The following is a 57,671-nucleotide window of genomic DNA, read 5'->3' on the forward strand; positions in this document are numbered from 1 at the left end:
GTAGGCCGACATGAGACTTGCTCATGGCTGCGGCCCCGCATGGCCGGCGAGGCGGCATGAGAGTTGCTCATGATGCCCGCTCCTTGTCGGCCTGCCGCGCCGCGATGGCCGCTCGTACCCGGCGTCCCGTCGGGGTGAGGCGGGTCGGCGGGAGGGGCGGGGGTGGGCGGCCGTCGCGGCGGGGGTGCAGGGGGAGGGAGGCGAGACCGCCGGGGAGGCGGCCGATGACGGCGGCGAGGGCACCGACGGCGACGGCGGAGACGCCGGCGACGGTCCCGGCGTCGAGGCCGATGAGGAGGGCGGCGGCCAGGACGGCGGCGAGGGCGCTGTCGGCGCCGGCGACGACGACGGCCGCGAACCAGAGGAGCCCGCGCACCGGGTCGAAGTCGGCGGGGTCGAAGGCGCGTCCGGCGAGGCCGATCAGGCCGCCGCCGAGGGCGGCGAGCGCCGCGCCCGCGACGAAGGCGAAGAGCTTGAGGCCGGGGACGTCCACACCCGCCGCGACCGCGCCCGGTTCGTGGTCCCGCATGGCGGTCAGGGCCCGGCCGAGGCGGCCCCGGTGCAGAGCGCGTACGGCGAGCAGGCCGAGGCCGAGGAGCAGGAGTTCGGCGAGGTAGAAGACGCGGTCGCCGGCCAGGAAGGACGGGCGGTCGAGGACCAGCCCGGTGGTGGCGTACGGCTGCTGGAAGACGAAGCGGCTCATCGCCATCCCCACCGCGAAGGTGACCAGGGCCAGGGCGAGCCCGCGTCGCCGGATCGCGGGCCAACCGGTGAGCAGGCCCAGTGGGGCGGTGGCGAGGACCGCGATCAGCAGCGCGGGTACGGAGGGCATGGCGGGGATGCCGGGGATGCGGCCGGACATCAACAGCGCCGTGCCGAGCGCGCCGAGGCCCGCGTAGCCGGCCTGGCCGAGCGAGATCTGCCCGCCGTAGCCGGTGACCACGACGATGGACAGCAGCACGAGCGCGAGCGCGGGGACGAGCAGGGCGCTGCGCAGGTCGTTGCCGCGGAAGCCGAGCGGCAGCAGGAGCAGCACCAGGCAGACGGCCCCCGCGAGCCGTCCGCCCCGGCTTCCGGCACGGCGCAGGTCCAGCGGCGCCGTGCCGGCCCGGTTCCCGCCGGTGCGTGGCCCGCCGGTTCCCGGTCCGCCGATGTGCGGCCCGGCGAGCAGGGCGGTGGCGAGCAGCGCGATCACGAACAGGTTGGACTGCACCGCCTGCACCAGCGGCAGCAGTTGCCCGGACGGGTGCACCCGGGTGAGTTCCGACTGGGCGATGCCGAGGGCCAGCCCGGTGGCGACGGCGACCGGGATGCTCTGCAGCCGGGCGGCGACCGCGACCGCCATGGTCTCCATCACCAGCAGCGGCAGCCCGTACGGATCGAGCAGCAGGTACGGCGCGAGGGCGATGCCGACGAGCCCGGCGGTGAAGGTGCCGAAGGCCCAGCCGGTGGCGGAGAGCCGGTCGGCGTCGACCCCGGCGAGGGTGGCGAGGTGGCGGTCGTCGACGACGGCGCGCAGCTGGAGGCCGAAGCGGGTCCACCGGGTGACGGCGGAGACGGTGAGGCCGAGCACGAGGATGGCGGCGAGCTGGGCGACGGTGTCGGGCCGGAGGCTGTGCCCGCCGGGCAGGTGGATCGGGGTGCCGCCGAGCGGGGAGGGCGCGCCGGCCAGTGGTGCCGGGCCCCACAGCAGCACGGCCACGCCGATGAGCAGCACGAAGACGCCGAGCCCGGCGACCACGGTTTCGGCCGGTCCGGCGCCGCGCCGTTGCAGCGGGCGGTAGACGAGGACGTCGAGCAGGACTCCCAGCGCGGGGGCGACGACCAGCAGGCAGCAGGCGACGGCGGGCCACACCGGCCAGTGCCGCACCACGACGAGGTCGCGCAGCAGGTAGGCGATCGCCATGGCCTGGGCGCCCTGGGCGATGTTGAGCACGCCGGTGGCGCGGTGGCAGACGACCAGACCGATGCCGCTGAGCGCGGCGGCGCTGCCGACGGTGAGCCCGGCGAGGGCGAGGTCGAGGGTGAGGTCGAACGATTCGGGGGCGGCGGTGAGCATGGCGGTGGCGGTCATGGGCGGTCAGCCGGCCGGCGGGGCGGATTCGCCCGGACGGGTGGTGGGGCCCTGGCCTGCGTCGGGGCCAGGGCCAGGGCCAGGGCCAGGGCCAGGGCCAGGACTTGGGTCTGGGTCTGGGTCTGGGCCGGGACCGCGGCCGGGGTCGGGACCGCGCTCGGGATCGCGACCGGGGCCCGGGTCGGGGCCGATCGCGGGTGGTGAGCAGAGCGGGCAGGGCGTCAGCCCCCGGTCCCGAACGGCGCCCCGGTCCACCGGTTCGGCCCGTGCCTTGCCGGTGACCAGCGGGCAGTCCGGGCGGTGGTAGCGGCTCCCCTCGGGAACGGCCAGCCACCCCCCGGCGCCCCCTCCCGCCCGATCCGCCGCAGCGGGTCCGGCACCCGGTCCGGCACGCGGTCCGGCACGCGGTCCGGCACCCGGTCCGGCACGCGGTCCGGCACCCGGTCCGGCACGGGAACCGGCGTCGGGCTGGGCGACCGGCCCTGCGTCGGGCTGGGCGACCGGCCCGGCGTCGGGCGGTGCCGTGCCGGACGGTTCGACGAGCAGATCGTACAGCCGCTCCACCCGTCGGTCGGTCAGGTCCTCGCGCTCCGGCGGGGGCGGCGGGCGGAGCGCGACCAGGAGGGTCCCGGCCACGATCAGGGCCGCGCCCGGGACGGTGGAGGAGGCCAGGTAGGGGACCTGCTGTTCGACGAAGCGCTCTCCGGAGACCCCGTACCAGCCGAGCACGCACAGCACGGCCCCGGCCGCGACGAGCAGCCAGCCGACCCACTCGCGCGCACCCCGGGAGGCACCACGACCCGGGGCGCGGCCGCCCGCCGGGCTGCCCCGGAGCACGCCGCCCCGGACGGGGGAACCCTTTGGGGCGTTACGGGTGATTTCTCCGTCGGATTGCGATTCGTCCATGGATCCGCCTTCATGGTGTCACTTGAGACGTTTCCAGGATCGGCCTGGAACAGCATCCGGGACACCGAAACACCGGCCCGGGCGGCGCAGTCGAGAGGGAACACCATGCACGTGACGCGAAGCGGCACCCCCACGGGCGGCGGCCGGGCCCTGCGGACGGCGAGCGTGCTGCTCGCGCTGGTGCTGGCGGGTACGGCGGCCGGGTGCAGCAGCAGCGGCAAGTCCAGCTCCTCGGCGACCTCCCCGGCAGCCTCCCCGGCGAGTCCGACCGCGAGCCCGAGCCCGACCGCGAGCCCGAGCCCGACCGCGACCGGCACCGCGAGCCCGGGTGCCACCGGCAGCGCCCCGGCCGACCAGGCCGCCGCCAAGACCGCGATCACCACCAACTGGGAGAAGTTCTTCGACCCCGCCACCCCGATCGCCGACAAGGCCGCGCTGCTCCAGGGCGGCGACGCGCTGCTCCCGGTGCTGCAGGGCTTCTCGCAGGATCCGCGGGTGGGCCAGGTGCAGGCGAAGGTCACCGACGTCTCGTTCGCCGACGCCTCCACCGCGACCGTCACCTACTCGCTGTCCCTCCAGGGCACGGTGGTCGAGCCGAGCGCGTCCGGTCAGGCCGTCCTGGAGAACGGCACCTGGAAGGTGTCGCGCTCGACCCTGTGCGGCCTGCTGACCCAGGCCGGCGGTGCCAGTGGCACGCCGGTCCCCGGATGCAGCTGACGCCCCGCTCGTGCGGCCGGGCCGCCGACGCGTTCGCGCGCCGGCGGCCCGGCCGCGTCGTGGCGGCGGTGCTCGCCCTCCTCCTGCTCGCGCTGCCGACCGGCTGCGGCACCCGGCTGCCCGCCGACGCCTTCACCACTCGCGCGACCCCCACATCCGGGGCGAGCGGGGGCACCGGCAGCGGGGTGAGCGGGGGCACCGGCAGCACCAATGCCACCTCCGACACCGGGGTCACCGCCGGCGAGATCGTGATCGGCATCGTCACCTCCCTCACCAGCCCGGTCGGCAGCGAGGTGTTCAGCGGTCCCCGGTACGGAGCCCTGGCCTTCTTCCGGTCCCTGAACGACCGCGGCGGCCTGCACGGGCGGACCGTTCGGGTGGTGACCTGCGACGACGGCGGAAGCGGCGTCGGCAACCAGGACTGCGTGCACCGGCTGATCGACCAGGACCACGTCTTCGCCTTCGTCAGCGGGAGCGTCCTCGACTACGCGGGCGCACCGTACGTGAGCGGCAAGGCGGTGCCGGACATCGGCGGACAGCCGATCGGCACGGCGTACGACCGCTGGCCGCACCTCTACGAGATCTACGGCAACGCCGCGCCGCGCGACGGCCGCTCGGTCGGCTGGAACGGCACGCTCTACCAGAGCACCGAGGTGTTCCGTTTCTTCAAGCAGCGCCTGGGTGCGAGCAGTGCCGCCGTGGTCGCGTACAACCAGGCCGACTCGGCCCGCTACGCCGGACAGCTGAAGGCGGGGCTGGAAGCGGAGGGCTACCGGGTGCTGCTGCAGACGGTGGACTTCGCGCTGCCGAACTTCCAGGCGGTGGCCGCGGCGGTGCGCGCCGACGGCTCGCAGCTGCTGTTCGACGCCATGGACACCCGGGGCAACGCGGCGCTGTGCCGGGCGCTGGACGAGTCCGGGGTGACGGTCGAGGCGAAGGTCACCAACGTGCAGAACTGGTCGGAGTCGGTGCGCAGCGACTACCAGGCCTCGCCGAACTGCCGCAACGTGCTCTGGGCGACCTCGTCGAGCCTGAACTACGAGGACCAGCAGTACCCGGCGGTGCACGACTTCCGGACGGCGATGGCCCGCTACTACCCGGACCGCGCCGGTCAGCTGTCCGCCTGGGAGCTGGAGGGCTGGGCGGGCGCGCAGTGGCTGACCGACGCACTGGACTCCTGCGGCGCCGCGCCGACCCGCTCCTGCGTCGAGGCGTTCATGAACCGTGCCGAGCCGTACGACGCGCACGGCCTGATCCTGCCGGCCTCCTTCGTCCCGCAGCCGCCGCCGTCCGGCCCGACCCGGGCCTGCCTGAACGCCGCCCGCTGGCAGGACTCGGCGCAGGGCGGGCTGGGCGGCTGGGTCACCCAGGTGCCGTCGATGACGACGAACTGCTACGACGTGCCGCAGCTGCCGTACAAGCCGTAGCGCTGCCGGCGGCGGACCCCGGCCAGGCGGAGCGCGGCTCGGTGGGCCCCGGCCCGGCCGCCCCCGAGCCGGTGGGCCCTGAGCCGGTGGCCGCCGGGCCGAGCCCTGCGGTCGACCCGAGCCCTGCGGCGGCCCCCGCCCCGGCCGCACTCGCGAGCCCGGCCGGAGTGCCGAGGCCGGCCGGCGCGCCGAGGTGGGCGGCGGAGCGGCTGCCGTGCTGCGGTCGGTCGTCGTCCGGGAGCCGCTCGACCACGACCATGGCCGCGTCGTCGTCCAGTCGCCCGCCGACGTGGGCGAGCAGGTCGCGGCGGAGGCGGTGGAGGAGGACGGTGGGGCGGTCGGCGCGCCAGGCGGTGACCCGCTCGGTGAGCGGGTAGAAGCGCCGCTGGGCGTCGCGGGCCTCGATCACGCCGTCGGTGTAGATCAGCAGCCGGTCGCCCGGGCGGAACGGGAAGGTCTCCACCTCGTACCGCACCGGGGCGAGGTCGCCGAGACCCAGGGGCGGCGACGGCTGGCGGGCGGCGAGGGTGGTGATGCCCTCGGGGCGCAGCAGCAGCGGGGGCGGGTGGCCGCAGTCGATCAGGCGGACCGGTGAGCCGTCGTCGGGGATGTCGAGCAGGACGGCGGTGATGAAGGACTCGCCGGCCTCGCCCGACTCGCGGGGCCGCTCGTCGGCGCCGTGGGACGACGCCCGGGGCAGGGCGCGCCGATCCTGCTGCGTCCGGCGGGCCTGCCGGGACTGCTCGGCGAGCTGGGCGAGGTCCCAGCTGACGCTGCCGTCCAGGTAGGCCGCCAGGTCGGGCAGCTCGGCGTGCAGGTGGGCGGCGGCGCGGAAGGCGCCGAGCAGCAGGGCCGCGTCGCCGAGCGAGGACAGGCCCTTGCCGCGGACGTCCCCGACCAGCAGCCGGGTGCCGGTGGCGGTCCGGGCGGCCGCGTACAGGTCGCCGCCGACCTGTGCCTCGGCCTCGGCGGCCAGGTAGACGGAGGCCAGGTGCAGCGGGCCGATCCGGTCCGGCAGCGGGCGCAGCAGCACCCGCTGGGCGGCCTCGGAGACGGACCGGACCCGGGCCAGCTCCCGCTCGTGCCGCTCGCGCAGCACCCGCAGGCCGATGATCAGTGCGGAGACGACGGCCTGCGCACTGAGCTGGGTCTCGATGTTGGCGCTGGTCAGGCCGTCCCGGACGGAGCCGAGGACGGTCAGTGCGGCGAACGCGATCAGGGCGACCGCGGCGGTGGCCCGGGGACCGGCGAAGGAGGCGGTCAGGGCGGGGGCGACGATCAGCAGCGGGCCGAGGTGGATGTCCGGCGGGGCGAGGATGTCGACGACGGTGATCAGCGCGATCAGCGCGAGCGTCAGCGCCGTCAGCACCCGGGGGTCGGGCCGCCAGGTGCGGCGGCGGTCGGGGGGATGCGGCGCGAGCGGCGGGAACGGCGCATCGGGACGCTGCCGGAGGGGCACCTCTCCTCTGTACACCGTGGGGGCGGCGGGGCGCACCCCGAGACGGCCGTCGGTCCGCCACCGTCGACCGCCGGGAGCGCTCCGTCGCCCCCACGGTGTACAGGCGGTCGGCGCCCGTCGGGCTCCGTCCTCGGGCCGTGTCGGTCGGCCGTGTCGGTCGGCCGTGTCCGTCGGGCCGTGTCCGGCGGCTCCGTCCGTCGGCTGTGTTCCGTCAGCCCTCTTCGCCGTAGCGGGCCAGGTAGGCGGCGAACCGGGCGATGTCCTCGTCGGACCAGTCGGTGAAGCGGGTGGTGAAGGCCAGTCGGCGCTGCTCGTTGGCGTCCCGCAGCAGGGTCAGCCCGGCCTCGGTGGCGCGCAGGATCTGGCCGCGCTGGTCGTCCGGGTCGGCCTCGCGGGCCAGCAGGCCGAGCTTCTCCAGGGCGGTGACCTGACGGCTGACGGTGGACTTGTCGAGCATGAAGTGCGCGGCCACGTCGGCGGCCCGGCAGCCGCCGCGCTCGGTGATCAGGTCGAGGATGCTGTACGTGACCAGGGAGAGGTCGGGGTGCAGCTGGGAGGCCTTGTGCCGGGCGCGGCGGGCGAACGCGGTCAGCTCGCGCTGGATGGTGTCGATGGACGACTCGCGGCCGGGCACGGCGTTCCTACCTCCTCGATATTTGTTGCACTATACAACGGATTCGCCCGGGGTGGCGCGACGCTCCGACGCCGGCCGTCCTCGCGCGGCCTCCCAGGCGCGGGCGGCGGCGATCCTTCGGGTCGCACTCGGGTGAGTGGCGAACAGTAGCCCAAGCAGCCTGGGCGGGTCGACATCGGAGACGTTCGCCAGTGCCAGTCTGCGCTGCATCGCCACGAACTGCTCGGCATCGCCGGTCAGTTCGAGCGCGTGCCGGTCGGCCCGGGCCTCGATCCGGCGGCTCACCGCGCACTGCACCGGACCGGACACCGCACCCAGCAGCGCCGCGAGCGCCGCCAGCAGCGGCAGCGCCCGGGGGTCCGCCGCATCGGTCGCGCCGGCCGCGTCCAGCAGCGGTTGCCAGTCGGCCGACAGGCCGATGACGGCCACCGCGACGGCCGCCCCGACCGCGCCAAGCGCCGTGCCGAGCGGCACGTCCCGGTGCTTGACGTGGCCCAGCTCGTGCGCGACCACCAGCTCCACCTCGCTCGGCTCCGCGGTGCTCAGCAGCGTGTCGTACGCGACGATCCGACGGGTGGCGCCGAACCCGGAGACGTACGCGTTGAGCGCGCTGGTCCGGCGGGAGGCGTCCGCCACCAGGACGTCCCGCACCCGGACGCCGTCCCGCTCGGCCAGCGCCAGCAGCACGGTGCGCAGCTCGCCCGGCGGCATCGGGGCGAAGCGGTTGAACACCGGCTCGATCAGCAGCGGGTGGAGGAAGGAGAGGGCGACGGTCAGCAGCGCCGCCGCGCCCGCCGCCGGCAGCCACCAGTGCTGCGGCGACCGGGCCGTCAGCGCGAACAGCCCGAGGGCGAGCGGGAGGAAGAGGACGAGGGTGAGGAGCAGGCCGCGCAGGGCGTCCAGGGCCCAGCCGGCCCAGCCCTGGGTCACCAGCCCGTACCGGGCCCGGACCGACCGCACCCGGGCGTCGAAGGGCAGCTGCAGCAGTCGGCCGAGGAACACCAGGGCCGCCGCGCCGGCCAGGACGGTGGCCGTCCGGGAACCGCCGAACCAGCCGCCCACGGCGGTGACCAGCGCGGCGCCGGCCGGGGTGAGGCCGAGCAGCAGGGTCAGCGTCAGGCCCGCCAGCCGGCCGCCCAGCGCCCACGGCAGCTGGGCGCGGCGCAGCGCGCGGCCCCGGGAGCGCTCGGCAGGGGTGAAGTCGGGGGAGAGGCCGGGTGTGACGTCGGGTGTGTCGGGTGTGGCATCGGAGGCGGAGCCGGGCATGCGGTCGGCGGAGTCGGGCATGCGGTCGGGGGAGTCGGGCGTGGGGTCGGGGGACGCGGCCGGGCCGCCCGGAGCGGAGGCGGACGAGGAGGCAGGGCCGGGGGCCGGGTCCGCGTCGGGGCCCGGGGTGGGCCGGTGGTCGGGGGTGGTGTCCATGGGCGGGGTACGGCTCTTCCGGTCGTCCGGTGTTCCGGTCGGGTGTCGCGGTTCAGCATGGCGTACCCGGACGGGCGGTGCGCACTCCTGCGCCGGGCACGGCCGCGGCGCGGTCCAGCCGGGTGCCGGTCACTCCTCCGCGGGGCCGGTGGCGCCGTGGACGCCCGCGCGCAGCAGCTGGTGGCCCAGGTCCACCAGGGCGCGGCCGACCGCGAACTCGTCGCCGACCTGCGGAGCCGGGGTGTCGCGCGGGTTGCGGCGCGAACGGGCGTCGCTGTGCAGGACGTTGCCGTCGGCGTCCAGGACGGCGTGCACCCGGGTGGTGTCCCGGTCCTCGACCACGTGCAGGCTCAGCTGCCAGTCCTTGGTGCGGACGGCCCGCCCGCCGCCCTCACCACCGCTCGCCGCCGTCGCTGCTGCTGCCGCGGCCCCCGACGGCCCGGTGGCCGTGGCGCCGCCCGTGTCGCTGCGCAGGGCGCCGCCCGTGTCGTCGTGCGCCGCGCCGCTCACATTGCCGTCCATCACGTCACACCTCCGGACCTCCCGCGCGGGACCGGTTCCCCGTACCACCACGCTGCGCGCCCTCCCCGCCGCCGCACCAGGGACACGGTGGCCGGGACGGGTGGGGTGATTGGGACGGGCGGGCCAGGGGTGGGTCCGTCGGCACCCTTTTGTGGCCGGAAAGTTGCGGCTGCGGGCTCAAGTGGTGGTGATTCGGTGGCGTAGGCTGACCGCTCTTGCACCGTCCTCGGGGGGAACCACTCATGCGCCGTGCCGCGGCCGCCGTCGCGCTGCTCGTCGGACTCACCGCCGTCACCGCCTGTGGTCCGGACGACCCCGACCCCGCCCCGGCGGGTGCCGCCCCGGCTCCCACGGCCGCGTCCCCGACCGCGGGCGCCCCGACCACCGCAGCGGCCCCGAGCAAGAGCGCCGGGCCCCGGCCGGACGGCACCATCACCGTCGCCTTCGCCGGGGACGTCCACTTCGAGGGGCGCACCGAGGCCCGGCTGGCCGTCCAGCCGCCCGAGCCGGCGCTCGGCCCGATCTCCCGCAACCTCGCCGACGCCGACCTCTCCGTCCTCAACCTGGAGACCGCGATCACCGGGCGCGGCGCCCCGGAGCCCAAGCTCTACACCTTCCGCACCGAGCCCAAGGCGCTGTCGGTGCTCAAGGACTCGGGCGTCGATGTCGTGTCGATGGCCAACAACCACGCCGTGGACTTCGGCGCCGACGGCCTGGCCGACACCCTCGCCGCCAAGGACTCCTCGCCGATCCCGGTCGTCGGCGTCGGCCGCAACGCCAAGGAGGCGTACGCCCCGTACGTCACCACCGTGCGCGGGGTGAAGGTCGCCGTGGTCGCCGCCAGCCAGGTCGAGGACCTCACCAACCAGAAGTGGCGGGCCGGCGCGAACAAGCCGGGCATAGCCTCCGCCCTGGACGTCCCGGCACTGGTCAAGGCGGTGGAGGGGGCGAAGCAGCAGGCCCCGGTCGTCCTCGTCTACCTGCACTGGGGCGAGGAGGGCAAGGCCTGCCCGACCGCCGCGCAGACCACCATCGCCAAGAAGCTCGCCACCGCCGGCGCCACCGCGGTGGTCGGCACCCACGCGCACACCATGGTCGGCTCGGGCATGCTCGGCAACACCTACGTCGGGTACGGCTTCGGCAACTTCCTCTGGTACGGCACCTCCGACTACCCGAACTCCAACGAGACCGGCGTCACCACCCTCACGCTCACCGCCGACGGCAAGGTGACCGGCGAGGCCTTCGCCCCGGCCGCCATCGACGACAAGGGCATCCCCGAGCCGGTCACCGGCGCCGCCGCAGCGGCCGCCCTCAAGCGCCGCGACGGCCTGCGCGGCTGCGCGGGACTCTCCCCCGCACCGAAGGCGCCGACGGAGCCCTCGGCCTCGCCATGAGGTCAGGACGCACCGTGATCGGGGCGGAACGGTGATCGGGGCGGAACGGTGATCGGGGCGGCGCGATGATCGGGGCGGAGCGGTGATCGGGGCGGCGCGGTGATCGAGGCGGAGCTGAAGGCGCTGGTGCGCCAACCCGGTGTGCTGCTGCGCCACTTGGAGGGCCTGCACGGACCCGGTCGGGCCGAGGTGTACCGGGACACCTACTACGACCTCCCCGACGGCAGCCTCCTCGCCGCCGACCGCGAGCTGCGCATCCGTGAGATCGAGTCCTCGGACGGTGGTCGACGTGCGCTGCTCACCCACAAGGGTGCGCGGGTCGACGACGAGTCCGGCTCGAAGCCGGAGCACGAGACCGCGGTGGCGGACGCCGGGGCGGCGCACGCGATCCTCCGCGGCCTCGGGTACCTCCCGCGGCTCGCCTTCGAGAAGCACTGCCGGAACTACACGCTGGAGCGCGACGGCCGCCGGTTCCTGGCGACGCTGGTCCGGGTGCCGCAGCTGGCCGGGGTGTTCCTGGAGGTCGAGACGGCCGCCGCCCGGGTGGACGAACTGGCCCCGGCGCTGGCCGCCGTGCGGGCGGTCCTGGGCGAACTCGGCGTGGGCGAGGCGGATGTGACCGGCGAGTTGTACACGGACGCGGTCCTGCGCGCCGGCGGCGCGGGTGGGGCCGGTGGTGCCGATGGCGAGGGTGGTGCGGGCGACCGCCGGTAGCCGCGGCGGTCCGCGCGGTGGACGCGGGGTGGCGCGAGGAGCCAGCGAGACGAATCGTCTCGTCTTCACATGCTCCTCGGGCGTCGGCATTCGAATTGACGGTCGCACAGGCTCTCGGCGTAGGCGAACAACTGTGTTAGGTTAGGCTTGCCTAATCTTGCTGGTCGGAGGGGATGTCCTGTGCAGCAGCAGTCCGAATTCTCCGGTACCGTCGCGATGGTCACCGGAGCCGGGCAGGGCATCGGCGCGGCCGTGGTGCGGGCGCTGGTGGCCGAAGGAGCCGTCGTCGCGGCGGTGGACCGCCGTGCCGGTCCGCTCGACGCGCTGGCGGCGGAGCTCCCGGCCGTCAGTCCGTACGTGCTGGACGTGTCCGACGCCCAAGCCGTCGACGAAGCCGTCGAACTGATCGAACGTCAACTCGGCCCGATCGCCACGCTCGTGAACGTCGCGGGCATCCTGCGTACCGCGCCGGTCGTCGAACTCACCGACGCCGATTGGGCGGACACCTTCGCCGTCAACACCACTGGCGTCTTCCACACCGGTCGCGCCGTCGCTCGGCGGATGGCCGGCCGGGGGCGCGGAGCCGTCGTGACCGTCGGATCCAACGCCGCCGGCGTGCCGCGGGCCGGGATGGCCGCCTACGCGGCGTCCAAGGCCGCGGCCACCATGTTCACCCGCTGCCTGGGGCTGGAGCTCGCCCGCTCCGGGGTGCGGTGCAACGTCGTGTCACCCGGGTCGACCGACACCGAGATGCAGCGCGCGCTGTGGGGCGAGGACGCCGCGGCGGCCGAACAGCGGGTGATCGAGGGCGACCTGGCCGCCTGGCGGGTCGGCATCCCGCTCGGCCGGATCGCCGCGCCCGCCGATGTCGCGGAGGCCGTGGTGTTCCTGGCGTCCGACCGGGCGCGGCACATCACCATGCACGACCTGTACGTCGACGGCGGCGCGACCCTGCGCGCCTGAGCCGCCTCGGCCCCGTCGAACCGCTGCCTCCGCGCGGTTCCGCCCGCGCCCCAAGCCCTGTCGGCCCCGAGGTTCCGTCGGCCCCGAGTCCTGTCGGCCCCGAGTTCGGTCGGCGCCCACGGTTCCGTCGGCGCCCCGAGATTCCGCGGCCCCCGAAGACATGCCGGTCCCCGAAAGACGTGCCGGCCCCCGGGATCCGCCGACTCCCCGTAGAGCTGCGATCACCCCCCCGTAGACCCGTCCCAGACTGGAGATTCCACCGTGACCACGGTGCACCACGCCCCGGCGGCCCCCCTCGCCGGCGGCCCCGACCACGCCGTCATCGGCGCGGCCAGCGGACTGCTCGGCCAGTACCGGGCCGCCTCCGACGACGCGTTCTTCGCCTCGCCGACCCGCACCCTGCTGACCTCCGGCGTGCGGGCCCGGGTGCCGCAGGACGGGCGGCCGCTGCCCCTGCGGGTCGCCGAGACGCTGGCCGAGGCCGGCCGCACGGGGGGCGAACGGCCGTTGGTGGTCGGCGCCGTGGCGTTCGACCGGGACAGCAGGGTCGAACTCGCCGTGCCCGAGCGGGTCCGGACCGCCGGTGCGCTGGGTGAGGACCCGCTGATCGCGCTGCCCGCGCCGCCGGCCGAGCGGGTCGACTGGCGGATCCGCCCGGTGCCCGAGCCGGAGGCGTACGGCGCCGGCGTCGCGGCGGCCGTCGAGCGGTTGCGCGGCGACGAGTTGAGCAAGGTGGTGCTCGCCCGGACGCTGGAGCTCAGCGCCGCCGAGCCGCTCGACCTGCCGGCCATCCTGCAGCGGCTGGCCCGGCGCGACCCGGGCGGCTACACCTTCGCCGTCCCGGCCGGCGGCGGCCGGACCCTGATCGGTGCCAGCCCCGAACTCCTGCTCTCCCGGCGGGGAACGGCCGTGCTGGCCAACCCGCTGGCCGGCTCGGTGCCGCGCAGCGAGGACCTCGGCGAGGACGTGAGGCGCGCCGCCGCCCTGCTGGAGTCCCCGAAGGACCTGCACGAGCACGCCGTGGTGGTGGACGCCATCCGCGAGGCGCTGGCGCCGTACTGCCGCACCCTGGAGGTGCCCGAACGGCCCACCCTGGTGCGGACGGCCGCGATGTGGCACCTGGCCACCACGATCCGCGGCGAACTGGCCGACCCAGGGGTCTCGGCCCTGGAACTCGCCTGCGCGCTGCACCCGACCCCGGCCGTCTGCGGCACGCCGACCGACGTCGCGCGCCGCGTGATCGGCGAGGTCGAGCCCTTCGACCGCGGGCTGTACACCGGCATGGTCGGCTGGGAGGACGCGACGGGCGACGGCGAGTGGGTGGTCACCATCCGGTGCGCGGAGGCGGACGAACGGACACTGCGGGTGTACGCCGGTGCGGGGGTGGTCGACCGCTCGCTCCCGGAGGCCGAACTCGCCGAGACCAGCGCCAAGTTCCGGACCTTCCTGGACGCCGCGGGGGTGTCCCGGTGACGCCCGCGGACGGGTTCACCCCGTACCCCGCCGACTTCGCCGAGCGCTACCGGGCCGCCGGGTACTGGCGCGGCGAGACCTTCGGTCGGATGCTGCGCGAGCGCGCCGCCGCACACGGCGGGCGGATCGCCGTCGTCGACCCGGGCGGCCACTGCGCGGCCGGGGAGGAGCGTCGCTGGACGTACGCCGAACTCGACCGCCGGGCCGACCGGATGGCCGCCGGGCTGCTCGCCCGGGGCATCCGGGCCGGGGACCGCGTGGTGGTCCAACTGCCCAACGCCGCCGAGTTCTTCGAGGTCGTCTTCGCGCTGTTCCGGATCGGCGCGCTGCCGGTCTTCGCGCTGCCCGCGCACCGGTACACCGAGATCGGGTACTTCTGCTCCTTCACCGGGGCGGCGGCGTACGTCGTGGCCGGCCTCGACGGCGGCTTCGACTACCGCGAACTCGCCTCCCGGGTAAGGGCGGAGAACCCCGCGCTGCGGCTGGTGCTGGTGGCCGGGGAGGACGCGGGCGAGCACGTCCGGCTGGCCGACGTGCCCTGCGGCGGTCCCGGCCCCTCGGACGAACCCCGGCCGGGGGACGTCGCCTTCCTGCAGCTCTCCGGCGGCAGCACCGGTGTGCCGAAGCTGATCCCGCGCACCCACGACGACTACATCTACTCGCTGCGCGGATCGGTCGAGCTGTGCGCGCTGGACGCGGACAGCGTGTACCTGTGCGTCCTGCCGGCCGCCCACAACTTCCCGCTCAGCTCGCCGGGTTCGCTCGGAGCGCTGTACGCGGGCGGCCGGGTGGTGCTCTGCCCGCAGCCCGCTCCGGAGACGGCCTTCCCGCTGATCGAACGCGAGGGCGCGACCGTCACCGGCCTGGTGCCGCCGCTCGCCCTGCTCTGGCTGGACGCCGCCGAGCGCGGCGCCCGGGGGTACGAGAGCCTGGAGGTCCTGCTGGTCGGCGGCGCCAAGTTCAGCACGGAGGCCGCCCGCAGGGTGCGGCCGGTGCTGGGCTGCACGCTCCAGCAGGTGTTCGGGATGGCCGAGGGGCTGGTCAACTACACCCGGCTGGACGACCCGGAGGAGCTGATCACCACCACCCAGGGCCGTCCGATCTCCCCGGACGACGAGGTCCGCATCGTCGACGACCAGGACCGCGACCTGCCCGACGGCGCCACCGGCCACCTGCTCACCCGCGGCCCGTACACCATCCGCGGCTACTGGAACGCGCCCGAGCACAACGCCGCCTCCTTCACGGCGGACGGCTTCTACCGCACCGGCGACCTGGTCCGGCGGACCCCGACCGGCCACCTGGTGGTCGAGGGACGGGCCAAGGACCAGATCAACCGGGGCGGCGAGAAGGTCGCCGCCGAGGAGATCGAGAACCACCTGCTCGCGCACCCCGCCGTGCACGACGCCGCGGTGGTCTCGATGCCCGACCCCTACCTGGGCGAGCGCACCTGCGCGTACGTGGTGCTCCGCGCCGAGCACCTCGAACATCCCCCGAAGGGCGTCGAGTTGAAGAGGTTCGTGCGACAGCGCGGACTGGCCGACTACAAGGTGCCGGACCGGGTCGAGTTCGTCGAGGCCTTCCCGGCCACCGGCATCGGGAAGGTCAGCAAGAAGGACCTGCGCGCCGCCATCGCGGCCTCCCTGACCGCCGCCCGTTGATTCCCCCCGACTGCTAAGGAACGACCATCGTGGGCCTGCCCCGCATCCCCTCCTATCCCATGCCCGCCGCCGAGGAGCTGCCCGTCAACCGGGTCGCCTGGACGGTGGACCCGGCACGCGCCGTCCTGCTGGTCCACGACCTGCAGAACCACTTCCTCGACGCCTTCGACACCGCGGCCTCTCCCGTTCCCGAACTCCTGTACGGTGTCGCGGACTTGGCCAAGGCCGCCGGTGCCGCCGGTGTGCCCGTCGTCTACTCGGCCCAGCCGGGCGGACAGAGCCCGGCCGAGCGCGGCCTGCAGCAGGACTTCTGGGGGCCGGGCATCCCGGACGACCCGCGGGCCACCGCGATCGCCGACGCCGTCGCGCCGGCGCCGGGCGACACCGTGCTGACCAAGTGGAAGTACAGCGCCTTCGTGCGCACCGAGTTGGAGCGGCTGCTGCACGAGCAGGGCCGGGACCAGTTGGTGATCACCGGGGTGTACGCGCACATCGGCGTGCAGGCCACCGCCTGCGACGCCTGGATGCGGGACGTGCAGGCCTTCGTGGTGGCCGACGCGGTCGCCGACTTCGGCCCGGCGGAGCACCGCGCCGCGCTGGCCTGGGTGGCCGGGCGCTGCGGGGTGGTGACCACGACGGCGGCCGTGCTCGCGATGCTCGACGGCGGCACGGACGGGACGGTCCCGGTGGACGGGACGCTCGTGGTGGACGGGACGGACGCTGTGGACGGGACGGACGAGGTGGAGGGGAAGTGACGGGCATGGGCTTCACGGTGGAGCGGATCCGGGCCGAGGTCGCCGACGTGCTCGGCGAGGACCCGGCGGACATCCCGCTGGACGAGGACCTGGTGGACTGGGGGCTGGACTCCATCCGGCTGATGACGCTCGCCGAGCGCTGGCGGGCGGAGGGCGCCGAGGTGGCGTTCGTCCGGCTCGCGGAGCGTCCGGCGGTCGAGGCCTGGGCCGAGCTGCTGGGCGCGGTCTGATGGAGGCGGTCGTGCGGGAGGCGGCCCGGGGGGCCGTGCGTGAGAGCGTCCGGGGGCCGGTTCAGGAGCCGGCGGGAACGGTCGTCCGGGAGCCGGAGCGGGAGACCGTCCGGGGGCCGGTGCGGGAGGATGCGCCGACCCCGGTGCCGTCCCTGCCCCGCCGTACGGTGACCTATCCTGCGACCACCCTGGTCGGGCCGGTGGAGGCGCAGGCGGCCCGGACGCCACACGCGCCGGCGCTGGTGCTCGCGGGCGGACTGACCGTCACGTACGGGGAGTTGAACGCCTCCGCCAACCGGCTGGCGCGCGCCCTGGCCGCCCGTGGGGCCCGCCCCGGCACGGTGGTCGGGTTGGCGCCGTTCCGCCGCCCGGCCGAGCTGCTGACGGCGCTGCTGGCGGTGGTGAAGTCGGGCGCGGCGTACCTGCCGCTGGACCCGGCGGACGCGCCCGGGCGGCGGGAGCGGCTGCTCGCGGAGAACGCGCCGGTGTGCGTGCTGGGGGAGGGGGTGCCGGGGGCGCTCGCCGGGCTGGAGGTGGACGGCGCGCCGGCCGTCGATCCGCCGCGGGCGCTCACCCCGCAGCACCTGCTGTGCGTCGGGTACGGCCCGGGCGGGCGCCCGACGGCCGTCCGGCTCACCCATGCCGAGGCGGACCGCCGGGTGCGCGAGCTGCAGGCGGAGCACCCGCTGGGCCCGGGCGACCGGGTGCTGCAGCTGGGGCTGCCGCTCTGGGAGTTCCTCTGGCCGCTGCGGACGGGAGCGGCCGTGGTGCTCGCCGACCCGCAGCGGGACGGGGACGTCGGGGCGGTGGTCCGGGAGCTGGGTGTGACGGCGGTGCGGGTGGCACCGGCCGCCCTGCTGGGCGCGTGACGGCGGACGGGTTTCAGATGACAACTTTCAGCGAACAGATGATGAAATCTGTTCGCTGAAAGTTGTCGACCGTCACGCGTGCGCCCTAGCCGCAGTCGAGCCCGCAGTCGAGGTCGCAGCCGAGCCCGCGGCCGGGGTCGGAGCCGAGGCGGCAGTCGAGGCGGCCAGGTCCGCCGCCGTCCACGCCATGGCGACCGCGCCGTCCAGCACCGCACGCTCCGCCTCCGCGCCCAGCGCCGCCTCGGCGAATGCCGCCTCGTGCGGGGCGCAGGCACCGCCGGTGATGTCCAGGACCGGATGGATCGAGGGCACCACGTGCGACACGTTCCCCATGTCCGTACAGGCGAACGGCCCGCTCTCGACCGGCTCCGGCCGGCCGAGGGCCGCCGCGTTGGCCCGCCACAGGGTCAGCAGTCCCGGGTCGGACCGCATGTCCAGGTAGTCCGGCTCGGGGCGGGACAGCTCCACCTCGCACCCGGTGGCCAGTGCCCCGGCGCGGAAGCAGTCCTCGACCCGGGAGCGCAGCTCCGCGAGGTCCTCGGCCGCCGAGGCCCGGATCTCGTACTCGGCGCTCGCGCTGTCCGGGATCAGGTTCGGCGCTGCGCCGGCCGCCGTGGTGATGCCGTGCACCCGCCAGTGCGGCGGGAGTTGCTGACGCAGCAGCCCGATCGCGACCTGGGCGACGGTGAGCGCGTCGGCGGCGTTGCGGCCGTCGTGCGGGTTGAGGCTGGGGTGGGCCGCGCGCCCGGTGTAGCGGACGGACAGGGTGCCGAGCGCGAAGGAACGGAAGTCGGCGACCTCGACCGGGCAGGGGTGCACCATCATCGCCGCGTCCGCTCCGGCGAAGGCCCCGGCCTCCAGCAGCAGCGCCTTGCCGGCCCCGCGCTCCTCGGCGGGCGCGCCGATCACCCGTACGGTGAGCCCGAGCCGGTCGGCGTACGGGGCGAGCCCGATGGCCGCGCCCAGGCCCGCGGCGGCGATCAGGTTGTGGCCGCAGGCGTGCCCGAGGCCGGGCAGCGCGTCGTACTCGCAGACCAGGGCGACGGTGACCGGTCCGGTGCCGAGGGTCGCGCTGAACGCGGTGGCCAGGCCGTGCGCGGGCGCGGTGACGGTGAAGCCGTGGCCGCGCAGCAGTTCGGCGCACCAGGCGGCGGCGCGGTGCTCCTCGAAGGCGGTCTCGGGGTGGGCGTGGATGCGTCGGCTGAGGGCGAGCAGCTCCTCCCGGTGTGCGTGCACGCGCTCGCGGACGGCCTGCTTGGTCGCGTCGAGGGTCGGCGTGGTCGCGCTTCCGGGCGGGGGCGTCGCTCCGGGCGTGGTCGCGCTTCCGGGCGGGGGTGCGGGCAGGGGCATGGGTGGCGCCTCCGGGGTGTCAGGGCCCGGATGGTCCCAGGCCGTTGACCAGATCATATGAAGTTAGATTAGGCTAACCTAAGTAAGGCGTTCCGGATCCCGAGGAGCTTTCCGAACCATGCCCGCCGCCGAGACCCACCCTGGCGACACCCAGACCGGCGACACCCAGCCCGGAGACACCGTCGACAGCGGGACCGTCGAGACCCTGGCTGCCGATGTCCCGTTGCTCGCCGCCCAGGCCGCCATCTGGTACGCCCAGGAACTCGACCCGGCCAGCCCGGTCTACAACACCGGCGACGCCGTCGAGATCGTCGGGCCGTTGGACGAGGACCGGTTCGAACGGGCCCTGCGGCAGGCGGTGGAGGAGGCGGAGGCGCTGAGCGCCGTCGTCGTCACCGGCCCCGACGGCACGCCCCGTCAGCGCCTGCAGCCCGGCTGCCACTGGCCGCTGCACCGGCTCGACCTGCGCGTCGCCGCCACCCCCGCCGAGGTCGTCACCCCCGCCGAGGCCGCCGAGGCCTGGATGCGCGCCGACCTCGCCCGCCCCGTCGACCTCGCCGAGGGCCCGCTGTTCGCCCACGCGCTCATCCGCCTCGCCGACGACCGGCGCCTCTGGTACCGGCGGATCCACCACCTCGCCGTCGACGCCTACGCGTTGACCCTCCTCGGCGACCGGGTCGCCGAGCTGTACCGCGCCGCCGGTGTCGCCGCCGGTGCCGAGCGCGCCGGTGCCGCCGACGCCGCCGAGCCCGCCGGTGCCGAGCCCGCCCCGAGCCCGTTCGCGCGCCTCTCCGATGCCGCCGCCGAGGAGGCCGCCTACCGTGCCGGCGAGGACTACCGGGCCGACCGCGCCTACTGGACCGCCCGGATGGCCGGCGCCGACACCCCGCCGACCCTTCCCAACACCCTCCCCGACACCCTCCCCGGCACTCTCCCCGGCACCCCCGCCCGCGCCCCCCGCCCGGCCCCGCTGCGCCACACCGCCGACCTCCCCGCCGGCACCCGGGACCGCCTGGAGCGTGCCGCCGGCGCCGTCCGCGCCACCTGGGCCGAGCTGCTGCTCGCCGCCACCGCCGGCTACCTGCACCGCCTCTCCGGCAGCCGCGACGTCGTCCTCGGCCTGCCGCTCGCCAACCGCCGCGGCCCGGCCGCCCTGCGCACCCCAGTCGCCACCGCCAACGTGCTGCCGCTGCGCCTCGCCGTCCGCCCCGCCGACAGCGCCGAGGCCCTGCTGCGCCGGGTGGTCCGCGAACTGCGCGCCGTCCGCCGCCACCAGCGCTACCCGCTGGAGGACCTGCGCCGCGACCTCGGCCGCACCGCCGACGGCCGCGCCCTGTTCGGCCCGATGGTCAACATCAAGGCCTTCGAGGGCGACCTCGACCTGGCGGGTCTGCCCGGCACCGTCCGCAACCTCGCCGCCGGCCCCGTGGACGACCTCGCCCTGAACGTCTCGCCCGGCCCGGACGGCGCGCTGCGCCTGGTCATCGACGCCGACCCGGCCCGCCACGGTGCCGCCTCCGTCGCCGCCCACCGCGACGGCCTGCTGCGCTACCTCGACGCCCTCGCCGACCTGCTGCTCACCGCCCCGCAGACCCCGATCGCCCGGATCGACCTGCTCGACGCGGACGCCCTGGGCCGGGCCACCGCGGGCCGGACCGAACCCCCGGCCGAGCCGACGGTGCCCGAGCTGTTCGCCGCCCGTGCCGCCCGCACCCCGGAGGCCGTCGCCGTCCGCAGCGGCGCGGACGCCCTGACGTACCGGCAGCTCGACATCGCGGCCAACCGGCTGGCCCACCGCCTGGCCGCGCTCGGCGTTCGGGGCGGCGCGCCGGTCGCGATCGCCCTGCCGCGCGGCGCGGACACGCTCGTCGCGATGCTCGCCGTCCTCAAGGCCGGCGGTGCCTGCGTGTCCCTCGACCTCGCCCACCCGCGGCAGCGGCTCGCCGCCGTGCTGGCCGACGCCCGTCCGGTCTGCGCGGTCGGCACCGCCGAGGCCCTCGCCGCGCTCGACCTGCCCGCCGACCTGCCCACGGTCCGCCCGGGGGAGGCGGACGGCGATGTGGACGGCGAGCCGGACGACGCCCCGCCGGCGCCCCGACCGGCCGACCCGGCCTACGTGCTGCACACCTCGGGCTCCACCGGCCGCCCCAAGGGCGTGGTGGTCACCCACGCCTCACTGGCCAACCTGCACGCCGGCCTCGGCGAGGACCACATCGCCCCCGCGCTGCGCCGCACCGGCCGCGAGCGCCTGCGCGTCGCCCACAGCGCCTCGTTCGCCTTCGACGCCTCCTGGGACCCGGTGCTCTGGATGGTCCACGGCCACGAGCTCCACGTGCTGGACGACGCCACCTACCGCGACCCGGCCGCCCTCGCCGCCCACCTCGACCGCGAGCGCATCGACTACCTCGACCTCACCCCCTCCTACCTCGAAGTCCTCATCGCCGAAGGGATCCTGGACGAGGGCCGGCACCGCCCGTCCGTCCTGGTGGTCGGCGGCGAGGCCACCCCGCCGACCCTCTGGCAGCGCCTGACCGCCGTCCCCGGCCTGCACCCCGTCGACCTCTACGGCCCGACCGAGACCACCGTCGACGCCTACGCCTGGACCCCCGGCCCGGACGGCGCCCCGGTCGGCCGGGTGGTGCGCGGCTCCCGCGCCTACGTCCTGGACGGCTCGCTGCGCCCCGCGCCCGACGGTGTCACCGGCGAACTGTACGTCGCCGGCGCCTGCTTGGCCCTCGGCTACCTCGGCCGCCCCGACCTCACCGCCGAACGCTTCCTCGCCGACCCCTTCGGTCCGCCCGGCAGCCGGATGTACCGCACCGGCGACCTCGCCCGCCGCCGCTCAGGGGGGTCCCCCCGGTCGGAGGCCGGGGGAAGCACCCTGGAGTTCCTCGGCCGCGCCGACGACCAGGTGAAGATCCGCGGCTTCCGCGTCGAGCCGGGCGAGATCGCCGCGGTCCTCGCCGAACTGCCCGGCGTCGCCCAGGCCGTGGTGATCGCCCGCCCCGGCCCGCAGGGCACGCGCCTGCTCGGCTACGCCGTCCCCGCCGCCGGTGGCGCCCCCGACCCGGCCGGGCTGCGCGCCGCGCTGGCCGCCCGGCTGCCCGCGCACATGGTCCCGTCGGCCGTGCTGCTGCTGGACGAACTGCCGCGCACCGCCCACGACAAGCTCGACCACCGGGCCCTGCCCGAGCCGGCTGCGGAGACCGAGGGCACCGCCGCGGCCACACCGCAGGAGGAGCTGGTCTGCGGCCTGTTCGCCGACGTCCTCGACCTGCCGCGGGCCGCCGGCCGGGAGGCCTCCTTCTTCGACCTCGGCGGCCACTCGCTGCTCGCCGGCCGACTCGCCGCCCGGCTGCGCGAGACCTTCGCCACGCCGGTCGGATTCGCCGACGTGTTCCGCCACCCGACCCCGGCCGGCCTGGCCGCCCTGCTCGCCGAGCGAACCGCCCAGGACGACGCCGATACCCACGGGGCCATCCCGACCGAGGTCGCCGCCAGCCGCCGCGGCGCCCCCCGACCGGGCCGTGCCCCCGGCCCCGCCCTCGTGCCCGTCCCGCGCACCGAGCGGATGCCGCTCTCGCCCGCCCAGCGTGGACTCTGGTTCCTGCACCGGCTCGAAGGCCCCAGCCCCACCTACAACATCCCGCTCGTGCTCACCCTCACCGGCCCGCTCGACCGGCCCGTGCTCACCCGCGCCCTCGGCGACCTCGTCGCCCGGCACGAGGTCCTGCGCACCGTCTACGGCGAGGAGCCGGACAGCACGCCGTACCAGCGGATCCTGCCCGCCGAGCCCATCGAACTGCACGACGGTTCCGGGGACTTGGCCGAGGCCGTCGGGTACGCCTTCGACCTGGCCGCCGAACCGCCGCTGCGGGCCACGCTGTTCTCCGCCGGGGCGACCGAGCACACCCTGCTCCTGCTGCTCCACCACATCGCCGGCGACGGCGCCTCCACCACCCCGCTGATCCGCGACCTCGCCGCCGCCTACGCCGCCCGGCTCGCCGGAGACGACCCCGAACTGCCGCCGCTCGAAGTCCAGTTCGCCGACCACGCGGCCTGGCAGCGGCAGCGCCTCGGCACCGCCGACGCGCCCAGCCCGCTCGCCGTCCGGCAGGCGGAGTACTGGCGCACCGCGCTCGCCGGGCTGCCCGACCAGCTGGAGCTGCCCACCGACCGCCCCCGCCCGGCCGTCGCCGACCACCGCGGCGCCACCGTGCCCTTCGCCCTCGGCGCGGAGGCGCACACCGCCCTCGCCGCCATGGCCCGGGCCGCCGACAGCACGGTCTTCATGGCCGTCCAGGCCGGGCTCGCCGCCCTGCTCACCCGGCACGGCTGCGGCACCGACATTCCCATCGGCACCCCGGTGGCCGGCCGCGAGGACGACGGAACCGCGGACCTGGTCGGCTACTTCGTCAACTCCGTGGTGCTGCGCACCCCGACGTCGGGCGACCCGACCTTCCGCGAGCTGCTGGCGCGCGTGCGCGCCGCCGCCCTCGACGCCCACGAGCACGCCGACCTGCCCTTCGACCGCCTCGTCGAGGAGCTCAACCCGGCGCGCTCACTCGCCCGCCACCCGCTGTTCCAGGTGATGCTCGCCTGGCAGAGCCGCCCCGACGAGCCCATCGACCTGGGCGGCGGCCTCACCGCCGAGATCGCCGCCGTGCCCAGCGGCACCGCCAAGTTCGACCTCACCCTCAACGCCGGCGAACTGCCCGGTGGCGGCATCGGCGGCTTCCTGGAGTACCGCACCGACCTCTTCGACGCCGCCACGGTGGCCGCGCTCGGGGAGCGCCTGGCCCGGTTGCTCACCGCCGCCGCCACCGCGCCCGACACCCCGATCGGCGGGCTCCCGCTGATCAGTGAGGAGGAGCGGCTGCGCGCCCTGGTGGAGTGGAACACCGCCCCGGCGCCGGCGGGCCGGGCCGGCGCGGCTCCCGGCGCCACGCTGCCCGAGCTATTCGAAGCGGCGGCCGAGGCCAACCCGACGGCCATCGCCGTGAGTTACCAGGGGCACCGGCTCGACTACACCGAACTCGGCGCCCGCGCCGACCGGTTGGCCCGCCTGCTGGCCGCCCAGGGCATCGGCCCCGGCACCATCGTCGCCCTCGCCCTGCCGCGCTCGGTCGAACTCGTCGTCGCCCTGCTGGCGGTGACCAAGTCCGGTGCCGCCTACCTGCCGCTCGACCCCGACTACCCGGCCGACCGGCTCGCCTACATGCTGGCCGACGCCACCCCCGCCGCCCTGCTCACCGACCGCGCCACCGCGCCCCGGCTGCCCGCCCACGAGGTGCCGCAGATCCTCGTCGACGGACCGGAGGCCGAGCGGTACCCCGCCGTCCCGCTGGGCCGGCACGAGCGCACCCGCCCGCTGCGCGCCGACGACACCGCGTACGTCATCTACACCTCCGGTTCCACCGGTCGTCCCAAGGGCGTGCCCGTCACCCACCACAACGTCGTCCGGCTGTTCGGCGCCACCGACCACTGGTTCGGCTTCGGCGCCGAGGACGTCTGGACGCTGTTCCACTCCTACGCCTTCGACTTCTCCGTCTGGGAGCTGTGGGGCGCCCTGCTGCACGGCGGCCGGCTGGTCGTCGTCCCGCACCTGGTCAGCCGCGACCCGGCCGCCTTCCTCGACCTGCTCGCCCGCGAACGCGTCACCGTGCTCAACCAGACGCCGTCCGCGTTCTACCAGCTGAGCGCCGCCGACCGGGACCGCCCCGGCAGCGAACTCGCCCTGCGCTACGTGGTGTTCGGCGGTGAGGCCCTGGAGCTCGCCCGCCTGGACGACTGGTACTCCCGGCACGCCGAGGACGCGCCGACGCTGGTCAACATGTACGGCATCACCGAGACCACCGTGCACGTCTCCCACATCGCCCTCGACCGGGCGAGCGCCGCCGCCGGAAGCAGCAGCACCATCGGCGTCAACATCCCCGACCTGCGCGTCTACGTCCTCGACGGGCACCTGCAGCCCGTCCCGCCCGGCGTCACCGGCGAGATGTACGTCGCCGGGGCGGGCCTCGCCCGCGGCTACCTCGGCCGCCCCGAGCTCACCGCCACCCGCTTCGTCGCCGACCCGTACGCCGAGCTCTTCGGCGAGCGCGGCACCCGGATGTACCGGTCCGGGGACCTCGCCCGCCGCCGCGCCGACGGCGTCCTGGAGTACTTCGGCCGCGCCGACCAGCAGGTCAAGCTGCGCGGCTTCCGGATCGAACTCGGCGAGATCGAGGCGGTGCTGGCCGCCCACCCGGCCGTCGCCGACGCCGCCGTCGTGGTCCGTGAGGACACGCCGGGGGACAAGCGGCTGGTCGCCTACGCGGTGGCCGGCGGCGAGGCGGACGGCGCTCCGCAGCCGGAGGAGCTGCGGGCCCACGCCGCCGCCGAACTGCCCGTCCACATGGTGCCGTCCGCCGTCGTCCTGCTCGACCGCCTGCCGCTGACCGCCAACGGCAAGCTCGACCGCCGCGCCCTGCCCGCCCCCGGGGCGCCGTCCGCGGGCGCCGGCCGGCCGCCGCGCACCCTGCGCGAGCAGCAGCTGTGCGAGCTCTTCGCCGAGGTGCTGGGCGTGGCCGCGGTCGGCGTCGAGGACGACTTCTTCGCCCTCGGCGGGCACTCCCTGCTGGTGGTGCGCCTCGCCGGGCGGATCCGCGAGGTGCTCGGGCTGGAGGTCGGCATCGGCACGCTCTTCCAGGCCCCCACACCGGCCGCTCTCGACGCCTCGCTCGCGGCCGGCGCCGAGTCGACCGACGCGCTGGACGTCCTGCTCCCGCTGCGGCCCGCCGCCCCCGGACGGCAGCGCCCGCTGTTCGCCGTCCACCCGGCCGGCGGCCTCAGCTGGTGCTACACCGGCCTGATCCGCCACCTGCCCGGCGACATCCCGATCTACGGCCTCCAGGCCCAGGGCGTCGGCGCCGCCACCGCCGCCGAACCGCTGCCCGGCACGATGGAGGAGCTCGCCGCGCACTACGTCGACCGGCTGCGCGAGGTCCAGCCGGAAGGACCGTACCGACTGCTCGGCTGGTCCACCGGCGGGATCATCGCGCACGCCGTGGCGGTCCGGCTCCAGGAACTCGGCCAGGACGTCGAGCTGCTGGCCATCCTGGACGCCTACCCGGCCGAGGGCTTCCGCGAGCTGCCCGTGCCCGACCAGGCCGAGGCCCTCGAAGCACTGCTCACCATGGGCGGCTTCGGCCCCGCGGACCTCGACGGCCGACCGCTCGAACTCGACGCCGTCACCGAGCTGTTGCGCCGCGAGGGCAGCCCGCTCGCAGGCCTCGACGACGCCACCGTGGCCGCGCTCAACCGGATCTACCTCAACACCAACCACCTGGTGCGCGGCTACGACCACCGGCGCTACGACGGCGACGTGCTGTTCTTCCGCGCCACCGTCGACACCATCGACGACGCCCTGGTGCCCGAGCTGTGGGCCCCGTACGTGACCGGCCGGATCGCCGACACCGACGTGGCCTGCTCCCACAAGGACATGACCCTGCCCGCCCCGATCGCGCACATCGCGAGCGTGATCGCCGACCACCTGGAGAAGACCTCCGATGAGTGACGCACCCGTCAACCCCTTCGACGCCGAAGGCGAGTTCCTGGCGCTCGTCAACCCCGAGGGGCAGCACTCCCTCTGGCCCGCCTTCGCCGCCGTCCCGGCGGGCTGGAGCGTCGCCCACGGCCCGTGCGAGCGGGCCGCCGCCCTGGAGTGGATCACCGCGCACTGGACCGCCCTGTGACTCCTCCCGACGCCGCTCCGGGGGCCGCGCCCGACGCCGCTCCCGGGGCCGCCGCCGACGCCGCTCCCGGGGCCGCCGCCGACGCCGCCGCCGAGGCCCCTCCCGGGGCACCCGGTGCCCGGGGCCCGGCGCGTCCCCTGCTCAGGGGGCGCGCCGCGGTGGTCGTCGTCTACACGGCCGCGATGTGCATGAACGGCCTGGACTCGACCATCGTCAACCCCGCGCTGTTCAGCATCGCCGAGGACTTCGGCCGCCCGGTCTCGGCGGCCAACGCCGTCGAGACCGCCTTCCTGGTCGGCCTCGCCCTCGGCCTGCCGGTGGCCGGCTGGCTCGGCGACCGGTACGGCGTGAAGCGGGTCTTCCTCGGCGCGCTCGCCGCCTTCACCCTCGCCTCCGCGCTGTGCGCCGCCGCCCCCGGGCTCGGCCCGCTGGCCGCCGCACGGGCGGTCCAGGGCGTGGCGGGCGGTCTGCTCACCCCGGTCGGGATGACCCTGCTGTTCCGGGCCTTCGCCCCGCACGAACGGGCGGGCCTCGGCCGGATCCTGATCGTCCCGACCGCGCTGATGCCCGCCCTCGGCCCGCCGCTCGGGGGCTTCCTCACCGAACACCTCTCCTGGCACTGGCTGTTCCTGGTCAACGTGCCGATCGGGGCCGCGGCCGTCGCGACCGGCCTGTTCGGCCTGCGGGCAGCCGAGGAACCCCCGACCGGCCGTTTCGACACCACCGGTTTCCTGCTCGCCACCCCCGGTCTCGGCCTGCTCACCTACGCCCTCGGCTTCGGCCCGGCGCACGGCTGGTCCTCCCCGGGCGTCGCCCTCAGCGGGGTGACGGGCCTGGTCCTGCTCGGCGTTGCCGTGCGGCACCAACTCCGCACGGACGAACCGCTGGTGGACCTGCGGCTGCTCGCCGACCGGACCTTCGGGGCGGCGAGCTCACTGGCCCTGCTCACCTCGGCCGGGCTGATGGGCGCGCTCTTCGCCCTGCCGCTGCTCTACCAGGCGGCCCTCGGCGCCTCCGCCCTCGACGCCGGGCTCAGCGTCTTCCCGGAGGCGATCGGCCTGATGGCCGCCTCCCAGGTGGTCGACCGCCTGCTGCCCCGCCTCGGGCCGCGCCGGCTCGCCCTGCCGGGGCTGCTGCCGGCCGCGGCGGTGCTCGCCGCACTCGGCTTCGCGGAGGACCCGTGGCTGGTCCGGGCCCTGATGTTCGGCGTCGGCCTGATCCTCGGCACCGCCGTCCTCACCGTCCAGATCGCCGGCTTCGCCGACGTCCCGCCGCCCGCGATGGGCCGGGCGATGGGCCTGTTCACCATCCTCCGCACCCTCGGCGGTGCCCTCGGCATCGGCGCCGCCGCCGCCCTCATCGGCGCCCTGCCCGCCGACTCCGGCACCACCCCCTACCGGCTCGCCCTCCTCCTGACGGCCCTGCTGGTCGCCGCCGGAGCCCTCCTCGCCGCTCGCCTCCCGGCCGAGGCCCCGGGCCCGCCCCCGGAGGACTGAGCGCCGCGCGGATCCCGCTCCGCGTGCTCCGGCTGCCGTACGGTGGCCGGAGCACCGGAGGAGAGCGCATGGATCCCGATCGCCACCACCTGCTCGAAGAGGCCCGCCGCGCCCTCCCGGACGGCTTCAAGGCCGAGCTGTCCGGCGACACCGTCGTCATCCAGGCACCGCCGTCCCCGATCCACCAGTTCGACCTCGCGATCGTCCAGCGCCAGTTCGAGGCGCACTGCCCGTCCGGCTACTTCCCGACCGGGAACAGCGACCTCTCCTCGCCCGAGGTCGGCTCAGTCCGGAACCCCGACCTCACCTACCTGCCCGAGGACGTCATCGAGCTGGGCCGCGAGGTCCCCGCCGAACTGGCGCTGATCGCCGTCGAGATCGTCTCGCCGTCCAACCCCGAGAACGACTGGACCGGCAAGGTCCGCGACTACCCGCGGATGGGCTTCCCGCTCTACCTGATCGTGGACCCGCGGCAGAAGACCGTGACGCTGTTCTCCGAGCCGAACCGCGACCGCTACCACACCAGGACGGAACGGGAGTTCGGCGAGACCCTCCGCATCCCCGAGCCGTTCGCCTTCGAGCTGGACCTGTCCCGGCTCGTCCCGTACCGGGACTGACGGCACCCGCCGCTGCGCGGCTCCGGCATTCGGGCCCCCGAACGCCGGAGCCCGAGCGCAGGGGCCCGGCCGCCGGGCGACCAGGCCCCCTCCGTGCTACGTCGCCGTCCCGGGCGGCGTGCCGTTCCCCAGCAGGTGCGCCAGCCCGTCCGCGAGTCCGCCGCGCCAACAGGCGTAGTCGTGACCGCCGTTGAACTCGCGGTAGGCGAGGTCGTAGCCGCGCGCCCGCAGCACGTCCCGCAGGTGTCGGTTCTGGGTGAGCAGCATCCACTCCTGCAGCCCGACCTCGACGTAGAAGCGGGCCGCGCGGCGTTCCCCGGTGGCGAACTGCCGGGTCAGCCACTCGCTGCCCTCGTCGAACTCCGTCTCGTCCGGCCACCAGAAGGAGCCGGACTGGGAGAGTGCGTTGCCGAAGCGGTCCGGCCGGCGGTAGGCGGCGTAGGCGGCGGTGAGCCCGCCCGCGCTCTGGCCCGCGATCACGGTGCCGGCCGGGTCGGTGGTCGCGCCGAACTCCGTTGCGGCCCAGGGGAGGAGGCGGTCGGCGAGCAGGTCGACGAAGGCCGGGTTGCAGCTGAGGTCGGCGGGCCGTTCGGGGCCCATGGTGTGGACGAGCAGGGCCACGACGGGCGGGATCGCGCCGGCGGCGGCCAGGTTGTCCAGCGTGTCGCCGACGGACAGCACCTCGCCCCACATCTCGCCGTCCAGCAGCACGACGACCGGGTGGGGGCCGTCCCCGTGCTCCGCCGGCAGGTGGACGTCCACCCGCCGCCCGGCGACGGTGTGCGGCACGGTGCGGCCGCGCGGCACGCCCTGGCGCCGCCGGACGTACGGCTGCGGCGGCGCGTCGGGCAGGCTGAGCACCGAGGCGGGGTGGCGGCCGTCGCGGGCGGGCAGCCGGGGTTCGGTGTCGTACGGGTCCGGGCGGGCGTGGTCGAGGACGCGCAGCCAGTCGGAGCGGGTCGTGCCGGGGGCGTCGCCGCGGAACGGGTAGAGCTGGTAGGAGGCCCGGTGGTCGGCGCGCAGCCGGTAGGTGATCGACCACGTTCCGTCGTCCCGGCGTGCCATCAAGTGCGGCGTGAGGTCGCCGTCGTGGCGGTCCTTGTCGGTCACGGTGTGCAGCAGCGCGAGGACGCCGTCGCACTCGTCGTCCCGGTGGGTGAAGGTGACCAGGCGGTGGGCGGGGTCGTGCGGGTCGGGTGCGACGAGGGGAGGGGTTTCCATGGTCGTGGTCTCCTGAAGAGGCTTGCGAAGAGGCTTACGCGGTGCGGCCGTTGCGGCCGAGCAGCACCCAGAGCAGGAAGGGGCCGCCGAGGACGGTGGTGACGATGCCGACGGGGATCTCGACCCCGCCGATCAGCACGCGTCCCAGGGTGTCCGCGAGGACGACGAGCAGGGCGCCGGTCAGCGCCGAGCCGAGGACGGGGACGCGGGCGGGCCCGGCCAGGCGTCCGGCGATCACCGGCGCGGCCAGTGCCACGAAGCCGACCGGTCCGCAGACGCCGACCGCCAGCCCGGCCAGTGCCACGGCCAGCAGCAGGCAGGCCAGCCGGACACGGCCGGGGTCGACGCCGAGCGCGGAGGCGACGTTGTCGTCGAAGCGCAGCACGGCGAGCCGCCGGGCCGCCGCCAGGGCGAGCGGCACCAGCACCGCGAGCCCGATCAGGACGGGCGTGGCGATGGCGTAGTCCCGGCCGTTGAGGCTGCCGGAGGTCCAGACGTACAGCGAGCCGGCGGAGTTGAGCGAGCGGCGGGCGAGCGCGACCTGGATCACCGCGGAGGCGAGCGCGGACATGGCGAGCCCGACGACCAGCACCCGGTAGCCGCGGGCGCCGAGCCCGCCGGAGACCAGGGTGACGACCAGGACGGCGGCGAGCGCGCCGAGCGGCCCGGCCCACCAGGCACCGAAGGTGCCCGAGGCGGTGGCGGAGACCAGCACGGCGGCCGTGGCGCCGTCGTTGACGCCGAGGAGTTCGGGGGTGGCGAGGCGGTTGCGGGCGAGGGTCTGGGTGAGGCAGCCGGCCAGGCCGAGCGCGGCCCCGGCGGCGAGCCCGGCGACGATCCGGCCGACCCGGAACTTCTGCACCAGCAGGACGTCGAGGCGGTCGCCGTAGCCGAACACGGCCTGGAAGGTGCGGCCGAGGTCGAGTTCGCTCTGCCCGGCGTGCGCGGAGACCACGACGGCGCCGAGCAGCGCCGCGGCGAGGCCGAGCGAGGCGGCCAGGGCCCGGCGGGGGATCAGCAGCGACCAACTGCCGTACCGCAGCGTCGTGTCCGGCTTCGGGGCGGGAGGTTCGGCGTGCCGTACGGGCGGGGCGGCGGCCTCGGCCGGGTCGGTCATGGCGAGGGCGGCGGCGCGCCGGGAGCGGACGATGGCGATCAGCGCCGGGGCACCGACGAGGGCGACGATCACCGACACCGGCGCCTCGAACGGCCGGGCCACCACCCGGGCCAGCACGTCGGCGCCGGTGAGCACGGCGGCGCCGAACAGGCCGGCCAGCAGCGTCAGTCGGCCGACCCGGGGCCCGGCGACGGCCCGGGCGAGGAATCCGGCGAGCAGTCCGAGGAAGGAGATCGGCCCGGCCAGGGCGACGGCCGAGGCGGTGAGCAGGGTGACGGCGGCGGCGACCGCCGCGCGGGTGGCGCCGGGCCGGTGGCCGAGGCCGCGGGCGAGGTCGTCGCCGAGGGCCAGCGCGGTGAGCGGCCGGGTGGTGAGCAGGGCGAGCAGGAAGCCGGCGCCGAGGACGGGGGCGAGCTGGCGCAGGGTGGTCCAGCCCTCCACCCCGGACAGCGAGCCGAGCACCCACACCCGGTAACGGTCGTACGCCTCGGGGGAGTTGACGATCAGCACACCGGTGAGGCCGCCGAAGGTCGCGCCGACCGCCGAGCCGCCCAGGACCAGCCGCATCGGCGATCCGCCGCCGCGGCTGCCCGCGATCAGCAGCACCAGGGTGCTGGCGAGCACGGCGCCGCCGAAGGCGAAGGCGAGGTACCCGTAGGAGGTCTGCACGCCGAGCACGGCGATGCCGAGCACGACGCCGAGGGAGGCGCCGGCGTTGACGCCGAGCAGTCCGGTCTCGGCGAGCGGGTTGCGGGTGACGGACTGCAGTTGCGCCCCGGCGACGCCGAGCGCGGCGCCGACCAGCAGGGCGGTGACGGTGCGGGGGAGTCGCAGGTCGCCGACGACCAGGGCGAGTCGGCCGTCGGCGCGGGCGCCGTCGCGGTTCAGCAGGTAGTCCAGCACCCGTCCGGGGCCGACCTCGCCGGCGCCGATCGACAGGGACAGTGCGGCCAGCGCGAGCAGGAGCGCCAGCGCCCCGACGATGACCGGCCAGGCGGGGCGCCGGGGCTCGGCCCGGTCGGACCCGGGTCGGTCGGATCCGGACCGGCGGGGCCCGGACCGGTTCGGCTCGGGCCGGTTCGGCTCGGGCCGGTGCGGTTCGGAGCGGTGTGGCTCCCCCGTCGGCGACGTGTCCGGCGCGGCGGCGGGGGACGCTTCGTGGGCGCCCGCTTGCGACAATGTCATAAGGTAAGGCTAACCTAATGGCCGAGTCGCCCCGCAGGGCGCCCGGCAGGGCACCTCCGTCCTGTCGGGCTGCCCGCACGTCGCTCAACTCCCGTACCACTATTGCCCGGAGGCACCCATGCCGTTCGCCCGTCGCCCGCTCAGCCCCGTCCGCCACCGCGCGGCCCAGGCGCTGGCCGTCACCGGGGCGGCCGCCCTGCTGCTCACGGGCTGCGGCTCCTCGGGCACCTCCGGCTCCTCCTCCGCCGCCGCCTCCTCCCCGGCGGCGGACGCCGCGGGCGGCGGCAACGGCGGCAAGCGGACCGTCAAGGACGCCACCGGCAAGGCCGTCGAGGTCCCCGCCGAGCCCAAGCGGATCGTCACGCTCACCCAGGAGGACCTGGACGCGGTGCTCGCCCTCGGCGTCAAGCCGGCCGGCATCACCAACGGCCAGGGCCTCAACGAGCCGCCCGCGTACCTGAAGGACAAGGTCCAGGGCGTGCCGGTGGTCGGCAACCTGCTGCAGCCGGTGATGGACAAGGTGATCGCCGCCAAGCCCGACCTCATCCTGGCCGGTGACATGCAGGACGAGCAGGTGCTCAAGCAGCTGCGCGAGATCACCCCGGCCACCCTGGTCACCATGGCGCCCACCGACGACTGGAAGCTCGCCTTCCGGGGCATCGGCAACGCCGTCAACAAGCTCGACCAGGCCAACAAGGTGATCGGCGACTACGAGGCCAAGGCCGTCAAGGCCGGCGGGGAACTCACCCGGAACAAGGGCGCCGCCGTCTCCATCGTCCGCTGGAACCCCACCGGCCCGAGCTGGATGGAGAAGAAGCAGTTCGCGAGCGGCGTCGCGCTCGACATGGGCCTCACCCGCCCGGCCGCGCAGGACAAGGACGGCAACGCGCACAGCCCGGCGCTCAGCCTGGAGAAGCTCTCCGAGATCGACGGCGACTGGCTGTTCCTGTCCACCCTCACCGACGACGGCAAGTCCGCGCTCAAGGACGTCCAGTCCAAGCCCGCCTACCAGGAACTGAACGCCGTGAAGAACAACCACGTCGTGACGGTGGACGGCTCGGTCTGGTCCACCCGGGGCGGCCCGCTCGCCGCCGACGCCGTCATCGGGGACATCGGCAAGGCGCTCGGCGGCAACTGAGCGCGCACCGGACCGGGGAGCCGCCATGGAGGGGACACAGGGGAGTTGACGCTGTGGAGTTGACGATCGAGGGGCTCACCGCCGGCTACGGCCCGGGCCGCCCCGTGCTCGGCGGGGTCGACCTCACCGTCCCGACCGGGAAGGTGGTGGCGGTGGTCGGGCCGAACGGCTGCGGCAAGTCCACCCTGCTGCGGGCCGTCGCCCGGCTGCACCGCCCGGACGGCGGGCGGGTCCTGGTCGGCGGCGAGGACGTCTGGCGGCTGCGGCCGCGGCAGGCCGCCCACCGGATCGCCCTTCTGCCGCAGAGCCCGCAGGCACCGGAGGCGGTCACCGTCGCCGGGCTCGTCCGCTACGGCCGCCACCCGCACCAGGGCCTGTTCCGCCAGTGGTCGGCGGACGACGAACGGCTCACCGCCGAGGCCCTGCGCGCCACCGGCGTCGAGGACCTCGCCGAGCGCCGCCTCGACCGCCTCTCGGGCGGCCAGCGCCAGCGCTGCTGGCTCGCCATGGTGCTCGCCCAGGACACCCCGGTCGTCCTGCTCGACGAGCCGACCAGCGCGCTCGACCTCGGGCACGCGGTCGAGGTGCTGGAACTCGTGCGCCAGGTCGCCGCGGGCGGCCGGACCGTGGTCATGGTGCTGCACGACCTCGCGGGGGCGGCCCGCTACGCGGACCTGCTGGTCGCCCTGCGGGACGGCGCGGTGGTGGCCTGCGGACCGCCGCGCGAGGTGGTGGACGCGCCGCTGGTGCGGGCGCTCTACGACATCGACAGCCACGTCCTCACGGCGCCGGGCGACGGCGCGCCGGTCATCGTGCCCCGGGCGCCGGCGGTCTGAAGGCGGGCCAGGGGGCGGGGTGGTGGTCCGAGGGCGGGCCGGGCGGCGGGAGTGGTGGTCCGAGGGCGGGCCAGGCGGTGGGGGTGGTGGTCCGAGGGCGGGCCGGGCGGCGGGGCAGCGGGGCAAGCGTGGGCGGATGTGGTGTGCTGGGCACCCCGTCCGCCGAGAGGTCCCCGGTGCGCTGTCGTCGTCTCGCCGTCCTGCTGCTGGGCGCACTGCTCCTGCCCGCCGCCTGCTCCTCCGCTCCCGTCCGCGGCTCCGCCTCCTCCGCCACCGCTTCCGCCCCGGCGTCCGCCGGGCCGGTGGTGCGGGCCACCCTCGCGGAGGGCTTGGCCGTCCCCTGGGGCGTGGCCGTGTTGCCCGACGGGGACCTGCTGGTCTCGGAACGGGACACCGCGCGGATCGTGCGGGTCGCCGCGACCGGCGGCACGACGAGCGAGGAGGGTGTCGTACCCGGCGTCACGGCCGGCGGGGAGGGCGGTCTGCTCGGCCTCGCCCTCTCCCCGTCCTTCGCCGACGACCACCTGGTCTACGCCTACCTCAGCACCGCCGGGGACAACCGCGTCGTGCGCATCGGCTACCACCCGGAGCGGCCCGCCGGCTCCCGACTCGAAGCACCGGTCGACGTGTTGAGCGGAATCCCGCACGGCCCCCGGCACAACGGCGGCCGGATCGCCTTCGGCCCGGACGGCATGCTCTACGTCACCACCGGTGACAGCAGCGACCCCGAACTCGCCCAGGACAAGGGCTCGCTCGGCGGAAAGATCCTCCGGCTCACCCCCGACGGCGCCCCCGCCCCGGGCAACCCCTTTCCCGGGTCGCCGGTCTACTCCTACGGCCACCGCAACGTGCAGGGTCTCGCCTGGGACGGCGAAGGGCAGCTCTGGGCCAGCGAGTTCGGCGAGGACACCTGGGACGAACTCAACCTGATCCGGCCCGGCGGCAACTACGGCTGGCCCACCGTCGAGGGGTCCGGCCACCGCCCCGGATTCCTCGACCCCGTCGCCCAGTGGCACCCCGCCGACGCTTCCCCGAGCGGGCTCGCGTACGCCGGCGGCGCCCTGTGGATGGCCGCCCTGCGCGGCACCCGGCTCTGGTACGTCCCGATCGCGGGTGACCACCTGGCAGGCAGCCCGCAGTCCTACCTCGACGGCGCATACGGACGGCTGCGCACGGTCGTCACCGACCGGGACGGCACGCTGCTGCTCGCCACCGGCAACACGGACGGCCGCGGCGACCCGCGCCCGGGTGACGACCGCATCCTGCGGCTCGGCGTGCCTGGGTCCTGAGTCGGCCTGGGTCGCGAGCCGTGCCTGCGTCCTGGGCCGTGCCTGCGTCCTGAGTCGTGCCTGCAGCCTGAGCCGTGCCTGGGTCCCGGGCCGTGCCGGTGTCCCGGGCCGTGCCGGAGTCGGGATCCGAGCGAGTTCGTTCACTCGTTCGAGGGGTTTGAGCCCCGCCGGCCATCGACCACCGGCCCCCGCCCGTCGCGTTGTCAGTGGGCCTCGCTACGTTCCTCGCATCGCTGGTCAGCAGGCGATCTCGACGTGGTTCCCGGGTGCTCCCCGGGTGGGAGGAGTACGGCCGTGGCATGGGTGGAGACGGGCGCGGGAGGGTACCGCGTCACGCTCGACGGGGAGGGCAGGGTGGTGTGCCGCAACGCTGCGGGCCGCGAGCTCAAGTCCGTTCCGTCGAAGCTCGGTGACGACCCGGTGGTCACCCAGCTCAGGCAGCTCGCCGAGTGGCTGTCCGCGCACGAGCGGAGCTGCCAGGAGGACGTCGAGCGCTGGATGGTGCGCTCGCTGCCGGTGCCCGCCGCGGTGATCACCGCGGTGTGGCCGGACGAGGCCTGGCAGGCCGTGCTGCGCGACCTGGTGGTCACCGGCGCGGACGGCTCGGTCGCCGGCTTCCTGCGCGGCGCGGACGCCGAGCGCGGCCTCGGTCTGGTCGACCTGGACGGCGACACCGTCCGCCTCACCGACGGCGAGGTCCTGATACCCCACCCGGTCCTCCTCGAAGACCTCGACGAACTGCGCGAGTTCGCCGTCGAGCTCGGCGTCTCCCAGCGCGTCCAGCAGCTGTACCGCGAGGTCTGGCAACGGCCGGCGGAGCTGCCGGGCGGCACCGAGGTCACCACCTACGCCGGCGGCCGCTACCGCGAGCTGCGCGAGCTGGTCGGCCGCTGCAACCGGCTCGGCTGCCGGGTCCGCGGCGGCTCCGCCGTCCAGTCGATCACCGAGGGCGGGCGCACCGTCGAGGCCCGGGTGTGGGTCGGCGACTACTACGACTACGACGAGTGCGAGACCGGAGCACTCACCTGGGCGGGCGCCGACGGCCGGGCCCTGCCGCTCACCGAGGTCGGACCGGTCGCCTGGTCCGAGGGCATGCGGATGGCCGCCGCCCTGTACGCCGGCCGCACGCTCGAAGGGGAGGACGCCGCATGACCGCCACCGGCTCGCACACCGACGCCACCACCACCACGGCCACGCCCGCCACGCCGGAGGCCCTGCTCGACGCCGGCGCCGTGCTGCCGGCCGGCACCCTGGCCGGCGCCGGCCGCCCCGACAGCGCCGCCGACGTGCTCACCGCCCGCAGCTACACCCACCCCGCGCTCGACGGCCGCCGGATCGTCCGACTGGTCCCCGGCGCGCTCGGCGGGGCCGAGGACCTCGCCCTCGACTTCCTCGGCCTGGCGCCCGACGCCGAGCCCGCCGAGGTCGGCCAGGTCCGCCAGGAGGCGCTCGGCTTCCCCGCCTGGGCGCTGGTCCACGACCCGGCCAACGGTCACCACGCGCTCGCCCTGGTCAAGGAGATGGAGCGGCTGGCCCGCCAGGCCGCCTCCAAGCCCGGCGCCGCCAAGGACGGCTTCGACGCGCTCGCCACCCGCCTCGGCCGCGCCGTCCCGCACTTCCTGCCCACCTTCTGCGAGGAGGTCGGCCGGATCTTCCTGGACCACGGCAACCAGACCTACGCCGCCGCCTGGTTCGGCAAGGCCCGCGAGGCCGAGCGCACCCACGGCCTGACGGTGGACGAGGAGCGGCTGCGCGCCGTCTTCCTGGAGTTCGCCCTGGCCGGCGCGCTCACCGTCAAGTCGCTGCGCCAGTACGTCAAGGAGCTCGCCCAGCGGCTCGACCCGGCGACCGCCTGGCAGCGCTTCCGCCAGCTGTGCACCGAGCGCTCCGCGGCCGGCATGGCCCCCTACGCCGGGGTCGCCGAGGACGCCCGCGCACTGGTCCGGGCCGCCGGACTGGACCGCGTCGAGCACGAACAGGCGCTGCTCGCCGAGCTGCTGGACTCCCCGGCGGTCAACCGGGCGCCCGCCGCGTTCTGGAAGTCCTGGCACGGCGCGCTGGTCGAGCTGGGCACCCGCGACGCCGAGGTCCGCACCCGCCTGCTGGAGCTGCTGCCCGACCCGGCCGCCTCCGGCTCCGACCCCGCCCCGCACGACACCGCCTGGCTGGCGGTCCTCGCCGAGACCGGCGCCGAGAGCGTGCTCACCGGCCCCCGCGCCGAGGGCGCCGAGCCCGCCGCCGCCTGGCTCCGGCGCTGGTGCGACCACCTCGGCCGCGGCTGGCGCAGCCGGCCCAGCTGCCCCGCCACCCTCGCCCTGGCCGGCCGGATGGTCGAGCGGCTGCGCGCCGACGCCGTCCCGGTCGACCTCTTCACCGGCATCCGCGCCAGCCACACCCGACTCGACCTGCTGGAGCTCCTGCTCGCCGAGGGCATCCCCGTGGCCGACCCGCCGGCCGGCCTCGGCTTCGACCTGCGGGACTGGGTCGGCCAGTGCGGCCCCGACAGCGCCGGCCTCGACGCCGTCGCCGCCGACGCCCGCTTCCGGCCGCTGCTGCGCCGCGCCACGCCGCCCGCCTGGGAGACGGCCGTCGAGCGCCAGGTGTCCGTCCGGCCGCTGCTCGACGAGCTGTTCGCGGAGTGGGCCGAGGCCCGCGCCGAGGAGGTCGCCGCCGCCCGCGGTCTGGCCGGCGCCGCCGACCTGGTCCGCTCGCTGAGCCAGCACCGCACCGCCATCCGCACGGTCGCCCCGGCCGTCGCCGAGAAGATCGCCGCACTCGACGTCAGCGGCCTGCTCGCCCGGGCCCTCGGGGCCGGCATCCTGGACGAACTCGGCTGGCCCGCCCTGGAGGACGCGCTCGCCAAGCTCGCCGACCCGCCCGCCGCCGACGCCCCGCCGACCACCGCCCCGGGCCTGCGCACCAAGGGCCTGACCGGCCTGATCGTCGAGGACGCCTGGCCGTACCTGATCCTCGCCCGCCTGGACCGCGCCGTCGTGGTCGGCCCCGAGGGCGTCCTGCTGGACCACACCCTGCGTCTGCCCAAGCTGACGGAGAACTGGAACCGGCCCCGGCTGCGCCTGGTCGACGGCGAACTCCTGGTCGCCTGGTACCAGGACGGCAAGCAGACGGCCTACTGGTCCGGCCGCCCGGACCACACCTTCGAGCTCGAAGGCCGCACCATCGCCGGCTACCACTACGGCGAGCGGTTCCCCGAGGAGCCGTCCCTGCCGCTGCCCGGCGGCGGCCGCACCACCGGCGAGCGCCCGCTGCACCCCGGCGACACCCGTATGCCGAACGAACACCCCGTCCTCGGCGACGGCACCGGCTACTGGACGCTGCGCCACGGCACCGACGGCCCGGTCCTGCGCGAACTCGACCCGGTCACCGGCACCCTGGGCCGCGCCGCCGAGCCGCCCGTGATCGCCGCCACCGCCGCGGCCGGCCGGCTCGTCGAGGGCCGCACCCGCCTGCTGCCGCTGCAGCCCGGCCTGGAGCGGACCCCGCTCGGCACCGACGGCACCGTGCTCGGCAGCTGGGTGCGCACCGAGCCCGGGCGCGCCGTCACCACCTTCACCGCCGACGGGCAGCGCATCGTCCTGCCGCTCGACGGACGGCACCAGCCGGACACCGTCCCGGTCGGCCGGCTCGCCCTGCCCGGCGAGGGCCGCCCGGTGGTCAGCCGCCCCGGCGGCGAGCACCTGTCCCTCAACCTGCCCGACCTCGCCGACCGCGGTGACCGCACCGCCGACCTGCGCCCCTGCCGGTCGGGCGAGCTCTCCGCGGCCGGCACCGTCCTCGTCCCGCCGTACGACCACTGGCACGCCCTGCAGCCGCGGGACGAGGACGGATCCCGCGCGCTGCGCGCCGTGACCACCGAGCAGGCGGCCCGGCTGATCGACCTCGCCTGGCCCGTCGACGCCGAGCCCGTCCCGGAGGACGAGCAGCGCTGGCTGACCGTCCAGGGCGTCCGGCGCCCGCTCGCCCAGCGCGGCGAGGCCCGCAACAGCCTGCCCGTCGAGGCGGTCGGCGCCGCCCTGCCCGGCATCGCCCACCCGCTGCTGCTCGCCGGCGTCGCCGGATTCGCCCGCGCCGTCGCCGACCTGCTGGACCGCATCGCCCGCTTCCTCCCGCAGCCGGAGGCCGAGCGCCCCAGCAAGGCGGAGGCCGCCCAGTGGCGGCCCGACCACGGCCGGGACGACGAGCTGCGCGACGCCGTCCGCAACGTCCTGCCCGAGATCGGCGGCTTCGGCAACAGCTGGGGCACCTCCGACCGCTGCTGGGTGCTCAACAACCTGCGTACCGTCAGCGCCGTCCTCGCCGCCCCGCCCGCCGCGACCGGCGAGGGGTGGAGCAGCCCGGCGAGCGTCGCCCTGCACGGCGGCGACGCCAACCACGGCTGGCTGCACCTGCTCGGCCGGGTCGACGTCCTGGCCCACGCGGTGGCCGCCCCGCTCACCCAGCCGGACCACCGCTCCACGCTGGTCCTGCTGCTCGGGGAGCTCACCAAGGGGCCGCTCGCCGACCGCGGCGCCACCCTGCGTGAGATCGTCCTCGGCGAGCCGGCGGACAGCGCCGCCGCCGACCGGCCGGTCACCCACCGCCAGGGCGAGGTGCTGCGCCACGGCGAGCGCACCGTCGTCATCCTCGGCCACCGGCGCCAGTTCAACGACGGCACGATGCACTGGCTCGCCGTCGACCACGACCCGAGCGGGGAGTTCGGCCCCGTCGCGCACTTCACCACCGTCGAGGAGCGCGGCACCGAGGAGCGGGTCTCCGCCGCCTGGATCGCCGAGTTCCGGCAGGTCGCCGCCCTGCACGGCAGCGTCCCGTGGGATGCGGCCCGCGCCGCCGCCTTCTCCGAACTCACCGGCATCGGCACCACCCGCGCCACCCTGCTGCTCAGCCCGCCGTCCGGCCTCCTGCACTGGGGCAACGCCGAGCTGCCCGAGGAGTACGGCGCCAAGCCCGCCGCGGTCCGGGCCGCCCAGCGCTGGCTGCGAGGACACGACCACGGCGGCGTCGCCGACGTCTGGAGCGCCCTGCTGCCCGCCGACCCGAAGACGCTGTGGACCGACGGCCCCGACCTCGCGGCCGGCGCCGAGGCCTGGATCCGCCGCTTCGGACGGCTCGTCACCCTCCCCGAGGAGGCCCACGCCACCGTCCAGGGCGTGTCCATCGACACCGTCGAGGCGGTGCTCAACCCCTCCCACACCCCGTGGCTGACCCGCACCACCGCCTTCCGGATCCACAAGGACGCCCAGGGCACGCCCCGGTTGGTCGCCGACGACGTCACGGCGCTGCCCGACTCCGGCGCGCTGGACCAGACCATCGACGCCATCCGCTGGCTCGCCTACCACCTGCCCGCGGACAGCCCGCTGCGCGCCCTGCTGCCCCGGGCCGCCACCGCGCTGCGCGAGCGCCTGGCCGACCCGGAGCTGCTGCTCGACTTCGACCTCCTCGGCACCACCAAGAACACCCCGCTGGCCCCCGTGCTGCGCACCCACTTCGGCCTGCCCGCCGAGGGCGGCGCCGACCCGGACGGCGTGGTCCGCTGCGGCCCGGCGCTGGTCCTCACCCCGAACCACGAGGCGTACGAGCGGGTCTGGCTGCGACCGGCCGCCCTCACCGGCCCGGACGACCCGCTGCTCGACCTGCTCGACGGGCTCGCCGTCAGCTACTGGTTCAGCAGCGAGCGGGCCGCCATCTCCTCCGTCCTGCGCGGCGAGCCGGAGCGACTGGCCGCCTCGGCCGCCGCGACGGCCGACGGCGACAGCAGCGGCGGCGACAGCGGCGGCGACGGCCCGGCCTGGCTGCAGAACCCGCAGCTGTCCGCCCCCGAGCTGGTCACCGAGGTGTCCCGCACCCACGGCCTCGGCGAGGACGCCGCCGCGCTCTACCTCCAACTGCTCGCCCTGCCCGACCCCACCGACCGCAACGTCGCCCGCTGGACGGGCTGGAAGCCCGCCCGGCTGAAGCGGGCCCGCGCCGAACTCGCCGCCACCGCCCTGGTGCTGGAGGCCAAGCGCTCCCGGGCCGGCCGCAGCCTCTTCCTGCCCGGCGGCTGGCAGGAGGCCAAGTCCCCGGCCCTGCCGGCCGAGACCTGGAAGGCCGCCCTGTACGAACTGCCCACCCACCGGCCCGTACTGGTGCCGCTGCCCGTCCCCGAACTGTTCGCCCGGGCCTGGCAGTGCACCCTCGACGGCGACGCCCCCGGTTACGAAGAGCTCCAGACCAGCAAGCGCAGGAAGGCCCGTCGATGAGCACGACCACCGTCCCCACCCCCGCGGAGCGGCAGATCGTCCCGCCCGAGGAGAAGTACGCCGCCGAACTGGAGTTCCTCGCCGCGCACGACAGCGGCCCGCGCCCGCCCGGCTGGCGGCTCACCCCGCGCGCCGTCGTCACCTTCGTGATGGGCAGCGACGGCGAGAAGCTCAAGGCCGGGCGCAGGAGCCTGGCCGTCGAGCCCAAGTTCGTCGGCGAGCGCGCCCTGGTCGAACGCTGCGTCGTCACCCTCGCCGGGGAGCGCGGCCTGCTGCTCGTCGGCGAGCCCGGCACCGCCAAGTCGATGCTCTCCGAACTGCTCGCCGCCGCCGTCTGCGGCACCAGCGCGCTCACCGTCCAGGGCACCGCCGGCACCACCGAGGACCAGCTCAAGTACGGCTGGAACTACGCCCTGCTGCTCGCCAAGGGCCCCAGCCGCGACGCCCTCGTCCCGTCCCCGGTGCTCACCGCGATGACCACCGGCGCGGTCGCCCGGGTCGAGGAGGTGACGCGCTGCCTGCCCGAGGTGCAGGACGCCCTGGTCTCCCTGCTCTCCGAGCGGCGCGTCGCCGTCCCCGAGCTGGCGGGCAGCCCGGACGGGCAGCTGCACGCCGCCGCCGGGTTCACCCTGATCGCCACCGCGAACCTGCGGGACAAGGGCGTCAGCGAGATGTCCGCGGCCCTCAAGCGGCGGTTCAACTTCGAGACGGTCGGCCCGATCGGCAGCCTCACCGCCGAGGTCGAGCTGGTCCGCCGCCAGTCCACCGTCGCCGTCACCCGGGCCGGCGCCGCCTACGCGGTGGACGACGCCGTCCTGGAAGCCCTGGTCACCGCCTTCCGTGACCTGCGCAGCGGCCGCTCCACCGAGGGCTGGGACGTCGAGCGCCCGTCCACCGTGATGAGCACCGCCGAGGCCGTCTCCGTCGCCACCGCGCTCGGCGTCACCGCCGCGTACCTGCCCGACGGCGGCGACCTCCTCGGCCGCCTCCCCGGCCAACTCCTCGGCGTGGTCCGCAAGGACGACCCGGCCGACGCGGCCCGCCTGCTCGGTTACTGGGACGGGCCGGTGCGGCGCCGCGCCGAGCAGGGCGCCGCCACCTGGCGCACCCTGTGGGACCTCCGTTCGGCACTGGAGGCCTGAGCCGATGAGCACGAGCAGCGCGGTGACACCCGCCCCGGACGACGCGGACCGGACGGTCCGGACCGAGGCCGACCGGCTGGCCGCCTCCGGCACCGGCCGACCGGGGCCCTACCTGATCGGCGTGCGCCACCACGCGCCGTCCCTCAGCGCGGCCGTCCCCGCGCTGCTCGACGCCGCCCGGCCGGAGGCGGTCCTGGTCGAACTGCCCGCCGAGTTCCAACCCTGGCTCGACTGGCTGGCCGACGAGGCGACCGAAGCCCCGGTCGCCCTCGCGGCCGCCCCGGCCGGGCCCGAGGAGGCGGGCGGGCCCGCCTTCTACCCCTTCGCCGACTTCTCCCCGGAACTCGCCGCCCTGCGGTGGGCCCGGCGCAACGGCGTGGAGGCCATCGCCTGTGACCTCCCGCTCGCCCACCGCTCCGCCCGGGCCGCGGCAGGCCGGCCCGGTGCCGCCGAGCCCGGCACGGCCGGTGCGCCCGGCGTCGCCGACGCGCTGCGCCACCGCCTCACCGGCCGGGACTCCGATGAGGACCTGTGGGACCGCCTGGTCGAGACCGCCGCCCCCGGTTCCAGCCCGGAGGCAGTCCGGCGCGCCGCCCTGCTCGTGGGCTGGGCGCTGCGCCACGACGCCGAGGCCGGTCCCGGCGTCGACCCGTACGACCTGCGCCGCGAGGCCTGGATGCGCGCCCGCATCCGCGCCGCCTCGGCCGGCGGGCGCCGGATCGCCGCCGTCATCGGCGCCTTCCACGCCCCCGCCCTGCTGGACGGGCCGGTCGTCGCCGACGAAGCGACGCCCGACGACCCCGGCCACGTCCTGTCCCTGATCCCCTACACCTACCCGCTGCTCGACGCCCGCTCCGGCTACCCGGCGGGCATCCGCGACCCGGAGTGGCAGCACACCGTCCTCGACGCCGGCGGCGACCCCGAACGGCTCGCCGAGGCACTCACCACCACCGCCGTCCGGATCTGCGCCGCCCTGCGCGCCCAGGACCACCCCAGCGGCCCGGCGGACGCCCGCGAGATCGTCCGCCTGGCCGGCGACCTCGCCCGGCTGCGCGGCCACGCCGCCCCCGGCCGCGGCGAACTGGTCGAGGCGGTGCAGACCGTCCTCGCCCAGGGCGAACCCCTCGGCCGCGGCCGGGCCGTCGCCCGCGCCCTCGGACAGGTCCTGATCGGCACCCGCACCGGCCGTCCCACCCCCGCCGCCCCGCGCAGCGGGCTCGCACCCGCCGTCGAGACCCTCCTCGCCGACCTCGGCCTCCCAGGCCCCGGCGACCCCGGCCCGCGCGACCTGCGCCTCGACCCGCTGCGCAGCCCCCTCGACCGCCGCCGCGAGATCCTCCTCCACCGCCTCACCGCCTGCGACGTCCCCTACGCCGAGCCCGTCGCCACCACCGGCGCCGGCGGCACCGAAGCCCTCGGCACCCGCTGGAACCTCCACTGGACGCCCGCCACCGCCGCCATGCTCACCGTCGCCGGCACCCGGGGCGTCACCCCCGCCCAGGCTGCCGAAGGCGCCCTGCGCAGCCGCCTCACCGCCGACCCGTCCCCGCGCGAGATCATCGACGGCCTCACCGCCGCCGCCTCCTGCGCCCTCCCCACCCTCACCGCGACCCGCCTCACCCAACTCACCACCACCCTCCCCACCTCGGCCACCCTCCCCGACCTCCTCGACGCCCTCTCGCTCCTGGACCGCCTCGCCGCCGGCCACTTCCCGGGCTGCGCCCCGAGCGAGGGGACGGCACCGGCGGCGGCCACCCCTGCGCCGGGCGGAGCTGCGCTTCCGCGGACCTCGGGCGAGCTGCCGACCGCCGGTCCGTCGGGGGAGTCCGAGCCCACCGGCGGCGCAGTCGACGCCGACCGCGCCCGGGAGTCCGGATCCTCCGCCCCCCTCCCGGTCGAGCCGCTCTCGGCCGCCCCCCTGGCAGCCGCCGGGGAGGTCCTGACGGTCGCCGCCGTACGGCAGTTGGAGGGGCTGGGCGGCTCCGACGACCCGCAGGACGCCCGGGCCCTGGTGGAACTCGTGCGGCGGGCGGACCGGCTGGGCGGGGTGCGGCTGGCGTACGTGCTGGCCGAACTCGTCGAGCGGGGGAGCCCGTTGGTGCGGGGCGCGGCCGGCGCGGTGCGGGTGCTGCTGGGGCAGGACGCGGCCGGGGAGCTGGGCGGCCGGGCGGCCTCCTGGGTCGACGGCGCGACCGGCCCGGAGGCGCGGCACGCGCTCGGCCGGGCGCTGGTCGGGCTGCTGACGGCGGCGGAGGGACTGTTCGACTCCGCTCCCGAAGCGCTGGAGCCGGTGCTGGAGCGGGTCACCTCGCTGCCCGACGACGCCTTCCTGGACCGGCTGCCCGCGCTGCGAGGCGGCTTCGACACGCTCAGCCCGGCCGCCCGCGACCGGCTGCTGGCCCTGGTCGAGGAGCGCCTGGGCACCCGCCTCACCGCGTTGCCGGAGGAGGCCGGCCCCGCCGTGGTCGCCGGCTGGGTGCGGGCGGACCTCGCGGCCCGCTCTGCGCTGGCCCGCCGCGGCCTGCTGCCGGCGGCGCCGCCGGCCCCCGAGGCGACCCCCGAGCGGGACGCCGAGCGGGCCCACGCGCCGGGGCCCACCCCCGTGGGTGACCCGGCCCGGCACACCCTCGCCCCCGCCGACCGCTGGCGGCTGCTCCTCGGCCGCCCCGGCAACGGCGGCCTGAGCGGCCGGAGCGCCCGAATCGCCACCGCCCTGGACGAGTTGTACGGCAGTGGGCACGGCGAGGGCTCCGGCCCCGGACTGGAGAGCCGGGGCGGCCGGGGCGGCCGCGAGGCCCCCTACCCCGGCGTGCGGGAGTGGGCCGAGGAACTGGAGTCGCTGTTCGGACCTGGCCTGCGCGAGGAGGTGCTGGCCACCGCCGTCGCGCAGGGCCGCACCGACGTCCTGGAGGCGATCGACCCGTCCGCCGTGCGCCCGTCCGTCGAGCTGCTGCGCACCGTCCTGGAGCACGCGGGCGGCCTGCCCGAGGCCCGGCTGGCGCGGCTGCGCCCGCTGGTGCGGCGGCTGGTGGACGAGCTGACCCGCCAGCTGGCGACCACGCTGCGCCCGGCGCTGACCGGGATCGCGGTGCCGCGCCCGTCCCGGCGGCCGGGCGGCGGGCTGGACCTGGACCGGACCATCCGGGCCAACCTGGCCACCGCCCGTCCCTCGCCCGACGGCGGCACCCTGATCGTGCCCGAGCGCCCGGTGTTCCGGACGAGGGCGCGCCAGGCCAACGACTGGCGGCTGATCCTGGTCGTGGACGTCTCCGGATCGATGGAGGCCTCCACGGTCTGGGCGGCGCTGACGGCCTCGATCCTGGCCGGGGTGCCCTCGCTGAGCACCCACTTCGTCGCGTTCTCCACCGAGGTGGTCGACCTCACGGAGCGCGTCGAGGATCCGTTGAGCCTGCTGCTGGAGGTGCGGATCGGCGGCGGCACCAGCATCGCGAGCGGCCTGCGCTACGCGCGGGAGCTGGTGACGGTGCCGTCCCGCACGCTGGTCGCGGTGGTCAGCGACTTCGAGGAGGGCGGGCCGGTGGCCGGGCTGCTGGCGCAGACCCGGGCGCTGGTGGACTCCGGTGTGCACCTGCTGGGTTGCGCGGCGCTGGACGACACCGGGACGGCCCGCTACTCGAAGGCGGTCGCGAGCCGGTTGGTCGCGGCCGGAATGCCCGTGGCGGCGTTGAGCCCGCTGGAACTGGCCCGCTGGGTGGGGGAGAAGGTGCGATGAGCGTGATTGCGCGGACGAGTGACTGGCCGGGTGTGCGGCCGGAGGTGGTCGCCGAGGTGGTGGCGGGGCTGAGCGCCCGGCTGCAGAAACGGCTGGACGGTGCGGCGGCGAAGCTGGCGGAGCGTCCGGTGGCCCGCGAGGGCGACGGGTGGCGGGTGGAGGTGGACGAGGAGACGGTGCTCGTCCTGTACGCGCCGGGCGGTACGGTCGCCGACCAGGCGGACGTCCGCTGCGGCTGCCTGCTCGCCCCGGCCTGCGTGCACCGGGCCGCGGCCGTCACCCTCTGCCCGCTTGCCGAGCCGACCGCGGAGGAGGACCCGTCCGGGACGCCCGGGACGACCGAGCAGCCCGGGACGCCCGGACAGCCCGGGACACCCGCCCCGGCGGGAGCCGCGCCCGCAGGCCCGGCGCCCGTCGAACCGCAGGCCCCCGTCGCCCCCCTCACCCCGCTCACCACCGCCGAGCTCGACGCCGCCCGCCACCTCCACCGGGCCGCGACCGCCGTCCTCGCCGCCGGGGTGAGCGGTGCGGGCGCCGTCGCCCAGGCCGAACTCCTGCGCGCCGGCCACCGGGCCCGGCTCGCCGGCCTGCACCGACCGGCCGCGGCGGCCGTCGCCGTGGTGACCGGGGTCCGGGCGGCCAGGACCGGCGCGCCCGACCACCGGCTGGCGGACCTGGTGGCCGGCCTTCGCGAGCTGCTCGGTCTCACCACCGCGCTGACCGCGGGCGTCGGCCCGGTCGCCGAGCTGCGCGGCACCGCGCGCCAGGCCTACCGGGAGGAGGGCGGCCTGCGGCTCTACGGACTGTTCGCCGAGCCGGTGCTGACGGCGACCCACGCGGGCGCGGTCAGCTGGGCGGTGGACGCGGACGGGCGGCTCAGCACGATCGCCGAGGTCATGCCGCACGACGACGCGGCGGCGGCCGCCCCGCAGGCGGTCGGGGCCGGCAACCGGACGGTCCGGCTGGGCGACGCCGCGCTCAGCCACCGCGAGTTCAGCCGCACCGGGCTGGTCGTCCAGGGCGCGACCCGGTCCGCCTCCGGGCGGCTGGGGGCCGGCGCCGCCGTCCGGGCCGTCCGCGCGGCGGGCGCGGCGTGGGCGGCCGAGCCGGCGGCCCGGCTCTGGGCCGAACCGGCAGCGGCCCAGGTGGCACGGGCGCTCGCGGCGCAGGACCTCCCGTACGAGAGCCGGCCGGCCGGGAGCGACCTGCTCTTCCTGGACGTCACCCTGCTGGGCCCGGCCCCCACCGGGCCGGGCGGGGCGCCGCAGCTGTTGGCGCGGTGCGCGGAGGACGGGCCGGTGATCGCCCTGCGCGCGGCGCACGAGCACCCCGATCTGCCGTTCCGGGCGAACCTCGCGCTGCTCGCCACCGTGCCCGGCCTGCGGCTGCGGGTGGTCGGCCGGCTGGAACGCACGGACCGCCCGGAGCTGCGCGTGCTCGCGATCGGCACGCCGCCGCAGGCGCCCGACCCGCTGGCCGTGGCCGACGGCGCGGGCCGGGTCAACCTCGGCCTCGAACGCCTGCAGACCGCCGACCTCACCGTCCCCATTGCGACGGACCCTCCGACCGCCGACGCGCTCCCCGGCGTGACGGACCGTACGGCTCCCGAGCGCTCCGACGCCCCCGCGTCGTACGGTCCGCCCGTGCACGTGCTCGGCCGGCGGGTGGAGCAGACGGTCACCACCGGTCGGCACGCCCTCGGCCCGAGCGGGGCCACGGCGGCGGCCGACCGGGGCCTGCTGCGCGCCGCCGGGCTGACCACCGCCGCCGAGTTGCTGGACGGCCTGCGGGCCGCCGCGGCCGACCAGCAGCGTGACGTGTTCGGCCGGGTCGTCGCGGACGACCATGACGCCTTCGCCGCCGCCTGGCTGGCGGCTGCCTGGTACACGGAGGAGCTGGCCACGGCGCTCTGCGCGGCGGCCTGGACCGGGGAGGGGTGAGCCATCGGCCGAACTGCTTGCAGGGACCGGTAATCCGCGCTGACTGGCATACTTGTCGCCCAGGAGGCACCGACCACGAGGTGCAGCGGAAAGGACGGCGCGCCATGGGGATCCGGGACGACGCGGCCGAGATCCGGGCCCGCGGCTGGCGCACGCTCGCCGCCCTGCACGGCATGATCGACACCGCCCTGGAGAAGGCGCTCCAGGCCGAGTGCAAGCTCTCGGTGGTCGAGTACACCGTGCTGGACGCGCTCTCCCGCCAGGACGGCTGGCACATGCGGATGCAGCAGCTGGCCCGCGCGGCGGCGCTCAGCAGCAGCGCGACCACCCGGCTGGTCAGCCGGCTGGAGGACCGGGGCCTGCTGGGCCGTTACCTCTGCGCGGACGACCGGCGCGGCATCTACACCGAGCTGACGCCGGCGGGCCGCGAGCTGCTGGCGGTCGCCCGGCCCGTGCACGACGCCGTCCTGGAGGCGACCCTGGCCCGGGCCACCGAGGTCCCCGAGCTCGCTCCGCTGGTGGGCTCGCTCGCCGAGCTCGACCCGGCGCACGCCTAGCCGCACGGCTCCGCGGTCGGGACCGACCGCCCGCGCGACCCGCGGCCCGCGGCCCGCGGCCGACGGCACGGCCACGGCCACCCGTGCCCCTACGGCCGACGGCACGGCCACGGCCACCCGTGCGGCCGTAGCGGCCGGTACGTCCGCAGCGGACCGCGCAGCCAGGGCCGCCCGCGGGGCGGGCGACCGCCCTCACCGCCGCCCGGAGGCCAGGGCGTTGCGGTGCACCCGGTCGAGCAGCGCGAGCAGCAGTTCCTTGCTGGACGCCCGCTCCCGGACGTCGCACAGCACGACCGGGACCTCCGGCCCGAGGTCGAGGGCGCGGCGCACCTCGTCGGGGGTGGCGTCGCGGCGGCCGTGGAAGCAGTTGACGCCGATCGCGAACGGGATGCCGCGCTGCTCGAAGAAGTCCACGGCGGCGAAGCTGGATTCGAGCCGTCGGGTGTCGGCGAGGATGATCGCCCCGAGGGCGCCGAGCGCCAGGTCGTCCCACATGAACCAGAAGCGGAACTGGCCCGGCGTGCCGAAGAGGTAGAGCACCAGGTCCTCGCGGACGGTGATCCGCCCGAAGTCCATGGCCACCGTGGTGGTGGACTTGTCCTGGATGCCGTCGAGGCTGTCGACCCCGATGCTGGCGCGGGTCATCCGTTCCTCGGTCTGCAGCGGTTCGATCTCGCTGACCGAGCCGACCATGGTGGTCTTACCGACGCCGAAGCCGCCGGCGACGAGGATCTTGACCGCGCCGGGCACCAGGCTCTTGGTCGTCAATTCGGGTCTCCTGGAAGGGAACTGGGAGAGCGGGGGGCAACTGCGGCAGCCGGTCCGACTGGGGCCGGCCGGGCCGCCCGGGTTGACGGGAGCCGACCGGAGCCGACCGGGGAACCGGGCCGCCGGCGCGACCGGAGCCGCGTCGGGCGGTGCCCCCGCCGGCCGTCGGTACGGCCGCGGCGGGGGCACCGCCCCTCAGAGTCTGCGGACGCCCTCGATCACGGCCTGGATCAGCGAGATGTCGGGTGCTTCGGCGAGCTGGACCGGGGCACGGGTGAGGATCAGCCGGGCCTCGGCCAGGTCGTCCAGCAGCACCTTGACCACGCTGACCGGCAGGTCGAGGGTGGCCGCGATCTCGGCCACGGCCAGCGGGCGTTCGCGGCACAGGTCGATGATCGCGGCCGGTTCGGGCGAGAGCCGGGTGGTGTCGGTGCGCGGGTCGGCGGTGACCACCAGGGTGATCAGCGCGAAGCCGTCACGGACCGGCCCGGTGCGCCCGTTGGTGATCGCGTAGGGGCGGACCAGATGGCCGGCGTCCTTGTCGTAGAACCAGCCCTCGTCGGTGTCGGCGGTGGTCACGCACCGCCACCCACGCCGACCTGGCCGGCATCGCTGCGCGGCGCCGCGGTGAGGTACTGGCCGACCTGCTTGACCAGCATGTTGATCTCGTAGGCCATCAGTCCGGCGTCCACCTGCTCGCTGGTCAGGACGGCGAGCCGGGCGCCCTGCCCGGCGGTGGTGACGAACAGGAACAGCTGGTCCATCTCGACCACGGTCTGCCGGACCCGCCCGCCGTTGAAGCGGTGCCCGGCGCCGCGGGCCAGGCTCTGCAGGCCGGAGGCGACGGCGGACAGGTGCTCGGCGTCGGCCCGGTCGAGGCCCTGGGACATGCCGACCAGCAGGCCGTCCTCCGAGAGGACGATGGCGTGCCGGGTCTCGGGGACCCGTGCGACCAGCTGGTCCAGCAGCCAGTTGAGGTCGCGCTGGGTTTCGGTGTGCTGCGTCATCACTGCTGTTCCTTGGCTTCCTGAGCGGCGGAGGCTTCCTGAGCGGCGGAAGGTGCGGCCGGGGTGCGGGGGGCGGCGGGCGCCGGGGAGGCCGGGGCGCCCGGTTCGGTGGCGGCCGCGCGGGCGGTCCGGGTGCCGCGCTGGATGGCGGCCATGGTGGCGCGGGAGCGCTGCGGTGACGGGTCCTCGGCTTCGGCGTCGGCTTCGGCACCGCCGTACCGGGGCGCGAGCGGGGCGGCCGGAGCCGCCGGGGTGCCCGGCGCGGCAGGTCGGACGGCGCCGGCGGGGCCCGCATGGCCGGGGTGGCCGAGGGACGGCGGGAGCAGGGCGCCGGGCGCGTTGGCCTCGCGGAGCTGCTCGGCGAGGCTGGCGTTGCGGACCCGCTGCGGCAGGACCCGCGGGGTGCGCAGTTCGCCGTCCGGGCCGTGCTCCACGCGGTCCTCCTGCGGGCGTTCGTGGGTCGTCGCGGAGTGGTCGGCGGGCGCCGGGTCGAACGGCGCCGGGTCGAAGGGCACCGCGGCCGGCTCGCCCGCGAGCTCCGTGCCGTAGTGGCCCGCCGACGGGCCCTCGGCGAGGGCGTCCGCGGGGACGTCGCCACCCGCGCCGCCGGGGACGTCGTACGGGCGCGGCAGGGCGGGCCGCGGGACGACCACGGCACCGGGCAGTCCGGGGATCCGGGCGCCGACGGGCAGACCGCCGTTGGCCGGTGCCGCAGGAGCACCGTCCCGCGGCCCGCCGTCGACGAGTCCGCCGTCGATCAGCCCGCTGTCCAGCAGACCGCCCTCCAGCAGCCCCCCGTCGATCAGTCCGCCGTCGAGGAGACCGCCGTCCGGCAGGTGGCCGTCCGCGCGGCCGCCGTCCGCGGGTCGCGGGTCGACCAGCTCGCCGGCGATCACGGTGCCGTCGCCCGCGACGGCACCGGTGGTCGTTCCCGGAGCACCGTCGAGCCCGGTCTCCGGGGAGGCAGGCCCGGCGGGTCCGGTCGGTCCGTTGCCCAGTAGTCCGCTGAGCACTCCGGCGAGCGCGCCCGACAGTTCCTCGTCGACCTCCCCGAGGTCGCCGTCTCCCGTCGCCCGGGCGTCCGGGACCGGGGTGCGGGTGACGCGTGCGCCGGAGGGCAGTCCGGGCACCGCGGCCGGCTGTTCGGCCTGCTCCAGCAGGGCCGAGGGCACCAGCACCACGGCCCGGGTGCCGCCGTACGGCGAGGGCCGCAGGGTGACCTGGATGTCGTGCCGGGCGGCCAGCCGCGCGACGACGAACAGGCCGAGGCGCAGGTCGTCGCCGAGCGCGGAGACGTCCAGCTCCGGCGGGTTGGCCAGGTACTCGTTGAGCCGCTCGTACTCCTCCTCGCCCATGCCGAGGCCGCGGTCCTCGACCTCGACCGCCAGGCCCTTGGGCACCTCCTGCGCGGAGACCTGCACCTGGGTGTACGGCGGGGAGAAGGTGGTGCCGTTCTCGATCAGCTCGGCGATCAGGTGGATGACGTCGGCGACGGCCTGTCCGCTGAGCGAGGCGCGCGGCACGCCCTGGACGACGACGCGGGCGTAGTTCTCGGTCTCGGAGACGGCGCTGCGCAGCACGTTGACCATGGGCACGGCGTTGCGCCAACGGCGGGCGGGCAGTGCGCCGCCGAGGATGACCAGATTCTCGGCGTTGCGCCGCATCCGGGTGGCCAGGTGGTCGACCGCGAACAGCTCGCGCAGCAGCTCGGGTTCCTCGTGCTCGCGCTCCAGCGCGTCCAGCATGCTGATCTGGCGGTGGATCAGGATCTGCGTGCGGCGGGCGATGTTGAGGAAGACCTTCTTCGTCCCTTCGCGGCCCTGGGCCTGGTGGACGATGGCGGCGACGGCGGCCTGGCGGACGGCGGCGAGGCCGTCGGCGGTCTGCTGGACCTCGTCGCCGATCCGGCGGGAGGGCGCCCAGGCGGGCGGGGTGGGCACCGGCTCGCCGGCGCGCAGTCGCCCGACCACCTCGGGGATCTCCTGCTGGGCGAGCGCGAGGGTGTCGGCGCGCAGCCCGGAGAGGCGGCCGGACAGCATCCGGGCGGCCCGGATGCCGCGGATGAGGCTGAACAGCAGGACCACGGCGACGACGGCGGTGCCGATCAGCAGCGCGGTGCGGTTTCCGGCGTCGCGCAGCAGGTAGGCGGCGTAGCCCCAGGCTGCGGCGAGGCCCAGGCTGGGGACCAGCACGAGGGCGAGGAGCGAGCTGCGGAGGGAGCCGGACCGGCCGGCGCGGTGGCCCGTGCGGGGGGCCGATATGCCTGGCATCTGATTCCTTGTTGCAGGGCCGAGTTGCAGGCCGGGTCGCGGGGTCCGAACGACGGATCGGCCCGTGCGGCCCGGGCGGGCTTCAGGGCGCCGAGGCCGGGGCCGCCGGACGGGGTGACGCGGTGTCACCGTCCGGGCGGTGTACAGCCACGGCCGCCGACGGCAGGAAACCTATCAGTCCCAGGTGGCCTCATCGCAACATCAACTGACGATATGTGAACGGCTGATGACCCGGGAGGTTCTCGGCGGCCGGAGCGTTCGCCGATGGATTGCTGCAGCTCAGCGCCTTCGTCGTGACATGCGGACGGCCCTCCGGGAGGCGGGGTGCGCTTCTCGGAGAGCCGTCAGGAACAGGTCAAACGATCGTATGCTGAAGGATCGCCACCGTCTGTCCCGGCCGGGCCCTGGCCGGAGGTCGGGTGCCGCTGATCAGCCCGGTCAGGTGCGGGGGGCGCCCGGACCGGTACCGGTGATCAGCCCGCCAGCGAGATCGGCACCACCCGTCCGTCCTTCTCGTCGCGGCCCTCGGCCTCCAGCTGGTTCAGCTCGGTCCACGCCCAGCTCGCCAGGTCGGACAGCTCGGCCGACCACTGCTTGCCGTAGGTGCCCGAGGCGACCTGCCCGAGCCGGAGCTTCTGGACGTCCGAGGTGCCGGCCGGGGCGTAGATGTGGGTCGCGTCCCGCAGGTAGCGGATGATGTTGAACTCCTCCTGGGTGCCGCGGGCGGCCAGGATCTCCATCGCGCTGCGCGCCGAGTCCATCGCGTACTCGGTGTTGATGAGCTTGGCGTTCATCAGCTCGGCGTCGCACGGCTTGCCGTTGTCCAGCAGGTGCGAGGCGTGGTACGCGGCCAGCTTGGCGGTCATCAGCTTGGACTGCAGCTCGCCCAGCTTCAGCGCGACGCTGTTCAGCTGGTTGAGCGGCTTGCCGTACAGGACGCGCTCCTCGGCGTAGCGCACGACGTCCTCGACGATCGCGACGTGGATGCCGAGCGCCACGGCGCCCAGGTTGAGGCGGCCGTAGAGGGTGGAGGAGGAGTAGGCGACGTCCAGGCCCTGCCCCTCCTCGCCCAGCCGGTTGCCGACCGGGATGCGGCAGTCCTCGAATATCAGCTCGCCGAAGCTGAAGCCGTGCAGGCCGCCCTGGGTGCCGAGCGTGCCGGTGCGGAAGCCCGGCCGGTCGCTCTCGACCAGGAAGGCGGAGAGCCCCCCGCTGCCCTTGTCGGTGCGGAAGACCACCCCGTGCACGTCGCCGATGTGGGAGTTGCCGACGAACCACTTGCGGCCGTTGATCACGTACTCGTCGCCCTCGCGGCGGGCGGTGCCGGCCATGCCGAGCACGTGCCCGCCCGACTCCGGCTCGGTGACCGCGATGGTCGGCAGGGACTCGCCCGAGGCGAACTTCGGCAGCCACTCGCGCCGCTGCGCGTCCGAGCCGAAGTGGATGACCTTGGCGACGCCGAGCTGGGAGGCCTGCGCCATGGCGCCCATCGCGCCGCTGACGCGGGCGAGTTCCTCCACGATGATGGTCTTGGCCAGGTGGCCCAGCCCCAGGCCGCCGAACTCCTTGGGGATGGTCACGCCGATCCAGCCGCGGCGGGCGATCTCCCGGGAGAGCTCGAACTCGACCTCCCGGTCGGCCTCCATTCTGGCGACCTGCGGACGCACCTCCTTCTCCGCGAACTCACGGACCTCCGCCCGGAGGCTCTCGTGTCGCTCGTCGGTGAAGTAGTCCATAGCCATGCTTGGTCCTCTCGTTCCAGTGGGTGTCGTGCCTCCGTTCATGCCGTCGATGCCGCTCCGGCCGCGCCCCGGGGATTTCGGGTGGGGGTGTGGAGGTGTGGCGGCCGATCGCTCCCTTGCAATCGGTGCATGCGGACCCTGGCGCGGTTTCCCGGGGGGAGAGGAATACCGTCCGTGTCTCCGGCAGGGCTCATTGTCATATGTGAACACCCCCTTCACAGCTAGTTGATCTTGGAATGGCGAGATTCGGCGCGTCGTAGTTACTCACGGGTTTCGTTCCCGCGCGGGGAGGGGAATGATCTTTCCCCTCCTCGCAACCCGGCTGAGCGCCCGTTCACATGCGGCTTTGACTGTGCATCAGCAACGCTGGTGACCGGTACCGGTAGCACCGAAGGGCCCGGATGTCTGATTACATGTGCGCCATGACTGATGTGATGAGCACTCAAGGCCAGTTCCCGGGTGCCGCCGGGGAGTCCGAGCGGACCCGCAGGCTGCGCAGCCTGGGTCTGAACGAACCGTCCGCGGACGAGGCCTTCGACCGCTTCGCGCACCTGGCAGCCAGCATCACCCGCGCTCCCATCGCGATGGTCAACTTCATCAACGACGAGCGCCAGATGTTCCGGGGGCTCTACATTCCGCCAAACTCGGCCGAGATCGCGGCCGAAGAGGGAGCTTCGTGGGCGGACCGGGGCATCGCCTTCGACCTTCCGACCCGGCAGATGCCGATGAGCCACGGCTTCTGCCCGCACGTGGTCGCCCAGCGCTCGCCCCTCGCGCTGGACGACATCCTCGCCTACCCCCGATTCGCCGGTAACCCCGTCGTGGACGAACTCGGCGTCCGGGCCTACCTCGGCGCCCCGCTCGTCGACGACACCAACACCGTCATCGGCACCGTCTGCGTCCTCGACCGGGAACCCCGGCAGTGGGGCCGCGAGCGGCTGCGCGACATCCAGCACCTCGCCGAGGCGCTGCTCTCCGAGATCCGGCTGCGCGACAACCTGCTCGCCCAGCAGCAGGAGATGTTCGCCGCCTTCGACGGCTCCCCGTTCCCCATCATGCTCACCGACGGCCCCGGTCAGGAGATCCGCTACGCCAACGCCCAGCACGCCGGCGCCTTCGGTGCCCCGGTGGCGTACGGCGCGATCGGTCAGGCCTACCCGCAACTCGGCGTGGCCGGCCTGCAGCAGGCCGTCTCGGAGGCGTACCGCACCGGGCGCACCACCGTCCTCAACGACGTCCGGGTGCAGTCGACCAGCCCCGACGCCCAGCGCATCCAGCAGATCTTCAGCTTCACCTGCACCCCGCTGCGGGCCGCGCGCACCGGCCAGGTCAACGGTGTCCTCACCGTCGGCATGGACGTCACCGCACAGTCCCGCACGGAGGAGGAGCTCGGCACGCTGGCCGCGCTGCTGGTCGACCGGCTGCAGCAGAACGGCGCCGCGACCGCGACCGGCCGTCCGGGCATCGCCGGCGGAGCCGGACTCGTCCTGCCGGGCTGAGCCGCCGACCGGTCACCCGCGTGCGGCACCGAGGCCCGCGCCCGAACCGCCCGATCCGTCCGTGCGGGCCGGTTGGCCCGCATCACCCGCATCACCCGCGTCCCGCGCGTCCCTCGCATCACCCGCATCACCCACGTCCCCCGCATGACAGGCACTACGCACAGTCCGTCCACCAGTCGTACTGCTCGTACCACTTGCATGACTTGCACGACTTGCACCATCCGGACCACCCGCGCCGTCAGCGCCACCCACCACCGTGGCGGGGTGCCTCTCACCCCCGATGAGAGGCTCCCCGCCACAGTGCCGTCCGGGCACCGAACGGAACTCCGCCCCCACGGCGCCGCGCGCCCCGGCCGGGCCGAGCGGGTGAACCGTCCGCCGCCCGCGCCCCGGCCGGGCCCGCCCGCCGGACGGCGGTGGTAGGCATGGGCCGCATGGACTGGTTCGCCGCCCCCGACTACTGGCTGAGCCGGCTGCTCGTCCAACGCCTGCTCGCCGCGCTCTACCTGATCGGATTCCTCAACGCCGCCGCGCAGTTCCGCGCCCTCATCGGCGAGAACGGCATGCTTCCGGTGCCCCGCTTCACCGCGCGCGTCCCCTTCCGGCAGTCACCCGGCCTCTTCCACCTCCACTACAGCGACCGCTTCTTCGCCGCCGTCGCCTGGAGCGGGGCCGCCCTCGCCGCCGCCGTCACGGCCGGGCTCGGCGACGCGGTGCCGCTCTGGGCCTCGATCCTCCTCTGGGCCGTGCTGTGGACCCTCTACCTCTCCATCGTCAACGTCGGGCAGACCTGGTACTCCTTCGGGTGGGAGTCCCTGCTGCTGGAAGCCGGCTTCCTCGCCGCCTTCCTGGGCAACGCCGACACCGCACCGCCCACCCCGGTGCTGTGGCTGATGCGCTGGCTGGTCCTCCGCGTCGAGTTCGGCGCCGGACTGATCAAACTGCGCGGCGACAGCTGCTGGCGCGACCTGACCTGCCTCCGCTACCACCACGAGACCCAGCCGATGCCCGGACCGCTCAGCTGGTTCTTCCACCACCTGCCCGACCCGCTGCACCGCGTCGAGGTCGCCGCCAACCACTTCGTCCAACTCGTCGTACCGCTCGCCCTGCTGCTCCCGCAGCCGGTCGCGAGCTACGCGGCCTGCGCCGTCATCGCCACCCAGCTGTGGCTGATCGCCTCCGGCAACTTCGCCTGGCTCAACTGGCTCACCGTGACCCTGGCCGTCGCCGCCGTGGAACCCGCCCGCCTCGGCCTGCCCGTCCACGCCCGCGCCTACCCCGGCACCCCGCTCTGGTACGAGACGCTGGTGATCGCGCTGACCGCGGCCGTCGTCGTCCTCAGCTACTGGCCGGTGCGGAACATGGTCTCCCGCGGCCAGGTCATGAACCGCTCCTTCAACCGCCTCCACCTCGTCAACACCTACGGCGCCTTCGGCAGCGTCAACCGCCTGCGCCAGGAGGTCGTGGTCGAGGGCACCGACGAGGCGGTCCTCACCCCGCGCACCGTGTGGCGGGAGTACGGCTTCAAGGGCAAACCCGGCGACGTGCGCC

Annotated in this window: 38 protein-coding genes (1 of these 38 only partly in view); 25 read left to right on the forward strand and 13 right to left on the reverse strand. The window is 75.7% G+C overall.

Annotation, left to right across the window (positions count from 1 at the left end; all coding sequences use genetic code 11):
* Nucleotides 1-67 precede the first annotated feature (67 nt).
* Nucleotides 68-2,074, reverse strand: coding sequence for an ABC transporter permease (locus ACIGG8_RS12200; RefSeq protein ID WP_396547433.1), 2,007 nt, complete (start codon nt 2,072-2,074; stop codon nt 68-70).
* Between the two features lie 1,011 nt (nt 2,075-3,085).
* Between ACIGG8_RS12200 and ACIGG8_RS12205 the strand changes: the two genes are divergently transcribed.
* Both ACIGG8_RS12205 and ACIGG8_RS12210 read left to right on the forward strand, forming a co-directional pair.
* On the forward strand, nt 3,086-3,697 hold the full coding sequence (locus ACIGG8_RS12205) for a hypothetical protein (RefSeq protein WP_396547434.1): 612 nt from the start codon (nt 3,086-3,088) through the stop codon (nt 3,695-3,697).
* The gene (locus tag ACIGG8_RS12210; protein WP_396547435.1) at nt 3,688-5,124 is read left to right on the forward strand and encodes an ABC transporter substrate-binding protein; all 1,437 of its coding nucleotides are present in this window, start codon (nt 3,688-3,690) and stop codon (nt 5,122-5,124) included. The genes ACIGG8_RS12205 and ACIGG8_RS12210 overlap by 10 nt, the downstream gene beginning before the upstream one ends.
* Here ACIGG8_RS12210 and ACIGG8_RS12215 read toward each other — a convergent pair.
* The 4 genes from ACIGG8_RS12215 to ACIGG8_RS12230 form a co-directional block, all read right to left on the reverse strand.
* A complete protein-coding gene (locus ACIGG8_RS12215; protein WP_396547436.1) occupies nt 5,060-6,583 on the reverse strand; it encodes a PP2C family protein-serine/threonine phosphatase in 1,524 nt (507 codons plus the stop codon). The two genes, ACIGG8_RS12210 and ACIGG8_RS12215, sit on opposite strands and share 65 nt — an antisense overlap.
* 211 nt (nt 6,584-6,794) lie before the next feature.
* Nucleotides 6,795-7,217 (reverse strand): MarR family transcriptional regulator, encoded by a 423-nt coding sequence (locus ACIGG8_RS12220; protein WP_350630433.1) that lies wholly within the window; start codon nt 7,215-7,217, stop codon nt 6,795-6,797.
* 30 nt (nt 7,218-7,247) lie between these two features.
* The gene (locus ACIGG8_RS12225) at nt 7,248-8,639 is read right to left on the reverse strand and encodes a M48 family metalloprotease (RefSeq protein WP_396547438.1); all 1,392 of its coding nucleotides are present in this window, start codon (nt 8,637-8,639) and stop codon (nt 7,248-7,250) included.
* Nucleotides 8,640-8,768: 129 nt separating this feature from the next.
* Nucleotides 8,769-9,161, reverse strand: coding sequence for a dsRBD fold-containing protein (locus tag ACIGG8_RS12230; protein WP_396547439.1), 393 nt, complete (start codon nt 9,159-9,161; stop codon nt 8,769-8,771).
* 242 nt (nt 9,162-9,403) lie between these two features.
* Between ACIGG8_RS12230 and ACIGG8_RS12235 the strand changes: the two genes are divergently transcribed.
* From ACIGG8_RS12235 to ACIGG8_RS12270, 8 genes are all read left to right on the forward strand, one after another.
* Complete coding sequence (locus ACIGG8_RS12235; protein WP_396547440.1) at nt 9,404-10,555, forward strand: CapA family protein; 1,152 nt, start codon at nt 9,404-9,406, stop codon at nt 10,553-10,555.
* Nucleotides 10,556-10,654: 99 nt separating this feature from the next.
* Nucleotides 10,655-11,269 (forward strand): class IV adenylate cyclase, encoded by a 615-nt coding sequence (locus tag ACIGG8_RS12240; RefSeq protein ID WP_396547441.1) that lies wholly within the window; start codon nt 10,655-10,657, stop codon nt 11,267-11,269.
* 180 nt (nt 11,270-11,449) lie between these two features.
* On the forward strand, nt 11,450-12,232 hold the full coding sequence (locus ACIGG8_RS12245; RefSeq protein WP_396547442.1) for a 2,3-dihydro-2,3-dihydroxybenzoate dehydrogenase: 783 nt from the start codon (nt 11,450-11,452) through the stop codon (nt 12,230-12,232).
* Nucleotides 12,233-12,493: 261 nt separating this feature from the next.
* On the forward strand, nt 12,494-13,705 hold the full coding sequence (gene dhbC / locus ACIGG8_RS12250) for an isochorismate synthase DhbC (RefSeq protein ID WP_396547443.1): 1,212 nt from the start codon (nt 12,494-12,496) through the stop codon (nt 13,703-13,705).
* Nucleotides 13,702-15,363, forward strand: coding sequence for a (2,3-dihydroxybenzoyl)adenylate synthase (locus tag ACIGG8_RS12255; RefSeq protein WP_396547444.1), 1,662 nt, complete (start codon nt 13,702-13,704; stop codon nt 15,361-15,363). The genes dhbC and ACIGG8_RS12255 overlap by 4 nt, the downstream gene beginning before the upstream one ends.
* 29 nt (nt 15,364-15,392) lie before the next feature.
* Nucleotides 15,393-16,118: an isochorismatase family protein gene (locus ACIGG8_RS12260; RefSeq protein ID WP_396547445.1), complete on the forward strand. Its 726-nt coding sequence runs from the start codon at nt 15,393-15,395 to the stop codon at nt 16,116-16,118.
* A 5-nt stretch (nt 16,119-16,123) separates the two neighbouring features.
* Nucleotides 16,124-16,348 carry a phosphopantetheine-binding protein gene (locus ACIGG8_RS12265; protein ID WP_396547519.1) on the forward strand — a complete coding sequence of 75 codons (225 nt, stop codon included), beginning with the start codon at nt 16,124-16,126 and terminating at the stop codon, nt 16,346-16,348.
* A 167-nt stretch (nt 16,349-16,515) separates the two neighbouring features.
* The gene (locus ACIGG8_RS12270) at nt 16,516-17,217 is read left to right on the forward strand and encodes an AMP-binding protein (RefSeq protein ID WP_396547446.1); all 702 of its coding nucleotides are present in this window, start codon (nt 16,516-16,518) and stop codon (nt 17,215-17,217) included.
* 72 nt (nt 17,218-17,289) lie between these two features.
* Here the strand turns inward: ACIGG8_RS12270 and ACIGG8_RS12275 are convergent, their stop codons facing one another.
* On the reverse strand, nt 17,290-18,567 hold the full coding sequence (locus ACIGG8_RS12275; protein ID WP_396547448.1) for an amidohydrolase: 1,278 nt from the start codon (nt 18,565-18,567) through the stop codon (nt 17,290-17,292).
* Between the two features lie 118 nt (nt 18,568-18,685).
* On the opposite strand from ACIGG8_RS12275, the gene ACIGG8_RS12280 reads away from it, so the two are divergent.
* The 4 genes from ACIGG8_RS12280 to ACIGG8_RS12295 all read left to right on the forward strand — a co-directional run bounded on the left by ACIGG8_RS12280 (nt 18,686) and on the right by ACIGG8_RS12295 (nt 28,416).
* Nucleotides 18,686-26,125: an amino acid adenylation domain-containing protein gene (locus ACIGG8_RS12280; RefSeq protein ID WP_396547450.1), complete on the forward strand. Its 7,440-nt coding sequence runs from the start codon at nt 18,686-18,688 to the stop codon at nt 26,123-26,125.
* Nucleotides 26,118-26,303, forward strand: coding sequence for an MbtH family protein (locus ACIGG8_RS12285; protein ID WP_396547451.1), 186 nt, complete (start codon nt 26,118-26,120; stop codon nt 26,301-26,303). The genes ACIGG8_RS12280 and ACIGG8_RS12285 overlap by 8 nt, the downstream gene beginning before the upstream one ends.
* A gap of 137 nt (nt 26,304-26,440) precedes the next feature.
* Complete coding sequence (locus ACIGG8_RS12290) at nt 26,441-27,799, forward strand: DHA2 family efflux MFS transporter permease subunit (RefSeq protein WP_396547521.1); 1,359 nt, start codon at nt 26,441-26,443, stop codon at nt 27,797-27,799.
* Nucleotides 27,800-27,867: 68 nt separating this feature from the next.
* Nucleotides 27,868-28,416 carry a Uma2 family endonuclease gene (locus tag ACIGG8_RS12295; protein ID WP_396547453.1) on the forward strand — a complete coding sequence of 183 codons (549 nt, stop codon included), beginning with the start codon at nt 27,868-27,870 and terminating at the stop codon, nt 28,414-28,416.
* Nucleotides 28,417-28,512: 96 nt separating this feature from the next.
* On the opposite strand, the gene fes is transcribed toward ACIGG8_RS12295, so the two are convergent.
* Complete coding sequence (fes, locus tag ACIGG8_RS12300; RefSeq protein WP_396547454.1) at nt 28,513-29,637, reverse strand: enterochelin esterase; 1,125 nt, start codon at nt 29,635-29,637, stop codon at nt 28,513-28,515.
* A gap of 34 nt (nt 29,638-29,671) precedes the next feature.
* Nucleotides 29,672-31,939 carry a Fe(3+)-hydroxamate ABC transporter permease FhuB gene (fhuB, locus tag ACIGG8_RS12305; protein ID WP_396547455.1) on the reverse strand — a complete coding sequence of 756 codons (2,268 nt, stop codon included), beginning with the start codon at nt 31,937-31,939 and terminating at the stop codon, nt 29,672-29,674.
* A gap of 118 nt (nt 31,940-32,057) precedes the next feature.
* On the opposite strand from fhuB, the gene ACIGG8_RS12310 reads away from it, so the two are divergent.
* The 9 genes from ACIGG8_RS12310 (at nt 32,058) to ACIGG8_RS12350 (ending at nt 48,834) form a co-directional block, all read left to right on the forward strand.
* On the forward strand, nt 32,058-33,077 hold the full coding sequence (locus ACIGG8_RS12310; protein WP_396547457.1) for an ABC transporter substrate-binding protein: 1,020 nt from the start codon (nt 32,058-32,060) through the stop codon (nt 33,075-33,077).
* Nucleotides 33,078-33,130: 53 nt separating this feature from the next.
* Entirely contained in the window at nt 33,131-33,913 is a 783-nt protein-coding gene (locus ACIGG8_RS12315; RefSeq protein ID WP_396547458.1) for an ABC transporter ATP-binding protein, read from the forward strand.
* Between the two features lie 176 nt (nt 33,914-34,089).
* Nucleotides 34,090-35,202 (forward strand): PQQ-dependent sugar dehydrogenase, encoded by a 1,113-nt coding sequence (locus ACIGG8_RS12320; protein WP_396547459.1) that lies wholly within the window; start codon nt 34,090-34,092, stop codon nt 35,200-35,202.
* A 294-nt stretch (nt 35,203-35,496) separates the two neighbouring features.
* On the forward strand, nt 35,497-36,354 hold the full coding sequence (locus tag ACIGG8_RS12325; protein ID WP_396547460.1) for a DUF4132 domain-containing protein: 858 nt from the start codon (nt 35,497-35,499) through the stop codon (nt 36,352-36,354).
* The gene (locus tag ACIGG8_RS12330) at nt 36,351-41,462 is read left to right on the forward strand and encodes a hypothetical protein (protein WP_396547461.1); all 5,112 of its coding nucleotides are present in this window, start codon (nt 36,351-36,353) and stop codon (nt 41,460-41,462) included. The genes ACIGG8_RS12325 and ACIGG8_RS12330 overlap by 4 nt, the downstream gene beginning before the upstream one ends.
* Entirely contained in the window at nt 41,459-42,604 is a 1,146-nt protein-coding gene (locus ACIGG8_RS12335; protein WP_396547462.1) for an AAA family ATPase, read from the forward strand. The genes ACIGG8_RS12330 and ACIGG8_RS12335 overlap by 4 nt, the downstream gene beginning before the upstream one ends.
* Nucleotides 42,605-42,608: 4 nt before the next feature.
* Nucleotides 42,609-46,337: a DUF5682 family protein gene (locus tag ACIGG8_RS12340; RefSeq protein WP_396547463.1), complete on the forward strand. Its 3,729-nt coding sequence runs from the start codon at nt 42,609-42,611 to the stop codon at nt 46,335-46,337.
* Complete coding sequence (locus ACIGG8_RS12345; protein WP_396547465.1) at nt 46,334-48,277, forward strand: hypothetical protein; 1,944 nt, start codon at nt 46,334-46,336, stop codon at nt 48,275-48,277. The genes ACIGG8_RS12340 and ACIGG8_RS12345 overlap by 4 nt, the downstream gene beginning before the upstream one ends.
* A 104-nt stretch (nt 48,278-48,381) precedes the next feature.
* Nucleotides 48,382-48,834 carry a MarR family winged helix-turn-helix transcriptional regulator gene (locus ACIGG8_RS12350; protein WP_396547467.1) on the forward strand — a complete coding sequence of 151 codons (453 nt, stop codon included), beginning with the start codon at nt 48,382-48,384 and terminating at the stop codon, nt 48,832-48,834.
* Nucleotides 48,835-49,026: 192 nt separating this feature from the next.
* Here the strand turns inward: ACIGG8_RS12350 and ACIGG8_RS12355 are convergent, their stop codons facing one another.
* The 5 genes from ACIGG8_RS12355 to ACIGG8_RS12375 all read right to left on the reverse strand — a co-directional run bounded on the left by ACIGG8_RS12355 (nt 49,027) and on the right by ACIGG8_RS12375 (nt 54,621).
* On the reverse strand, nt 49,027-49,602 hold the full coding sequence (locus ACIGG8_RS12355; protein WP_350519087.1) for an ATP/GTP-binding protein: 576 nt from the start codon (nt 49,600-49,602) through the stop codon (nt 49,027-49,029).
* Between the two features lie 195 nt (nt 49,603-49,797).
* Nucleotides 49,798-50,181 carry a DUF742 domain-containing protein gene (locus tag ACIGG8_RS12360; RefSeq protein WP_396547468.1) on the reverse strand — a complete coding sequence of 128 codons (384 nt, stop codon included), beginning with the start codon at nt 50,179-50,181 and terminating at the stop codon, nt 49,798-49,800.
* Entirely contained in the window at nt 50,178-50,609 is a 432-nt protein-coding gene (locus tag ACIGG8_RS12365) for a roadblock/LC7 domain-containing protein (RefSeq protein ID WP_350519085.1), read from the reverse strand. Before ACIGG8_RS12365 ends, ACIGG8_RS12360 begins: the two co-directional genes overlap by 4 nt.
* Nucleotides 50,609-52,879 (reverse strand): ATP-binding protein, encoded by a 2,271-nt coding sequence (locus tag ACIGG8_RS12370; RefSeq protein WP_396547470.1) that lies wholly within the window; start codon nt 52,877-52,879, stop codon nt 50,609-50,611. Before ACIGG8_RS12370 ends, ACIGG8_RS12365 begins: the two co-directional genes overlap by 1 nt.
* Before the next feature lie 473 nt (nt 52,880-53,352).
* Nucleotides 53,353-54,621: an acyl-CoA dehydrogenase family protein gene (locus ACIGG8_RS12375; RefSeq protein ID WP_396547472.1), complete on the reverse strand. Its 1,269-nt coding sequence runs from the start codon at nt 54,619-54,621 to the stop codon at nt 53,353-53,355.
* A 422-nt stretch (nt 54,622-55,043) separates the two neighbouring features.
* On the opposite strand from ACIGG8_RS12375, the gene ACIGG8_RS12380 reads away from it, so the two are divergent.
* Nucleotides 55,044-56,120, forward strand: a complete 1,077-nt coding sequence (locus ACIGG8_RS12380) for a GAF domain-containing protein (protein ID WP_396547474.1) — start codon at nt 55,044-55,046, stop codon at nt 56,118-56,120.
* 434 nt (nt 56,121-56,554) lie between these two features.
* Nucleotides 56,555-57,671: the 5' portion of a lipase maturation factor family protein gene (locus ACIGG8_RS12385; RefSeq protein ID WP_396547523.1), read on the forward strand. It continues 470 nt past the right edge of the window; the window shows 1,117 of its 1,587 coding nt (coding positions 1-1,117); the start codon lies at nt 56,555-56,557; the stop codon falls past the right edge of the window.

This window comes from Kitasatospora sp. NPDC085464 (assembly GCF_044541955.1).
Taxonomy (GTDB): Bacteria; Actinomycetota; Actinomycetes; order Streptomycetales; family Streptomycetaceae; genus Kitasatospora.

Excerpts from the sequence above, each read along its gene's own strand:
- ACIGG8_RS12200 (WP_396547433.1), bottom strand. The coding sequence starts at position 2,074 with ATGACCGCCACCGCCATGCTCACCGCCGCCCCCGAATCGTTCGACCTC.
- ACIGG8_RS12205 (WP_396547434.1), top strand. The coding sequence starts at position 3,086 with ATGCACGTGACGCGAAGCGGCACCCCCACGGGCGGCGGCCGGGCCCTG.
- ACIGG8_RS12210 (WP_396547435.1), top strand. The coding sequence starts at position 3,688 with ATGCAGCTGACGCCCCGCTCGTGCGGCCGGGCCGCCGACGCGTTCGCG.
- ACIGG8_RS12225 (WP_396547438.1), bottom strand. The coding sequence starts at position 8,639 with ATGGACACCACCCCCGACCACCGGCCCACCCCGGGCCCCGACGCGGAC.
- ACIGG8_RS12230 (WP_396547439.1), bottom strand. The coding sequence starts at position 9,161 with ATGGACGGCAATGTGAGCGGCGCGGCGCACGACGACACGGGCGGCGCC.
- ACIGG8_RS12235 (WP_396547440.1), top strand. The coding sequence starts at position 9,404 with ATGCGCCGTGCCGCGGCCGCCGTCGCGCTGCTCGTCGGACTCACCGCC.
- ACIGG8_RS12265 (WP_396547519.1), top strand. The coding sequence starts at position 16,124 with ATGGGCTTCACGGTGGAGCGGATCCGGGCCGAGGTCGCCGACGTGCTC.
- ACIGG8_RS12275 (WP_396547448.1), bottom strand. The coding sequence starts at position 18,567 with ATGCCCCTGCCCGCACCCCCGCCCGGAAGCGCGACCACGCCCGGAGCG.
- ACIGG8_RS12280 (WP_396547450.1), top strand. The coding sequence starts at position 18,686 with ATGCCCGCCGCCGAGACCCACCCTGGCGACACCCAGACCGGCGACACC.
- ACIGG8_RS12285 (WP_396547451.1), top strand. The coding sequence starts at position 26,118 with ATGAGTGACGCACCCGTCAACCCCTTCGACGCCGAAGGCGAGTTCCTG.
- ACIGG8_RS12295 (WP_396547453.1), top strand. The coding sequence starts at position 27,868 with ATGGATCCCGATCGCCACCACCTGCTCGAAGAGGCCCGCCGCGCCCTC.
- fes (WP_396547454.1), bottom strand. The coding sequence starts at position 29,637 with ATGGAAACCCCTCCCCTCGTCGCACCCGACCCGCACGACCCCGCCCAC.
- fhuB (WP_396547455.1), bottom strand. The coding sequence starts at position 31,939 with ATGACATTGTCGCAAGCGGGCGCCCACGAAGCGTCCCCCGCCGCCGCG.
- ACIGG8_RS12310 (WP_396547457.1), top strand. The coding sequence starts at position 32,058 with ATGCCGTTCGCCCGTCGCCCGCTCAGCCCCGTCCGCCACCGCGCGGCC.
- ACIGG8_RS12330 (WP_396547461.1), top strand. The coding sequence starts at position 36,351 with ATGACCGCCACCGGCTCGCACACCGACGCCACCACCACCACGGCCACG.
- ACIGG8_RS12335 (WP_396547462.1), top strand. The coding sequence starts at position 41,459 with ATGAGCACGACCACCGTCCCCACCCCCGCGGAGCGGCAGATCGTCCCG.
- ACIGG8_RS12340 (WP_396547463.1), top strand. The coding sequence starts at position 42,609 with ATGAGCACGAGCAGCGCGGTGACACCCGCCCCGGACGACGCGGACCGG.
- ACIGG8_RS12345 (WP_396547465.1), top strand. The coding sequence starts at position 46,334 with ATGAGCGTGATTGCGCGGACGAGTGACTGGCCGGGTGTGCGGCCGGAG.
- ACIGG8_RS12350 (WP_396547467.1), top strand. The coding sequence starts at position 48,382 with ATGGGGATCCGGGACGACGCGGCCGAGATCCGGGCCCGCGGCTGGCGC.
- ACIGG8_RS12365 (WP_350519085.1), bottom strand. The coding sequence starts at position 50,609 with ATGACGCAGCACACCGAAACCCAGCGCGACCTCAACTGGCTGCTGGAC.
- ACIGG8_RS12370 (WP_396547470.1), bottom strand. The coding sequence starts at position 52,879 with ATGCCAGGCATATCGGCCCCCCGCACGGGCCACCGCGCCGGCCGGTCC.
- ACIGG8_RS12375 (WP_396547472.1), bottom strand. The coding sequence starts at position 54,621 with ATGGCTATGGACTACTTCACCGACGAGCGACACGAGAGCCTCCGGGCG.
- ACIGG8_RS12380 (WP_396547474.1), top strand. The coding sequence starts at position 55,044 with ATGACTGATGTGATGAGCACTCAAGGCCAGTTCCCGGGTGCCGCCGGG.